The sequence below is a fragment of the Gluconobacter sp. NFX36 genome (assembly GCF_049887835.1).
Lineage (GTDB): Bacteria > Pseudomonadota > Alphaproteobacteria > Acetobacterales > Acetobacteraceae > Gluconobacter > Gluconobacter japonicus_A.
In genome coordinates this window covers 1-57,671 of record NZ_JAGEKJ010000012.1, presented here as the reverse complement: position 1 = coordinate 57,671, position 57,671 = coordinate 1, and the positions used below count along the sequence as shown (strand labels likewise).

Genomic DNA, 57,671 nt, shown 5'->3' with positions numbered 1-57,671 from the left:
CAGGGCGTTGAGGCGGCAGGAGCGTGGATGGTTACGCGAAACTTGAATATCAACGGCAGTTTGGCTTACCTGGATGCACGATATATTCAGGCCGCAGCCGGGTATCAGAATCATAAGCTGGAAGCGGTTGCTCCTTTCCAGGCAGCCTTCAATGCAGACTACCGGCTGGAGTCCGTGCGGGGTTTGAGTGTCAACGCCGGATTTAATTATGTTTCACGCAGTTGGCTGGATGCAAGCAATACGGTGCGGTTGCCATCTTATATCGTGGGCAATGTCGGTGCAGCGTATAGTATGAAAATTGCGAACCACCATGTTGTATTGCGGGCCGCTGTCGAAAATATTGGGAATGTTCGTTATTGGATGAGTCGCGGAAATAGAAACCTGTTTCCAAGCGCTCCTCGTACAGTTTCCCTTAATGCCCGGTTTGATCTTTAGACTGAGAAGTCATCGGCATAATGTGATGATTGCAGCGCAGCAGATGGCCGATCCACTGCATTTCGGATATCTGCCACAGTGTGCTGCAATCCGCTTTCAGTTCTTAAGCTGACTTGTACGTTTTTCGTTGGAAAAAGGGACGTAAAATAATCCGTCTTCTCTTTCGTCAGGCCATTAAAGACCTTCTGTCTTCAGTCTCCCTCTGGGTGCTGATTTAATGGCACCCACCAGATTTTCCGCTACAGGCAGAGCAATTGTCACAGCCTTTGGCTGGTGAGGGGGACGGAACACTGGTTGCAAGACCCATGGACATTTTGAGCCTTCTCCATCCTGTAGGAAAGAGGCGTGTGTACCAGTAAAGCGCTGCAAGGGAGACAAGCAGCACGGCAATGATCGTTTCAATCATCATGCTTCTCCTGTGATGGCCTTGGTCAGGTGGTAAACGATAAACGCAGCCAGATATGCTAGCCCGAAAAGGTAGGTGGTTGCACCTATAACGACCTTCATGGATCGGGTTTCCCTGCGCATCACAGCTAATGTGGAAATGCACTGGGGCGCATAAACATACCATGCCAGCAGAGATAAAGCAGTTGCAATGCTCCATTGGCTCGACAGGAGGGGGAGCAGTTTTTCTGGGGCTGCTTCTTCGCTGACGCCGAGCGCATATACTGTCGCCAGTGCACTGACTGCGACTTCGCGCGCGGCGAGACCAGGAATAAGCGAGACACAGATCTGCCAGTTGAACCCGATCGGGGCGAAAACTGGCAACATGAGATGGCCAATGCGTCCTGCCAGGCTGTAATCAATGGCTGCGCCTGTGGCTCCCTGCGGAGGAAGCGGGAAGCTTGAGAGACCCCAAAGCAGGACGTTCAGAGACACGATGATCGTCCCGACACGCGACAGGAACATGACCGCACGTTGCCAAAGCCCTAGTGCGAGGCTTTTGAGGTTGGGACGGCGATAGGGGGGCAGTTCCAGAAGCAGTGGATGCTCTTCGGACTTTACGCCACGCGTCATGATGCGTGCGGCGACAACGCCACTGACAATGGCGACCGCATACAGTGCGAACAGGACGAGGCCCTGAAGCCCGAAAATCCCCAGAACTGTTTTGTGCGGAATGAACGCGCCAATCAGAAGCGTGTAGACCGGAAGACGTGCTGAACACGTCATCAGCGGAGCAATCAGGATTGTGACCAGCCGGTCCCGGGGATTCTGAATGGTCCGTGCGGCCATAATGCCAGGAATGGCACAGGCGAAACTCGATAGCAGGGGAATGAAAGACCGGCCGCTCAGTCCGGCAAGAGCCATCAAACGGTCCAGCAGGAATGCGGCGCGGGGCAGATAGCCGGATTCCTCCAGAGCAAGAATCCAGAGGAAAAGAATCAGGATCTGCGGGAGGAACACGATGACCGTGCCCGCACCGGCAATGACACCATCAGCCAGAAGGCTTTTCAGAACGCCATCAGGCAATGGCCTGAGGATCAGTTCGCCAAGCAGGGTAATGCCACTTTCCAGAGCGTCCATGAGGGGCTGAGCCCACGCAAAGACGGTTTGGAACATGACGAACAGGACAATGAGCAGGATGACCGGACCCCAAACAGGGTGCAGGAACCAGCGGTCAAGACGATCGACCAGTCTTTCCTGCCCTGCGGAGCGGTCTGTGACATAGGTCTGAATCAGCCTGCGCACTTCTGCGTGAATATCCAGGCCGTTCTGCAAGAGGACGGGAGGGGCCGGGACCGGATGATCCAGAACTTCCAGAAGAGGCTGTACACCCTGCCGGTGCAGGCTGATGACCGGGACAATGGTCAGCCCTAGATCGCGCTCAAGCCCCGCAATATCGATGGTCATGCCATTGCGTTTGGCCTCGTCCATCATACTGAGGGCGACAATGATCGGCACGCCAAGCTCACGGAGTTCCAGCAGGAAGCGGAGATGCAGGCGGAGATTTGTTGCGGACACCACGCCGATCAGGAGTTGCGGGCGAGGCTCCGTACGATGTCGCCCAAGGCAGACATCGCGTGTGACATCTTCGTCTGGGCTGGTTGAGGAAAGGCTGTAAGCACCGGGAAGGTCCAGAATCCGGATGGATTTGCCTTGCGGTGTAGAAAAGAAGCCTTCTTTCCGCTCAACCGTGACGCCTGCGTAGTTCGCGACTTTCTGCCGGCTTCCGGTTAACTGGTTGAAGAGAGAAGTCTTGCCGCAGTTGGGATTTCCGACCAGTGCAATATGTAATGTGGAATCTGCGCGTAACGCTTGTGCTGGAGAGGCCATGGAACGTGTCAGACGGCACGTCGAAGCATGATTCGGGCAGCTTCCCCTTTCCGAAGAGCAAAACGGGAGGTCCCGAGGGAGACAGCAATGGGATCTGCGCCAACCGGTCCAGTTGCAACGATTTTAACGCTTTCCCCGGGAACAAAACCGAGCTCACACAGGCGCGCACTGATCGGATCGGCAGCGGTCCGCTCTTCAACACGATCAATAATGGCGTAATTCCCTTTGGGAAGCGTATCCAGAGACCACATCAACTTCATATCCTAATGCGCCCCAGCGTTCTTTTCGAAAGGCTGGCTGAACACTAGATAAGCCCATCTGGCAGCAGCGGAAAGGGAGAGATGAGAATTAATTGCATCCACATCTTTCTTTTTAAGATCCGGGTTCTTTTTCTTGTGTCTTTTCAAAAGGGAGGGAGCCAGCCGGATTTGAGATTACGGCATGTCGCTTTTCCGGCATGGCCGGAAGGAGCAAGGGAGTGCTATGCACCTTCTGGCCCGAGTGTATAGGAAATGTGCCCCATGAGTGCTTTGACAGCAAATGAAGACGAATTTCCGGCAGAAGGCTGCATCCATTGTGCCACGTCTGAGACATCCGGAGAAAAGCGCGTTGAGCAGCCTCAGAAAAAAGCACTCCTGAACCGTATTCGCCGGATTGAGGGGCAGGTTGGTGGTGTTCTGAATATGATTCAGGAAGACCGTTATTGCGTTGATATTCTGACGCAGATTTCGGCCATCAAGTCTGCACTGGATGGCGTATCCATTCAGATTTTGTCCACGCACGCCAATGGGTGCGTCCGGAAGGCCGTACAGGCGGATGGTGGCGAAGAGGCGATCGACGAACTGTTGCAGGTCGTGCGACGGATGATGCGCTGACGCCTCTTCTGTTTTGGGAGAAGGTTTAGCGGTCCTGTGTGGCGTCGGGTGCCGTCTCAGGCATGGAGTCCATGGTCATGGCCTGACATGCTTTGAGCTGTTGCTGCATCTTCGGCGAAAGTGGTTTGTTCTGCTTTTTCAGCGTCTCAAGGTGATCGCACAGTTCCATCTGTTGATCCATGCTCAGGCCTGCAAGTGGGTCAACTGACGGTGTGGAAGGCTGCTTGGGCGTCGGCGCGGGTGTCGCATGGGCGGCAGTTGCAAAGAGTAGGATTGCCAGAACAGATAGGGTTTTTGTCATGATGAAAACTCCTTAAAAATATGAAAATCAAAACCAGCTTCGGATGCCGAGGCTGAAGCGGACCGAACCGGGTTTTTCGCCCTGATCCCGCACAATTCTGCGAGCCTGCGTCAGGTGGCCGGAATAAGTTACGCCCACATAGGGAGCGAATTTGCGCCAGAGTTCGTACCGAAGCCGCAGACCGGCATCCACGTCCGACAGGCCAGCGCCCGCCTGTCGGGACGGGTCTGACTTCGTGTAAAGATTGAACTCGGCCTGAGGCTGGAGGATGAGGCGGTTGGTCAGCAGAAAGTCATAAGACCCCTCGACGCGTGCGCCAAACCGTCCCCGATCGCTGACATAGCCTGTGGCCTGAAACTCGAACTGATACAGGGCCAGCCCCTGAATACCGAAGGCGCCCCAGGTCCGTGTCGGGCCATCATCCAGATCGACGCGCACGCCGCCCTGAAGGTTCCAGTATGTCGAAATGGCGCGGCTGTAGAGAATGTCCTGCTGGCCGTCGCTCAGGCGTCCTTTTTCGAGGGTGCCTTCGGACTTGATCCAGAGCCTGTCATAATCCGTGCCGTACCAGACTTCGCCATCCCATCGGAAATCGGTTCCGGATGGCGCGTAACGCCCTTCCGCCTGCTCGAGAATACCGTGGAACCAACTGCTTTGATCCATCATGACGGGCATGATGTTGCCAAGATGCGTGACAGAGCCTGGAACGGGAGCGTCTACGGCGTGATATTGCGGGGCGTCTTCCGCATGGGCTGTCCCTGCCGCCAAAAGGAAGAGCACTGTGGCCAACGAGGCCTTCATGACACCACCACAGTGCGGAACATCCCAAGATCCATGTGATACAATAAATGGCAGTGATAGGCCCACATGCCGGGGACATCTGCCGTTACGAGATAGCTCATGCGGGAGCCGGGCTGGGAAATGATGGTGTGTTTGTAGGGACGATAGTCTCCCTGGCCATTCTCCAATTCGCTCCACAGACCATGCAGATGGATCGGGTGCTCCATCATCGTGTCATTGATGAGGGTGAAGCGGACGCGTTCGCCTTTTTTTAGCTTGATCGGGCCGGATTCTGAGAACTTTCGTCCGTTGAAGCCCCAGATATAGCGCTCCATATTCCCCGTCAGATGCAGGATGATTTCCCGTGAGGGGGGGCGCGGGTCCGCGCCGGGGCGTGTGGCACGAAGCTGTTTGTAGTTCAGGACGCGACGGCCGTTATCTTCCAACCCATCCCCGGGGCTACCCGTCCGATCCATGGGCATCATGGCGACGTTCTGGTTTTCCACGTTGATCGGAGGCGGGCCGGGATCGTCCACTTCCATTTTTGGCATGGCCATGTGCCCCATATGGCTCATGTCCATGCCGGCCATAGGCATGTGATCCATCCCCTTCATGTCCATGCCGGACATGGACATATGATCCATGCTTTCCCCCGGTTTCATGTTTCCCATGCCCATATCCACCATCGTGCGGACGGGGCGGGGATCCATGGGCGGGATCAGACCGCTCATGCCGGCACGAGGGGCCAGCGTTCCGCGGGCAAAGCCTGTTCGATCCTCGCTTTGGGCAAAGATCGTGTACGCGCGGTCTTCCTTCGGTTGCACGATGACGTCATAGGTTTCGGCTACCCCGATCCGGAATTCATCGACCGGAACCGGCTCAACATCATTTCCATCGGCCTGAACGACCAGCATTTCGAGACCCGGAATACGGACGTCAAACAGCGTCATGGTGGCGCCATTGATGAACCGCAGACGCACCCGCTCGCCGGGCCGGAACAAACCGTTCCAGTTCATGTCCGGGGCATGGCCGTTGAGCGTGTAGGTGTAGATGATGCCGGACACGTCCGCGATATCGGTTGCGGCCATGTTCATCCGGGACCAGGCGAGCCGGTCTTTCAGCGCAGCCATGGCACTTCCGGCTTCACGGGCTTCCTTGGGGAAGGACGCAGCCGTACGCTGACGGAAGACGTAATAGTCATCCTGCATTTTCAGATTGTTCACGATGTCATGGGGCATGACATCGGTCCATTCACCTAGGAAGATGACGTAATCTCGATCAGAGGCATTTGGATCAGGCCGGATCGGGTCAATGACGATTGCGCCATACAGGCCCAGCGCTTCCTGCATGTTGGAATGGCTGTGATACCAGTATGTGCCACTCTGATGCAGGCGAAAGCGATATGTGAAGGTTTCGCCGGGCGGGATTCCTGCAAAGCTGAGACCGGGTACGCCGTCCATATCCGCTGGGACACGAATGCCGTGCCAGTGGATGGATGTTGTTTCATCCAGCGTATTCCGGACGTTCAGAGTGACCGTCTCGCCCTGTTTCCAGCGCAGGATGGGGCCGGGGACACTGCCTCCTATGCTGGGCGCATGCATGGACTTTCCATCCAGAGAGACATGCGTTCGGCTGACCTTCAGGTCCCATGTATTGGACGGCATTGCGGGCAGGCAGCCGGAAGAGGGGCGACCTTCTGCTTTGGCCTGTTGAGGCAGGGCGCTCAGGCAGGCCCCGGCGCCAAGACTTGTGACGAAGCGACGACGCGTCAGGCCGCGTGCGAGGCTGGAAAAACTGTGCATATGCTGAAAACCGGGAAACGGTGCAGGAAAACCGTGGCGTCTTCAGACCTATGACAGATCAGAACGCTTACGGATCGGGACGTTTCAGGACAGCAGGAGTTTGGGAGGCGGGGGTGTCGGAATCCAGTCTGTACCAGACAGGGATGCATGCCCGATCTGGACGAAACGTCCGGAAATGGCGATCTGAGCGGGAAGCGGTGTCAGATGCGCGAGCGTCAGAGCAGGCTCTGCCGACGCCGCATGGATATGGCAGCAGCCTTGCCCGTGACTGTCATTATGATGGGACGGCGCTTCTGACATCATGGCCTGCATATCATGCTGGTCACAATGTACAGTGGCGTGCTGTGTCATGGATGCGCAGTGCGTCATGGTCATGACGTGGGTTCTAGTTGCGGCATGTGCCGGGAATGCGCCCGCCATCAGCCCGAGCTGCATCAGCAGACAGGCGATCAGGCCAAGCCATTTCCGGGTATGCGTTCCGAGCATTTCAGATCCCTGATCCAGACAGACAGGAGAACTTGTCTGTCTTCTTTATGGCCTGATCCTATACCGGGGCGGGGAATAAATGAAAGAGAGATTTCGGGTGAGGGGTGTTTTTGATGGATACCCACCCAGAGTATATAAATTTTAATCCGTCCTATTAACGATTTTAATTTCAAAACTTTCTCGGAAATCCCTAATGGAAAAAATATACCCAAAGGGGGTATGATGGAATTGAGGAATTCCAGGAATATTTAAATCCGGGAGAACAAGGTCATGACGCAGACGGCACATCTGACAGTTGATGGAATGTCCTGTGAAGGATGTGCAAAGCGTCTGCGCGAGGCGTTGGAAAGTGTCGAGGGAGTTTCTGCTGTGACTGTCGTTCTGGACGGTGGGCAGGTGACGATCGCCTATGATCCAGCCGCTACAACCGTGGCAGATTTGCGGGAAGCTGTTGAAGCGACGGGCTTTGACGCAATTCCATAGTGTGCGTCTGCCTTCTCATTTCTGAGGGCGAGCGATAAACAGGCATCCGGTTCAACAGGTGAAACCAGTACCAGATGTCATGTCGCAAAATAATATTCTTAAAGTGAAACAGAACATGTGGCAGTCTTATAATTTCTGGGCGGGTTTCCTCGGATATCATAATGTAAATACGCTGCGGCGGTCCGCTCTTTTCTCGGTCTCCAGCTCGGCTCTGATTTGCGGAACCCTGGTGATGGGAGCTGTTCCCGATGCGCGGGCATCAGAGATCGGTGAAAAAAGCCATCAGAAAGTATCTCGCTGCCATGATGCTCAAAGAATAGATTCCAAAATTGCGCAGACATGCCTGAAAGACACGTCTTCCAAGTCGTTGGGGGCGAGTGCGTCAGTGAACAACGGCGAGACGTCCGCTGTGGACGGCGGCACGGAAAATCTGCGTGTTTATGGCACATCTCATTCCTATACAGCTCCGGCTGTGGAAGCGTGGGGAAAAACACCTGTTGCCCTGAAGGATATTCCACACTCGATTTCTGTCATCACACAGCAGCGTATGGAAGATTCCAACATGCTGACCATGACGGATGCCATGCGCCAGATAAACGGAATTCGCGTGCTGCCGGGATCAACGGCCAATAGTAATTTTTATTCACGGGGCTATCAGCTCACCACGTCGGTTGACGGAACGCCCAATGCGGCCGGAACGCTGAACAACGCGAGTTTGACCTCTCCATGTATGACAGAATTGAAGTCATGCGTGGGTCAGCCGGTTTGCTGCAAGGTGCGGGCGGCGCTGGTGGCGTGGTCAATCAGGTTACAAAGAAGCCCGGAAAGGATTTCGCCGCGAGTGGAAATGCTACTGTGGGCAGCTTCAATAACTACCGTGCGGATATGGACCTGACCGTTCCGCTCAACCGCTCCAAAACACTACGGTTCCGAACGGCTGATCTCTTTCAGGATAATGATTACTTCTACAAATATGCCCATAACCGAAGCTGGCAGGCTTATGGCGTGCTGGAATGGGATATCACGCCGTCCACTACGTTTCTGGTGTCTCATGCGGCGCAGAAGCAGAATATTGATGCGCCTTATTACGGATTGCCTGTCACAACCACTCGGACGCTCTGGTATGGCGGGCGTGATGCGAACCCGACCCAGCCGTGGGGATACAGCAATTACATGACCCAGCAGACCATTGCGTCTCTGACGCAGAAACTCTGGGGGGATTGGACGGTCACTGCTCGTGGGACTTTTTACGACCAGAGTTACAATACGCTCTATAATGAGCCGTGGACTACAATCAATGCACAGACTGGTAAGCTGACTTACGAAGATGTCGGTAATTTTCCATATCGAGGAACGAATACGTCCCGCTCGGCTGATATTTACACAACAGGCAGCTTCCGGCTTCTACACCGGACGCATCATGTACTTCTGGGCTTTAACTACAATTCGTATGATACGCATGTTGCCTATGGCGCGGTTACGTCCGACGCGGTGTATTCCGATGTTAGCATCAACAACACGGCAGTGGTGAAGAAGCCAGCTGCTGGCAGCATTACCTACAATGCGGCCGATGGTGCAGAAGGGACAGACGACAATGCCTATCAGTGGGGGTTTTACGGACAGCTCCGGCTTGAAGTGATCCGCCACCTGTCCCTGATCCTTGGCGGGCGTGTGTCGCGGTTTTCCGAAAAGACGCGGGACGCCAGTCCTTCCCCGGAAGGGCCATGGAAGACGACGGCCAATATTCACGGTCAGCTGACGCCGTATCTGGGAACTGTCTATCAGATCACACCCAACCTTTCCTGGTATGCCAGCTACGCCAGTATTTTTACGCCTTCTGTCGGACGGCTGACTTACAATAGAGAAGGTCTGACGCCTCAGCAGGGCAATCAGGTCGAGACAGGTTTCAAGGGCGAGTATTTCCACGGTCGTCTGAATTTTTCGACAGCGCTTTTCCGTATGGAAAGTGTCAACCAACCCGTTCAGGACCCCGATCACACAAGCTTTTACATTACGACAGGGCCCATCCGTCGACAGGGCTGGGAAGCGCAGGTTGATGGACAGATCATGCCTGGGCTCGATGTGTCTATTGGATACACATATCTTGATACCAAGGTTTCCAATCCGAAAGTGTCTGATTTCGGAGGGGTTTTCTCACCGCGTCACATGTTCAAATCCTGGGTGCATTACAATGCGCAGCAAGGGCGCTTGAAAGGACTGAGCTTTGGTGTCGGGCTGGATGCTTACAGCAATCTTCGTGGCAGTTATGCAACGACGGTTCAGGGGGGGTATATGACGCTCGACAGCGTGATCGGATATCGCTTCAACAAACATCTGAAACTCCAGCTCAACACCTATAACCTGACCAACCGCTATTATTACGAGCGTGCAAGCGGCGTCTGGCAGTTTAATTTCCCAGCGGCTCCCCGCAGTTTCATGGCAACGCTTCGTGGCACATACTGAAGACCCTGCACCCGCGCATTCTCTTTCAGACTGGAAAGTTCTTCTGCCTTACTGGCGGTCGGAAGATCGCTGGAAGGCGCTAGGGCTTTTGGGCGGGATTATCGGTCTGTCATTTCTGGATGTGCAGGTCGCGGTCTGGTTCGGGAAATGGGATCAGACATTTTTCGATACGATGTTCGCGTATAAAGTTGCGGCCTGTATTGCGCTTATCCCGATCTACGTGGTCATGATGGGCTTGAGTGCAGGAATGCGCGTCATCCAGCGATACATGACGCAGGTGCTCTCCATGCGCTGGCGTTTGTGGAACACGCGGGTTTATTTGCGAAAATACCTGTCCGATGATGCGTATTATCATCTGGAGCACGGAGAAAACCGGGCCGACAACCCCGACCAACGTATCGCGGATGATCTGGCGCAGATGTCAGTCTGGACGCTGCGTCTGGGTCTGGACGCCATTCAGGCTGTGACGACTTTTCTGTCCTTTGCGATCGTTCTGTGGACCATCGGTGGCACGTTATCCTTTGTCTGGCAGGGCTGGCATATCGTCATTCCGGGCTACATGTTTTTCGGGACGACGCTTTCCATTCTGCTCATTTCTCTGGTTCTGGAAAAAGCGGGTGGCCCTCTCGTCAGCGCCAATTATCGCCAGCAGCATTATGATGCTGATCTGCGTGCGGCTCTGCTGGATGTGCGGCGTAATTCGGAACAGATTGCTTTTTATGGGGGTGAAGGCGCGGAGCACTTCCGACTTTCGGAATGTTTGCACCGCATTGCCACCAACTGGCGCAGCGTGATGGCCTATACATGGCGTGCCAATACCGTGGTCGAGCTTTATACGGGCGGGATCAATATCGTCCTTTGGGCTTTGCTCATTCCGAAACTGTTGGCCCATACGCTGACGTTTGGTCTATATTCCCGGATCAATTCGGCGTTCATGAATGTGCGTCGAAGCCTGCAATGGTTCATAGAGAACTATACGGACCTCGCGACGCTCCGTTCTATTTTGCAACGTCTCAGTGAGTTCGAGCGCGTTGTAACGGATCGTCCTGAAGATAGCATTGTTCGCGTGCCGACAGAGCAGGGACAGATCGAAATCCGGGATCTGGTGCTTGATCGGGCCGATGGATCGCGACTTGCCAGCATTGGGGATCTGACAATTCCAGCGGGAAGTCGCTGGGTCATTGGCGGGGCGTCCGGAGTGGGGAAAAGTACGCTTCTGCGGGCGTTGGCAGGACTTTGGACTTATGGGACGGGACGTGTCTCGTTCAACATGAGGGACGCCATGTTCCTGCCACAGCAAAGCTATGTTCCCACGGGTACGCTTCGACAGGCCCTCAGTTATCCGGCGACACCAGATCGGTATGACCGGGCTGCATGCGAGGTTGCTCTCGAAGCCGCTAATTTGAGTGAGCTGGTGTCAAAGCTGGATCAGAATGCCGTCTGGGGGGATGTGCTTTCCCCCGGCGAGCAGCAGCGTCTGGCCTTTGCCCGCGTTTTTCTGACGAGGCCCACGGTGCTTTTTCTGGATGAAGCGACATCGGCGTTAGATACAGAGAATGAGACGCTTCTTTATAGTCGCCTCCTTGCGTTTCTGCCGGAGGTGACCCTCATAAGTGTGGCGCATCATTCAGATCTGAAGCGATTTCATGATCGGGAAGCTGTTCTTTCCCAACAGGGCATAACGATTCAGCTTCTTCCATAATACCATATGGGGGTATACTCTTCTTTCGTTTTCCGGAGCCGCCAGTGTCGCGACTCTCGCCCGCTCAGGAGATGTTCAGATGGCCCAGACAATCAGTTTTCCAGTTGGTGGAATGACTTGCGCAGCCTGTGCGGCCCGGATCGAAAAAGTGCTGAACCGGCAGAGCGGCGTTCATGCAACCGTCAATTTCGCGTCCGAGCGGGCTCAGGTTGATCTGGAGGGACCGGAGGCCAGCGTTGGGACTGTTGTCGCTGCTGTTCGTAAAGCCGGGTTCTCCGTTGATGAACAGAGCGTGGATTTCGTGATTACCGGCATGACCTGTGCGGCCTGTGCCGCACGGATTGAAAAAGTGCTGAACCGCATGCCCTCCGTTCAGGGAAGCGTGAATTATGCGACCGAACGCGCCCACGTCACCTATATTCCCGGCATCGTGACACCAGAAGATCTGGCGTCCAAAATTACGAAAGCGGGTTTCGGTGCGACCCGCCTTGATGAAGGTCAGCGCGAAGATCCGAAAGCAAAACGTGCGGCCGTCTGGCGGAAAGAGCGTAACCGCTTCCTGCTGACGTTCGTGCTGGCTCTGCCGCTCTTCGTTGAAATGTTCGGGATGCTGCTGGGGCGGATGGAAACCGTGCCGGTGGCCGTGCAGTTTGTCAGTGCCACACTGGTGCAGTTCGTCTGCGGTGCGCATCTGTATCGCCGGGCCTGGAACGCTGTGCGGGGCGGGTCGGCCAATATGGACGTGCTGGTCGTTTTGGGAACAAGCATTGCGTATCTGTTCAGCGCGATCGTTGTTCTGTTCCGTCTGGATCAGCCGGTTTATTTTGAAGCAAGTGGCGCGATCATTACCCTGATTTCTCTGGGTAAGCTGATGGAAACACGCGCCAAAGTGCGTACGAGTGCAGGAATTGAAAGCCTGTTGCAGCTTCAGCCCCAGACTGCGCATGTGGAGCGTGATGGCGTTCTGGTTGACCGGGCGGTCGCGGATATGCATGTCGGAGACGTGTTTGTTGTTCGGCCCGGTGAGAGCATTCCGGTGGATGGAACCGTTCTGGAGGGCTCTTCGGACGTCAACGAAGCCATGCTGACTGGTGAAAGCGTGCCAGCTCTGAAGCAGACCGGAAGTGACGTCTTTGGCGGCACGATCAACGCAAATGGGGTCCTGAAGGTTAAAGCGACAGGCGTTGGCTCTGATACAGCGTTGGCGCGGATTGTGCGTATGGTTGAGCAGGCGCAGGGATCAAAGGCCAATGTGCAGCGCCTTGCGGATCGTGTGTCCGGTATCTTTGTTCCGGCCGTCGTGGCGTTTGCTGTTGTGACGTTCCTGATCGGCTGGGCCGTGACGGGGTCTGCGACGTGGAGTCTGGTTTCAGCAGTGTCCGTGCTGGTGATTGCCTGTCCTTGCTCTCTGGGGCTTGCGACCCCAACCGCCATCATGGTGGGTACTGGTCGTGGTGCACAGAACGGGATTTTGTTCCGGAATGCTGATGCACTGGAGCGTGCGGAAAAACTGTCGACGATCATTCTCGACAAGACAGGAACCCTGACGCAGGGCCGACCCGGCGTGACATGCCTGCATCCGGTCGCGGGCGTTTCTATGGATCGACTTCTTGCCGTGGCAACGTCCCTGGAGCAGAACTCGGAACATCCGCTTGCCCGCGCGATTGTTGATCATGGAATGGCGCATCATGCGACGGTTCTGAGCGTGGACGGGTTCAAGGCCATTCCGGGTCTTGGTGTCGAAGCCCAGCTTGAAGGTGAGCCTGCGCTTCTTGGATCGCCTCGCTATCTGACTGATGCCGGATATGACCTGACGACCCTGCCAGTGAATGACCTGGAAAGCGAAGGACAGACAGTCATTGCAGTTGCGACGGGTGGTCAGCTTCTGGGGATTATTGCTCTGGGAGACACTCTGCGCCCCGACGCTGTTTCGACGGTTGCGGCTCTCAAGGCGCGTGGCATCAAGGTTGTCATGCTGACGGGCGATAATGAACGGGCTGCCGCAGTGGTGGCGCGGCAGGTCGGTGTGGACGATTATCTGGCTGGTGTCCTGCCGCAGCATAAAGCGGAAGGTGTAGCGCGCTACCGCGCTGAGGGGCGAATTGTCGGAATGGTGGGGGATGGCGTCAATGACGCGCCCGCGCTGGCTGCTGCGGATGTCGGTTTTGCCATTGGCGCCGGATCAGCCGTCGCGCTGGACACAGCGGATGTCGTGCTGATGAAGAGCGAACTGACGAGCGTTCTGGATGCGATTTCCCTGTCTCGGGCGACTCTTTCCAAGATCCGTCAGAACCTCTTCTTCGCGTTCATCTACAATCTTCTGGGTCTGCCTCTGGCGGCTTTGGGATTGTTGAACCCGATAGTCGCAGGAGCCGCCATGGCGATGAGCTCGGTTTCGGTTGTAAGCAATTCGCTTCTCCTCAACCGATGGAAGCCGGAAGAAAAGCGCTCTTAAAACGTCTGAAGGCGGCCGTGAACGAAGGAGATAAGGGTCTTCGCGCCGTGGCTCCAGAGACCCAGAAAATCGTCGCTACCGACATGTCCGGTGAGGCCGGCATCCGTGAACTCTGCATGCCAGTGTTTGGCAAGGATCCGGGCACGTTCGCTTGAGAGCCACGGATCATTCCGGCTCGCCATTAAGGCCGTGGGAACAGGCGAAGGCATTTCAGGTAAAGGCGCAAAAGCGCGGATGCGGGCGGCTTCCGGGTGTGTCGTGTGTTCGATATCCGCTGGCGCGACAAGAAAGGCGCCCGCGACTTGGGATGTCTCATGGCACGCAAGCCAACGGGCCGTCAGAACTGCTCCCAGGCTGTGTGCAATCAGAAGGACGGGTTTTTCGGCCTGCTGAATTGCGCTTGTCAGGGATGCGTCCCAATCTTCGGGGATTGGGTTTTCCCAATCGGTCTGGTGCAGGCGTGTGAGGCCAAAGGCGCTTTCCCACCGGGTCTGCCAGTGATGTGGGCCGGAATTGAAAAGTCCGGGCACGAGAAGCGGCGTGAAATGTTCTTTGATGCGGTGAAATTCAGCGGCTAGAACCGTTTCTTCGGAAGAGCGCTGAAAAGCGAATGCGCGAGCACTTGCCGTAAGGTCCAGAGCGGTAGCGCGGCCGGAAAAAAGATTCATGCCCGTAATCTCCAGAAGCCTGACCGGGGACGATTCCCGATCAGGATTGAATGTCTGGATTAATAACGAACATAGATCAGTATTAAATAAAACAACTATATAATAATGTGATTATGCAAGGCCGTCAAAAAGCTGTGTGGAGAGATATCGCTCCGCAAAGGATGGCGCGATCACGACAATGGTTTTGCCGCGACTGGACGCCTTCTTGGCCAGAGACATGCCCGCATAAAGGGCTGCACCGGATGAAATCCCGATGGGAATGCCTTCTACGGCAGCGCAGAGCCGGGCTGTTGTCAGAGCCTCCTGCTCAGAAACTTCAATGACGCTATCAAGTGCACGCAGATCCAGTGTGTCGGGCTGGAACCCGGGGCCGATGCCCTGAATGCCATGTGGACCCGGTTCGTCGCCATGCAGAACCGCACTTTCCCGCGGCTCCACACCAATGACCTTGATGGCCTTGCTGAATTTCTTCAGCCCGTGCGCAATCCCGGACGCCGTGCCCCCTGTGCCAAGACCGGCAACAACCATGTCCACTTGCCCGGCGGTATCATTCCAGATTTCGAGCGCTGTGGTCTGCTCATGAACGGCCGGGTTGGCGTCATTCTCAAACTGGCTCGGCATCCAGGCGTCTGGAAGCGTTTCCATCAACTCTTCCGCACGGCGGATGGCGCCAGCCATACCATCATTGGCGGGAGTGAGTTCGGTGGTCGCGCCCATCAGACGCAGCATTTTCCGACGCTCGGTGGAAGCGCTCTCTGGCATGGTGACGATCAGGCGGTAGCCCAGCGCCACGGCTGCAAAAGCTAGAGAAATGCCTGTGTTGCCGGAGGTCGGTTCAATAAGAACGGTCCGACCCGGTGTAATAAGGCCGCGTGTTTCCGCGTCCCGGAGCATAGCAACGCCGATACGGTCTTTGACAGAACCGAGCGGGTTGAAAAATTCCAGTTTGAGGAGAAGACGCCCATGCAGTTTTTCCTGCTCTGTCAGGCGGGGGAGGGCGACGAGTGGCGTGCCCCCGACAGTTTCCAGAAAGGAGTTGTAAACTCTGCCACGTGGCGCGGCATAACCTTCAAACGGAGCGGGGGAAGACACGACCTTTTTGTTCATACTGTTTTTGTATCACAGGAGTTGGAAAAGGGCAGATGGGAATTTCCTGACAAAACAACGATAACAATTTGTTGTATAAAACATTTCTGGCGCAAATATTCATTATTAAAAGTTGTATATTGACGCTCAGAGACTTTCCCGCCTAAGAGGGATCGTCATCGACCTCCATAAGAAGGGCATCTCCATGATGTGTCGAATGTGTAGCTGGCAGCCGTCGTGCTGCCATGGTTCCGCCGCCCGGAAACCTCTTTCCCTTTTTCCGTAATTTCCCGACAGCACAGACATGTCGGGCACCTGAAGGTTCGACATTATGCTTGGTTCTACGGTTATCGAAATCAACGGTATTTTTCTTGGCGTTGCTATCCTCGTCAGCACGACGGGCGCACGTCGGTTCTATGCAGCCCATGAAAGCGTTCGTGCGCTGCATAACGAAACAGTGGCGGATCTTTCTGCCCTGCGGCGGCGTGTGGCCCAGCACGCCCGGACTGTTTTGAAGCCGATCTAAAATACAGGCATCACGTTTCTTTCCTCACGGCTCTTCTCTTCCCTGAACTGTCAGCTAGAACGGAATGCTGAACAGTTCATGGGGTGAGAGTGCGCGTGGGAGAAAGCGGTTTTTTGCGAATGGTCCGCGCCCTTGTGGTGAAGAGGGACGTTCTCTTTGCCATAGCGGCACTGGGGCTCGTTGTTCTGGCCAGCCTGAGCGCGCCACTTTATGCGCGCATGGTGGGTGTGGACCCGTTTTCTTCCAATGTCGCCGGGACGACCATGCGTCACGGGCAGACGCTTGACCTCATGCAGCCTAATGACAATCCGCTTCATCTTGGTCTGACTCCACTGGGGCCGGACTTGTCTGCGGGTGCCTATAGTCTTGGTGCGGATTCTCAAGGACGGGATGTGGCGTCCCGTCTTCTTTATGGAGGGCGAAGTTCGCTTCTGATCGCGTCCGCGGCGGCATTTTTGTGCCTGTGTATGTCGAGCAGTATCGGGATCTGTGCAGGATATTTTGGGGGGTGGGTAGATATTCTGCTGTGTCGCCTTTTGGATATTCTTTGGGCGATCCCGGTTTACCTGTTTGCCATTTCTCTTTCTGTCGTCACGGTCGGGCATGGACTTCATCTTGGGTTCGTGACGCTTGGGGCTGACAGCTTCCTGATTCCTATCGGCATTATTGCGTTGGTCTATGTGCCTTATGCCGCCCGCCCGCTGCGGGCTCGTGTCCTAAGCCTGTCACAGGCGGAGTTCGTGATGGCAGCGCGGGGTATGGGCGCCTCTGATTTTCGCATTCTCCGACGTGAAATCCTACCCAATCTGGCACCGTCCATGGTTGTTCTGGCGCCTCTGGTCATGGCGCTCTGTCTGCTGGCGGAATCGGCGTTGTCGTTTCTGTCTCTTGGCGTGCAGGCTCCTGCTGCCTCCTGGGGAACGCTGATTCAGGATGGCGAAGGGTTGCTCTATACGCGCCCGATTGTGGCGATTGCGCCGGGCGTTGCCATTGTCATTACCGTGCTGGCTCTGAACGTTCTGGGAAATGCCCTGCGCGATTACCTGGACCCGAAGGGAGCCGGCCGATGATCGCAGCGCTCCTGTCCCGTATCGGCCAGATGGCTCTCGTTATTTTCGGTATTTCTGTTCTGGTATTCTGCATCTTCTTCGCCACGCCGGGGGCAGATCCGACGGCGCGGATCGCCGGGCGTGGCGCCAGCCCGCAGGTCATGGAACGCGTGCGGGCGGAATACGGGTTCGATCGGCCGTTGCCCGTTCAGTATGTGCGCATGATGGAAAAGCTGTTCGTTAGCCGCGATCTGACGTCTTTCGTCAATCACGGTCAGCAGGTCGTGCCGGAAGTGGCTTCTGCGGCTCCTGTGACGTTGTCGCTTGTAGTCTGGGCAGCGTTTTTTTGGGTCGCAGGGTCGTTGGGGATTGGAATTGTCTCCGCCGTATTGCGTGATAGCTGGGTGGATCGGTTTCTGATGGTGCTGGGGCTAGTTGGTCTGTCCATGCCGGTTTTCTGGCTTGGCGAAGTCGTGAACCTGTTCACGCAGAGCCGCTGGCATGACACCTGGATGTTCCGCTGGGTGCCGCCATTGGGATATGTGCCGCTTACGGAAAATCCACTTGGCTGGGCGCGATCCCTTTTGCTGCCGTCACTGACGCTTGCTGTGTCTTTTATGGGATTATACGCGCGCATCCTTCGTTCGGAGCTGCTGTCCGCCATGAGGGAGGACTCCATTCGTACCGCCCGTGCCAAGGGCGCAGGACCCGTGCGTGTCTGGCTCTGGCACGGTCTGCGCCTGTCGTGGTTGAGTTATGTGTCGCTTTTCGGGCTGGATTTTGCACAGCTTCTTGGCGGTGGTGCACTGCTGACCGAGGTTGTGTTTGCTCTGCCGGGCGTGGGACGATTGACCTATCAGGCTCTTGCTACGCTCGATCTGCCGCTCATCATGGCAACGGTCATGTACGCCGCGATCTTTGTTGTAATTGCGAACGCGCTGGTGGACGGGATTTATGCGTTGCTGGACCCCCGTATTCGGGAGGGGCAACATGGGCGCTGATTCCTTGCTCGATATTCAGAACCTGAAGCTGGATCTGCCAGATGGCCGACGTCTTCTGGAAGGCGTGTCCTTTCAGATGCAGGCTGGTGAAGCTTTGGGTGTGGTTGGGGAATCCGGTTCCGGGAAAAGTCTGACGGCAATGAGTGTCATGGGGCTTTTGCCTGGCCTGCGAGCATCTGGTCAGATCGTATTTACCGGACAGGATCTCGTCGGTCTGCCGGATAAATCCATGCGCAAGCTGCGTGGCGCCCGGATTGCCATGATCTTTCAGGACCCCATGACGGCTTTTCTGCCTGTTCGTTCCATCGGGGCGCAGATTGATGAGCAGATCCGATTGCATCAGCCTCTGAGTCGACGGGAAGCACGCGCCCGGACAGTGCAGCTTCTGGGACGGATGGGCGTGCCCGACCCGGCTATGGCGGCAAAGCGCTATCCCCATCAGCTTTCAGGCGGTCTGCGGCAGCGTGCGATGATTGCCATGGCGTTGTCCTGCTCGCCCGATCTGCTGATTGCGGACGAGCCGACGACGGCGCTCGATGTGACTGTACAGGCCCAGATCCTGACCCTTCTGCGGGAAATCCGGGATGAGGGCGCAGGCGTGATGCTGATTACCCATGACATGGGCGTGGTCGCGCAGGCCTGCACGCATGTGGCGGTGATGTATTCCGGGCTGGTAGTGGAGCGTGGTCCGGTGCGGGATGTTCTCGACCGTCCGCTACACCCTTATACGCAGGCTCTCCTGGCCGCCATTCCACCTCTGGAAGGGCCACGACCCGAGCTGCTTCCAACTATCCCCGGACAGCCACCTACCCCGGAAAATCGACCCTCCGGCTGTGTGTTTGCCCCGCGATGCAGCTTTGTGCGACCGGATTGTGCAGGCCGGCCGGCTTTGATCGAAACAGAGGAAGGGCGGCGCGTGGCGTGTGTCCTTTACGCAGCATGAGTGTTCTTCTGGAAGCCAGAGCCCTGGAGAAACAGTACAGGCTGGGCGGCGGTCGTGTGCTGCACGCTGTTTCGGATGTGTCGCTTCAGGTGCACCGGGGAGAGGCTCTGGCGCTTGTCGGGGAATCTGGTTGTGGCAAGTCCTCTCTGGGGCGTGCGCTGATTGGCCTGACCCAGCCGACATCGGGTGAGGTGCTGTTTGACGGACACCGGATTTCCGGCCTGTCAGACCGTGCGCTGCGGCCGTGGCGTATGCGGATGCAGATGGTCTTTCAGGACTCCTCTGCGGCCTTTAATCCGCGCAGAACGGTAGGGGAGTCTCTCGCCGAACCTCTGCGGATTCATGGTCGTAAAAACATTCGCGCCCGCGTTGACGACTTGCTGGATCAGGTTGGGCTGGCCCGTTCGGTGGCTGATCGATACCCGCATGAATTTTCCGGTGGCCAACGTCAGCGGCTGAACATCGCCCGTGCGCTCGTACTGGGCCCGGATCTTCTGGTGGCGGACGAGCCTGTCTCCGCGCTTGATGTGTCGGTTCAGGCGCAGATCGTGAATCTGTTCCGGGATCTGCGTGCATCGCTAGGCGTGGCGTGCGTGTTTATTTCCCATGATCTGTCGGTCGTCCGACAAATGGCGGACCGGATTGCAGTCATGTATCTGGGCAGCATCGTGGAGGAAGGGGACGGACTGGAGGTTCTGGATCGTCCGGCGCACCCTTACACAAAGGCTCTTCTGGATGCTGTTCCGCGGCCGGACCGATCGTTGCCGCCACCGTTGAAGGGCGATGTTCCCAGCCCGGTCAATCCGCCGTCAGGATGTCGTTTCCACACACGATGCCCCATTGCGCAGCCGAAATGTGCGACGGACCGCCCCAGTCTCCAGCCTTGTGGAGAGGGGCGGCGCGTAGCATGCCATTATCCGCTGGTGGCCTGAGTACTCAGTGTGACGCTGTTTCGAAAGCCAGCGGATAGAGGGACGCGACCAGAAGCAGGGCCATCGTATAGTTGAAGCTTTTCAGCAGCAGGGGACGATGCAGCCAGCGTCTCATGCCTGCGCCAAACCCGGCCCAGAGTGCCACGGATGGAAAGTTCACGATGCCGCAGATCAGGCTCGCGATGGCAAGGTTGAAGAAGAATCCCTCTTTGGGAACGTAAGCTGCAATGATCCCTACCGCCATGACCCACGCCTTTGGATTAACCCACTGAAAGCCGGCCGCCTGTAGAAAGGTGATCGGCTGACCCTTGCTCTTGGCTTCTGGTGCGGAAGATGACGTGGCAATCTTCCAGGCCAGCCAGAGCAGGTAGGCTGCGCTGGCATATTTCAAAGCCACATAAAACCATGGTGCATGTTCAAACAGGCTTCCCAGACCCAGCCCGAGCAGAACCACCATCACGACGAAGCCGAGTGCCACGCCGAGCATGTGCGGAATGGTTTTTCGAAAGCCATGTGTCAGCCCTGATGAGGCCAGCATCATGTTGTTCGGTCCGGGCGTTACGGAGGCGACAAACGTGAAGAGAACGAGCGGCGCGAAAGCCTGCCAGTAAGTCGGCATGACGGAATTTCCTGTTGCAGACGGGAGCGTCCTGCAGACTATGACAGTTGCTACCGGAACAGTACCGGTACAATCTGACGATATTCTTTCAGACTGTACCGGAGGTTTGACCATGCCAGTTTCCATCGCTTCATCCGGAATGCTGCCTGTGTGGCAGCCTGTTCGTGGGGCGGACAGAACTCTGGTTGAACAGCTTGAAGTCGAATTGGTCGGGCGGATCGAAGCGCATATGCTCAGGCCGGGCAGTCGCCTGCCATCTGTCCGTAAAATGGCAGAAAGCGCAGGTTTGAGTCGTTATACGGTGATAGAGGCTTATGAGCGTCTTCAGGCTCGGGGTCTGATCCTGTCCCGGCCGGGTGCTGGATATTTCGTGCGACCACCCGTGGATCTCCCTGTTGTGGCAGAGGCTGTCGTACAGGAACAGACCGAACCCTCCCGGTTGGATGTGACATGGCTCCTGCGTGAAATGTTTGGAACCGGAACGTCCGTAAAGCTCACAGCGGCATCAGGCGTTTTACCGCAGCATTGGCTGGATGCGGATCTTGTGGCGGGTGCCATCCGGGCCAGTGCTCGTTCGGATGTTGAGGGGCTTTTGCATTACGGTCATCCGCAGGGAAGCCCGCACTTGCGTAAACACATCGCTGCGATGTTGGGTGCACAAGGCATAGCGGCACATCCGGATCATCATCTGATGACAACTTCGGGTGTGACGCATGCGATAGATCTTGTGCTTCGGTTGATGGTTCAGCCCGGTGATACGGTTCTGGTCGAAGACCCCGGCTGGCCTCTGATTTTCGGACGTCTGGCAGCTTATGGTGCACGGATCATCAGTGTTCCGAGACGGCGGGAAGGGCCAGATCTGGAGGTTCTGGAGCGACTGGCTGCGGAGCATCGTCCGAAGCTCTTTCTCATCAACAGTGTGGTCCATAATCCGACGGGCTACACGTTGGGAGCCGCTGCTGCGCATGACGTACTTCGTCTCGCCGAAAAGCATGATTTCATGATTCTGGAAGACGACACTTATGCGGATTTCCATGATGGCACAGCCATCCGTCTTGCCTCCATGGACCGTCTGCAACGCGTCATTCTCGTTACGGGGTATGCCAAGACACTGGCCGCCGGGCTGAGGGTGGGCGTTCTGGCCGCGAGGCCGGATCTGGTTGCTCGTCTGATTGATCTCAAGCTTCTGGCGGGCCTCTCTACGCCACAACTTGGGGAAAACGTCATGACGCGACTACTGAGAGACGGGCATTACGGACGGCATCTGCTGAGACTGCGGCAAAAGGTTAATCAGGCCCGGCAGAAATGCGTTGATGTGCTGACGGCTTGTGGCTTGAACGTGCCATACCTGCCGCCGGCTGGCATTTTTGTCTGGGCGGATTGTGGTCAAGATTCAGAAGCTGTTGCGCGGGCTGCCTCTGAAGCAGGCATGTTGCTGGCTCCTGGAACGCTTTTCTCATCTACGCAGGCGCCGTCCACTATGCTGCGTTTTACGGTCAGTGCTGTGGAGCAGGCAGAACTCTGGCCAGCTTTGGCATCGCTGCTTAGACGGTCATAATTCCTCATGTTGCGAAATTGCAACGGGTGACAATTTAGAGTCAGAAATTATATGATATGAAATTGACACACTAAGAATAAAAACTTTCCAATGCGGGGTCTGATATCCAATGAAACGGACTCCTAATGCCCCGAGCATCTCGGCTTCTTCTTTCTGGCGTTGCTCTGGCTGGTCTGATTGCTGGCCCCGCCAACGCAGCGTCCCATAAAACCCGGCATCATCACGCGACGTCTGCTCCCAAAGCTGTTGCTCCTGTGAGAGGCGCTGGGGTTCGGTCTAAGCCTTCCGTCAAATCCGGCTCGGAAGCTATGACTGTTCATGCGCATCGGAGTGGTCCGCATAGTGCCGTGGAAGTTGTCAGCCGTCAGACGCTTGATCATTTCGTGGCCGGGACAAGCCCGATGCAGGTTCTGGCCCTGACGACGCCGGGCGCGAATTTTGCGTCGGATGATGCGTTTGGTCTCGATACTGTAGCGAATACGCTCTATGTGCGTGGTTTCAATCAGACCCAGCTTGGTGTCTCTCTGGATGGTATTCCAATGGGCGGGCAAGGTTTCCATAACTGGAATGGTCTTGGCGTTGACCAGATGGAAATTCAGGAAAATATCGAAAGCCTGACCATGTCTCAGGGAGCGGGGGCCTTGGATACCCCGTCTGCACAGACTCTGGGTGGGGCAATTACGTTCACGTCCAGTGATCCGGAAAATAAAGCTGGCGGGCGTATCAGCCAGCTTTTTGGTAGTAATCACGGCTTCAGAACATTCGCCAGAGCTGATAGTGGCGTTCTGAACGCAAGCGGGACAAAATTTTACGCTGCTTATGCCCGGACAGCACAGGATCTGTGGAAGGGCTATGGAGATCAGCAGGAACAGCAGGCCAATTTCAAGCTGGTGCAGCCTGTGGGAGATCGCGGTAAGATTACGGCTATTTTCGATTATTCAAATTTCGAGCAATACAATTATCTCAGCGTGACAAAAAACATGTGGCAGAAGATGGGACGCAAAACGACCTATCTGAAACCAAATTACGAACTGGCCAAAGAATACGCGATGTACGCCCAGAATGGGGGAGTGCCGAGTAATCTGGAAGGCGTATTGTCCAACGATGAAATTGGCGATTACGCTTATGACGGAACCCAGACGCAGCGGAATTACATGTCTGCCATTACCGGGGATTTTAAGCTTTTCCCGAATGTGGATTCCAAGACGATTGCGTACGCACATGTTTCAAATGGCGATTACAGCGCAACCAATCCCTTCCTGACCTCTCCGACCTCACAGGTTCCAATGGCCATGGAAACGGGTCATCCGGATGTTCGGCGACTTGGGTTTGTGCAGAGTTTCGATATTCATGCCGGACATCATAACGATATCAAGACGGGTATCTGGTATGAGAACAACCGGTTTAATTATCCAATGATGATGTATGAAGATGGAGTGGACAAACCACATTCTTCCATTTCCAATTTCAAGAACGGGACGAAATGGTGGGAAGACTCTTTCAACACCAATACCTTCCAGTTCTACTTACAGGATACCTATCATATTTTGCCTGAAATGACGGTAACGGCAGGGTTCAGATCGCTGTTGCAGACGACCCATGGCGGCACCAGCATTGATAATTCGGGTACGTTGTCACAATGGGGCGTTTATTACAGCCATCCGGCGTCTGGCAGTCTGACGGCAGCGAATGCTTTCCTGCCGCATTTCAACTTCGATTATCATTTCCTGAACCAGCATGAGGTCTATTTCGACATTGCTGAAAACATGCGTGCCTATGATTACGGAGCCCAGAGTGGCAGTGGAAACCCATGGGGCGGTCTGGGGAGTTCTGCAAACCCGGCCCAGTCGGTATTCAATGCGAACAAGCAGACCTTACGGCCGGAACGGACATGGAATTATGTCGTCGGCTATCGCTTCAATTCGCATTTCTTTTCCGGCAGCGCGGATTTTTATCATACGGACTACTACAACCGCCTGGCGGCCATCACGAGTGGATCGACGGGGAACACTTACAGCGCTTTCATGAATGTTGGTCGTGAAACGATGAATGGCGCGGATGTGGCTGGAACGATCCGTCCTCTTCCGGGGCTGGCGATCACCAACAGTTTTAGCTGGAATGATGCGACCTATCAGGACTCACATCTGCCTTATAACGGTGCTTACATCAGCATCAAAGGCAAGCAGCAGGTCTACTATCCGAAGTTTATGTACAAGGCGAACGTGACCTATACATGGAAGCGCGCGACCTTCAACTTCAACACGACTTATACCAGTGCGCGTTACATGACATATACGAACGACGAAAAGATCCCCGCATACTGGACCTCCAACCTCAACGCGACATACGATTTCGGCAAGATTGGATTTGTTCAGAACTTCCAGACGTCGTTTGGTGTCACGAACCTGTTCAATCAGGTTTATATTGGTGGTGTTTACGGCGCTGCCTCTGTTTCGGGGGATGATAACGCCAATCTGTTCATCGCTGCCCCCCGACAGTTTTTTGGAACGGTTTCCGCGAAATTCTGAGATTGGGTTTCAGAACCTCTCCATGCACCCGGCCTTCGTGCCGGGTGTTTTTGTATGAGAGGTTTTGAGGAAATGTGCTCTCGAAAAAGCAACGCGCTATGCGTATCTTAGTACTGGACGGCAACACCCTCGATAGTGCAGGAGTCTGCTAATCTTCCCCTTTCCGTGTGCGGGGTTTCTCGCTTTTTCAGGGTCGTATTTTGCCAGTCCAGCCAGAATTTCTTCTTTTTTCAGTACAGATTTCTTGTTCAGGGGGCAGGTGTGATGAGACAGGCCGTTCAGTTTTATCTCGGCGATGACCGCATCGTACTTGGGGATGTCTCTCCGACACTGACCCTGCTGGACTGGCTGCGTGAGCGTGGCCGGACTGGAACGAAAGAGGGCTGTAATGAAGGGGATTGTGGTGCCTGCACGGTTCTGGTCGTTCGGTTGGAGCACGATCAATTGGTCTGGCGGGCGGTCAATGCGTGTATCCAGTTCGTAAGTATGCTGGACGGGGCGCAGGTTTATACGATTGAAGACCTTGGCACACCGGACGCGCCGCACCCGGTTCAGGCGGCAATGGTCGAGCAGCACGGCTCCCAGTGTGGCTTCTGTACGCCGGGCTTTGTCATGTCTATGGCCGCCTATCGCAAGACCCCGGGTGCTACGGATGACGATGCGAAGATTGATGACGCGTTGGCTGGAAACCTCTGCCGTTGTACGGGGTACGCACCCATCGTTCGGGCGATGAAACAGTCCATGACCGCGGGGCCTGATCGTTTCGATGCGCAGGTTCAGACCATTACGGAGCGTCTGGTGGCTCTGAATGATGGTGAAACCGTGCAGCTTTCCGGCACGGAAGGGACACTGACGGTTCCGGGGAATGTGGATGTCCTGGCGGAAGTGCTGGAACAGAACCCCGATGCGACCATTGTGGCAGGGGCTACGGATGTTGGCCTGTGGGTAACGAAGGGTATGCGGCAGCTTCGGCATGTTGTGGCTATCGGTCGTGTACCGGAACTTCGCCGGATGGAACGGACAGCAGAAGGTCTGACGATTGGGGCTGCCGTGACCTATCAGGAAGCCCAGTCCCGCATTGCAGAACTATTGCCGGATGCAGGGGAGATGATCCGTCGTTTGGGTTCAACGCAAGTCCGCAACAGCGCAACGGTGTGTGGGAATATTGCGAACGGCTCCCCGATCGGGGACGGGCCGCCGATGTTCATTGCGGCTGGAGCCACGCTTCATCTGCGGTTGGGTAATGAGCGCCGTTCTTTGCCGTTGGAATCCTACTTCATTGCCTATGGAAAGCAGGATCGTCGTCCTGGCGAGTTCGTGGAAGGCGTGACCATTCCGGTTCCTCCGGCGAATGCGCAGTTCCGGGCTTACAAGATTTCCAAACGCTTCGATCAGGATATTTCCGCTGTTCTGGGGGCTTTCATGATGGAGCGGAATGCTGAGGGCGTGATTACGTCCGTGCGTCTGGCTTATGGCGGTATGGCGGCAACCCCGAAGCGGGCTGAGCAGGCGGAAGCCGCGCTACTGGGACGTGTCTGGGATGAAGAGGCACTTGAAGCGGCACGTGCTGCCATTGCACAGGACTTCACACCGCTGACCGACATGCGGGCGACGGACTGGTATCGCCGCACGGTGGCTGCCAATCTGCTGACGCGTTTCTTTGAGGAAACGACGGGCGGCCCGCAGGCGCGTCTGGCCCGCACCGGAGGGCTGGCGCATGTCTGAGGCTCGCAAGATGCTGGTTCAGGGGGCTGCCTCGACCAGCATGAAGCATGAAAGCGCGATCCTGCATGTGACAGGGCGTGCAAACTACATTGACGATATGCCTGAGCCGAAAGGCATGTTGCATGTTGTTCCGGGACTGAGCACCAAGGCTCATGCGCGGATTGTTTCCATGGATCTGAGTGCTGTGCGGTCTGCGCCCGGTGTGGTGCGGGTTTTGACGGCCGAAGATGTTCCGGGCGAGAACGAGATCAGCCCGGTTCATGCGCATGATGAGCCCCTGTTGACCACGGATCATGTCTATTACTGGGGCCAGCCGATGTTTGCCGTAGTGGCAACATCCCGGCAGGCGGCCCGTCAGGCCGTCCGGCTTGCGAAGATCGAGTATGAAGAAAAGCCTGCTATCCTGAACGTCGCTCAGGCGCGGGAAGCTGGTGGCGATCTGGTCTGGCGCCCGTTGGTCATGAAGCGCGGTGATGTGGATGCCGGATTGTCTGCCGCGCCGCGCCGTCTGAACGGTCGCATTACGATGGGTGGGCAGGAGCATTTCTACCTTGAGGGTCAAGCCGCTCTGGCTCAGCCAGGTGAGGCAGGGGAAATGCGTGTCTGGTCTTCCACGCAGCATCCGTCTGAAACGCAGCATCTGGTGGCGTGTGTTCTGGGTCGGCCGCATCATCTGGTCACGACTGAAGTGCGCCGAATGGGCGGGGGCTTTGGTGGCAAGGAAACGCAGGCCAATGCTGCGGCCTGTCTGGCGGCCATTGCGGCTGATCTGACCGGCCAGGCTGCCAAGATGCGTCTGGACCGTGACGACGACATGATGATGACCGGCAAGCGGCATGACTTCGTCGTCGATTATGATGTCGGCTTTACGGATGACGGGGACATTCTGGCAGTCGATATGGTTCTGGCAGCCCGCTGTGGCTGGTCCGCCGATCTGTCCGGTCCTGTTGTGGATCGTGCGCTGTTTCATGCAGACAACGCGTATTTCTATCCGGATGTGCGGTTCCGTTCCGAGCCACTCCGAACCAACACGCAGTCCAATACGGCCTATCGAGGGTTTGGTGGTCCGCAGGGTATTGTGGCGGCAGAACGGGTGATCGAGGAAGTCGCATTTGCGACGGGGCTTGATCCTGTGACTGTGCGACTGCGCAATTTCTATGGAACCACAGACCGGAACGTCACGCCGTATCATATGACGGTGGAAGACTCGATCAGTCGGGAAATTGTCACGGAACTGGTGCGGCGCTGTGATTATGCAAAGCGCAAGGAAGAGATCCGCGCTTTCAATAAAACCAGTCGTTACATCAAGCGCGGGATTGCACTGACGCCAGTAAAATTCGGCATTTCCTTCACGGCGACACATTACAACCAAGCCGGTGCGCTGGTTCATGTCTACACGGATGGTTCCGTGCAGGTGAACCATGGCGGGACCGAAATGGGGCAGGGTCTGCACACGAAAATGGTGCAGATTGCCATGCGTGAGTTCGGGCTGACGTCCGACCGGGTCCGCATTACTGCCACCACAACTGGCAAGGTTCCCAACACGTCTGCAACGGCTGCGTCTTCCGGAGCAGATCTGAACGGCATGGCAGTTCTGGATGCCATTACCAAGATCAAGCGCCGCATGATCGTGTTTGCTGCTGAGAAGTGGAGCGTCTCTAAAGAAGACGTGCAGTTTCTGCCGGATGGTGTGCATGTCGGGTCAGATGTCATGACTTTCCAGCAACTGGCCTGGCAGGTTTATTTTGCACGTATTTCCCTCTCGTCCAATGGGTTTTACAAAACGCCCAAGATTTCCTGGGACCCTGCAACAGGGCGGGGACGTCCATTCTTTTATTTCGCCTATGGTGCAGCCTGTGCGGAAGTATCCGTTGATCTGCTGACGGGTGAAAACACCATGGACCGCGTGGATATTCTCCATGACGCCGGGCAGTCTCTGAATCCGGATATTGATGTCGGGCAGATCGAAGGTGGCTTCGTGCAGGGCGCAGGCTGGCTGACGATGGAAGAGCTGGTCTGGGACCCCGCGGGCCGTTTGCGGACACATGCCCCCAGCACCTACAAGATCCCGGCCTGTTCCGATCGGCCACGGATTTTCAATGTGGAATTGCTGGAAAACGCTCCGAACCAGGAGGAGACGATTTTCCGGTCCAAGGCCGTTGGGGAGCCTCCTTTTGTGCATGGTGTGGCCGTCCTGCAGGCGATTTCGGACGCTCTCGCCAGCCTGAATGACTACAAGACCTGCCCCCAGCTTGATGCGCCCGCCACGCCGGAGCGGGTTCTGCACACTGCCATGATTCTGCGCGGCGAGATCGACTGACCATGTTGGAAGCCATCCGCCGCTGGCGCGATGCGGGGGAGGCAGTCGCCAGAATTATGGTTCTGGTCGCTAAAGGATCTACTCCGCGTGAAGCTGGGGCCTACATGCTGGTGACGTCGCGCGAGCAGGTTGGGACGATTGGCGGCGGTCGTCTGGAATGGGATTGCATGGCAGAGGCCAGGACTCTTTTGACGGAGGGCGGGGAACGTCTTGAGCGACACATTCCCTTGGGACCGGCCATCAACCAGTGTTGCGGGGGGGCAGTCACGGTCGGCATCGAGCGTGTGGTGGACATGGATGCGCTTGAACGTGAAGCTTGGAAAGAGCGGGAGGGGCTGCCTCAGCTGATCCTGTTCGGGGCCGGGCATGTTGGCAGGGCTCTGGCAAAATCGCTCGCATTACTGCCTTTGCAACTCATCTGGGTGGATGCCCGGGAGGATGAGTTCGGACCGGTTCCGCCAGCCGTTGACGCGCAGGTGACGTCCGACTGGGAGAATATCCTTGATGCTACGCCTGCTGGATCTGGCGTTCTGGTCCTGACGCAGAGTCATACGCTGGATGCTCTGATCACGGGTGCTGCGCTGGCCCGGAACGATTTGCGATACGTGGGCATGATTGGCTCCCGGACGAAGCGCAAGCGTTTTGAAAGTGCATTCCGAGCGATCGATATTCCGCAGGAGCAGATCGATAAACTGGTCTGCCCGATCGGGGATTTTGGCGTTCGGGACAAAAGACCTGAAATGATTGCTGCTTTTGTTACGGCAGAAATTGCGGCCCGGTTTCTGGGAGAGTGAGCTTCCCCTGTCGAGTGGGAATCGGGCGTGTAACAGAAGCTTGCAAAATAGTATTGATTCTTGAATTTCGGAGCTAATGATATTCGTTAATATTCGCAGTTTTCTGCGGGTAAAAATCATCACGATGTTGTGATCTCACTCCACGTTCAAGTGATGCGTTGTCTACGCTTATGCTGGGCGCATGAGCACTGACTTTCGAATGCAGCCTGCGCCGGGCAACAGGTTTCTCTCGACAGCACGACGTGCAGGACAAAAGTTCTGTGCCTCCTCTTCCCGTCTTCTCAGAACCGGGGCGGCGGCAGGGGTTGTGCATCTGGCACTCTCTTCAGGAGCAGCTCTCGCAGCGAACACGGTGGTGGCGCAGCTTAATAAGCCAGCGTCACTGACGAAAGCCGATCAGGCCTTCGTGGAAGATCTGGAGCACCGGACATTTCGGTGGTTCTGGGATACAGCCAACCCGAAAAACGGGCTGGTGCCGGATCGTTCGCCGCTTCCCAATGGTGCAGCCAGTATCGCCAGTGTCGGGTTCGGGCTGACGGCTTACGGAATCGGTGCGGAGCGCGGTTATGTTACCCGCGATCAGGCGGTGGACCGCACGCTGACGACGCTACGGTTTCTCATCAGTCTGCCGCAGAATGACAAGGTGTCCGGCGCATCCGGATACAAAGGGTTTTTCTATCATTTCCTTGATCCAAATACGGGTTTGCGCGTCGCGGACTGGTCCGAACTTTCAAGCGTAGACACAACACTTCTGATGGGCGGCGTTCTGTTTGCACAGTCCTACTATGATCAGGACAATGCGAAGGAAAAGGAAATCCGCGACATTGCGGATCGTCTGTATCGCCGGATTGACTGGACATGGATGAAAGCCCATGGCCCTTGGCTCAGCATGGGTTGGTCTCCGCCTAACAACTTCATCACGACGGACTGGAAGGGCTATAACGAAGGTCTGATCATCTACCTTCTGGCCATCGCTTCCCCGACGCATCCATTGCCTGCCGACACATGGAAGACGTGGACTGCGACTTATGATGGGCAGTGGGGGGATTTTCAGGGGCATCAGCTTCTGAATTTCGCGCCGATGTTTGGTCATCAGTACAGTGAATCCTGGATTGACTTCCGTGGCATTCAGGATGACTTCAATCGCAAGCATAATGATGATTATTTCCAGAACGGACGTGAAGCCGTGTATGCGCAGCGCGCCTATGCACAGGCCAATCCAGGCGACTGGAAAGATTATGGCGCGAATATCTGGGGCCTGACGGCGTGCGATGGACCGGGTGACGCGCATCAGGATTATGACGGTAAGCCGCGTCATTATCTGGCGTACAGTGCGCGTGGGGCCGGACGCGATTACATTCTGGATGATGGAACGATTGCGCCGACTGCGGCCGGCGGATCCATTGCTTTTGCACCGGAAATTGCACTTCCTGCTCTTGAAGAAATGCAAAAGCGCTATGGAAACCGGATCTATAACCAGTATGGCTTCCTGGATTCCTTCAATCCGTCCTTCAAGGACAAGAACGATTATTGGGTAGATGGGCAGCAGCTTGGCATTGATCAGGGGCCAATCCTGCTGATGCTCGAAAACTGGCGCAGCGGTTTCGTATGGGACGTGATGAAAAAGAACCCTTACCTGCGTGATGGTTTGCAACGCGCAGGCTTCCAGGGGGGCTGGTTGAGTGAGAAGACGGCGTCCAGCGGGAGCGATCGTCCCCTTTAAAGAGGACGATCCAGTCCTGCGACTAAACTTTCAGCAGGAAGCGTGCCGGGACGGCGATCGGAAGCGGTGTCGTAGAAAACCGTTTCCGGGTCTGTGAAAGAGGCATTCTCTTTTCCAAGATTGATGGCGATAGTCAGAAGACTGCCATTTGCCAGCGTCCAGCGCGCCACGACAGTCTTATCTCCCAGAATATCGGCTCCTGCACTATAAGCGCCTTTCAGATAGGGCATAATTTTCGAGTGTCGGAGCGACAGGAGCTCTCTTGTCATGGCCAGCCAGGCCTGTCCCGCCGGGGAGTCTCGTTGGCTTCTGTCCGGTTTGGAAAGTCTGAAGGTTTTCGGGTCTATGGGATTGGGAAGTGTCTTGAGGATCTCCGGATCCGTCAGGTTGCAGTATTCCGCAAACTGTTCCTCACGACCGAGAATGACTTTTTTGCCAATTTCTCCATGGAAATCCGAGAAAAAGTAGAAGGGTGTTGTGGACCCCCATTCCTCGCCCAGAAACAGCATGGGTGTCATGGGGCATAACAGCAACAGAGCGTAAGCGGCCTGAAAGGCATCAGGGTTTGAGAGAGTAATCAGGCGCTCCCCAAGCGGACGATTGCCGATCTGATCGTGGTTCTGGAGAAACGTGACGAACTTGGTGGGAGGAAGGTCACTGCTGGGTGTGCCGCGTGCCTTTTTCCGGGGTGGAAAATATTCTCCCTGCCAGGCAAAGCCTTCCGTCAGAACGCGTTTGAGAAGAGCGGTTGTCTCTGTATGGAAAGGCCGGAAAAAACCTTTGTCCTCGCCGCTCAACATGACGGTCAGGGTATGGTGCCAGTCTTCGCACCACTGCCCGGAATAGCCATCCCTCAACAGGCCTGAATCATTGTTCTCGTTTTCAAGAATGAGATGGACGTGGCGTCCTTTTTCGACGGTCTTATGAATTCTGCTCTGGAGCTTATAGAACCATTTTCGATCCGTAATGGCCCATGCAGCATCAATGCGCAGACCATCAAAACGATACTCCATCAGCCAGTACAGCGCATTGTCGATGAAGAAATCCGCCACGATGGGATTGTGGAAATCAATGCCGTCGCCCCATGGTGTATCATACCGGGGGTCGAAGAAGCCTTTGGCATATTCCAGAAGGTAATTTCCGTCCGGCCCGAAGTGATTATAAACGATATCCAGAAAGACCATCAGTCCCAGTGAATGGGCATGATCGATCAGGTCTTTGAGATCATCCGGGCGTCCGTAGGCCGGAGTGGGTGCGTAGACAAGTACGCCATCATAGCCCCAGTTCCAATGCCCGCTGAAACTGTTGACGGGCATGAACTGAACAGTCGTGATGCCAAGGTCGGCCAGTTCCTGAAGGCGCGCTTTCATGCCTTCGTAATTGCCTTCAAGGCCCAGATGTGTCTCGTAAATGATCGTTTCTTCCCACGGACGTCCCTTCCAGTCCGGATGCTTCCAGTCGTAAGTGTCCGGGTCCAGAACTTCGCTGCGGCCATGCACACCATCGGGTTGAAAGCGGCTTGCAGGATCTGGAACCGTTATTTCGTCCCGAACCCTGTAGAAATAGCGTGCTCCGGCCCCACAGGGCGCTTCGGCTGTGAAGGTTCCGTCTGAATGACGACGCATGGTGATGGGAGCAAGGTCTTCCACCTCGACGACGACCCTGTCACAGGAGGGTGCCCAGAGTGTGAAACGCGTCTTGTCCGGAGCAATAAGTTCCGCACCAAAGCGGTTCCTGAATCTGAATGAAGACATGGAATGACCCCTTGTTTTTCAGGAGGCGGGAGAAAGATAGAGAACAGACAGAGGAGGGAGCGTCAGGCTGACAGAATGGTCCAGTCCATGAGAAGGAATATCCTGCGCATAAACCTGACCCTGATTGCCCAGATGGCTACCGCCAAAAATATCAACGTCCGTATTCAGCAGTTCCTGCCATGGGCCACCCCATGGAACGCCAATGCGATAGTCCCAACGCGGAACGGGTGTCATGTTTCCTACAATGAGCACTGGAGGGGCATTGGGGGTGTATCGGACCCAGGCAAACACACTGTTCTGTGTATCGTCCGCGATCAGCCACTGGAAACCTTCGGGGCGATCATCAAGCGTATGAAGCGCTGGAAGATGCCGATAGAGCCAGTTGAGGGAACGGATCAAGGCATGAACACCGCGTCCGAGCGGGTCTGAAAGACGATGCCAGGCGAGTTCCCCGTCGTGATTCCATTCCTGTGGTTGGGCTATTTCTCCGCCCATAAATAGGAGTTTGCGACCGGGATAAGCCCACATCAGGGCATAAAGGGCGCGAAGATTGGCATGTTTCTGCCAGTCGTCTCCCGGCATTTTGCCCAGCAGAGAGCCTTTTCCGTGAACGACTTCATCATGCGACAGTGGCAGGATAAAGCGCTCAGAATAGGCATAGATCATCCCGAAGGTGAGGTCCGACGGGTGGTAACCGCGCCAGAGCGGGTCGCGCTGCATGTAGCGCAGCGTGTCATGCATCCAGCCCATGTTCCATTTATAATCGAAACCGAGACCACCAGTTCGGGCTGGCGCAGTCACTCCAGGCCATGATGTTGACTCCTCCGCAATCAGGAGTGTGCCTGGATGCAGGTCATGGAGTGTTTCCGACAGATGATGCAGGAAATTGACGGCCTCAAGATTTTCGCGGCCGCCATGAATGTTGGGGCGCCATTCCCCGTCTTTGCGGCTGTAGTCCCGGTAGAGCATGGATGCGACGGCATCTACACGCAGACCGTCAATGTGGAACTGTTCCAGCCAGTGCAAAGCGCTGCCTGCCAGAAAGCCACAGACCTCGTTGCGTCCGTAATTGTAAATGAGCGTATGCCAGTCCTGATGGTAACCTTCCTGCGGGTCAGCATGCTCGTAGAGATGCGTTCCATCGAACTGGGCGAGACCGTGCTGATCGGCTGGGAAATGCGCGGGAACCCAGTCCAGAATAATCCCCAGGCCTGCCTGGTGGCAGCGGTCAACGAACCTGGCAAACTGTGCACGGGATCCATGACGGGCTGTTGGGGCATACAGGCTGAGAGGTTGGTATCCCCAGGAACCGGAAAATGGATATTCCGCAATAGGCAGAAGTTCCAGATGGGTAAAGCCGAGGTCCTGAAGATACGGAATGAGGGTATCCCCCAGTTCGTCCCAACTGATGATCTCACGACCATGCTGAGGGTGACGCCAGGAGGGCGCATGAATTTCATAGATTGAAAGGGGGGCAGTATTGGATTGTCGAGAAGGGCGAGCAGCCATCCATTCCTCATCGTGCCACTCAAATGCATCTGGAGGAGCAATAACGGAGGCATTGGCCGGCGGGAGTTCTGCCGCCTTGGCATATGGATCCGCCTTTGCAGGAAGTACTTTTCCGCTATGGGATACTATTTCGTATTTGTATCGTTCTCCGGCCTGGACGCCAGGAATGAACAGTTCCCAGATGCCTGATCCATGGCGAAGGCGCATGCAGTGTCTGCGGCCATCCCAGATATTGAAATCACCGACAACCGAGACGCGCCGGGCATTGGGTGCCCAGACGGCAAAACGCACGCCTTCTATACCGTTCACGGTCATGGGAATGGCGCCCATCATACGATCGATCTGCTGATGCTTTCCTTCCGAGAACAGGTAAAGATCAATATCCCCTAACAGCAGACCGAAACTGTAAGGATCATGTGTTTCCTGCCAGGCATCGGCCCAGCGGATACGCAGGAAATAGTGTGCCGAGCGTGGTAATGTCGCTGAATAAAGCCCCCGATCATCAATTCGGCGCATGATTTTTTCAACAGTTTGGCCAGAAGCTTGCTGGATCATCAAATGCACTTCTACGGCATCAGGGTAGAAGACTCTGACGATATCCTGTCGATGGTCCCGATGACGCCCCAGCACTGCGAAAGGATCGCCACACTGACCCATCATCAGGGTGTTAATCATGTCTTGCAGTGCTGGATCGACCGTACGAGCGTGCATAGGGGAAAACTTTCAGGGGCCGGTGCCCGTACGGGGTGAAAAGGAAATAAGAGAAGATATGGTCGTTCCGCCGGATGTCCGGGGCATGCGAGCGACCTGCCGAGACAGACGGGGGCGTGCTGAAGCAGGATCTGCGCGCCGGGGGGCGATATCGGTACCCGTATCAGTGGTTTTTGTTTCGTATCCGGACATTTCGTGTAGTACCTGAGCGTACTGAGCAGCCTTCCCATTCCACGAGACATCATGGAGGGCTCCATTGCGCTGCATCCGTGCCCAGACAGCTTTCTGGCGGAACAGGGTTTGAGCCCGACGGATGGCCAGATACAGCATGTCTTCCGTGGTGGGAGAGAACAGGATGCCGTTTGCGACGCCTTCTGAAACCGCAGCGGAGTTGGCGTCAATGATCGTATCGCTTAATCCCCCAACACGTGCGGCAATGGGAATTGATCCGTAGCGGAGTGCATGAAACTGGGTCAGGCCGCAGGGTTCAAACCGCGATGGAATCAGGGAAGCATCTACGGCAGAATGCAGTCTGTGTCCGAGGACCTCGCTGTACCGAAGATGGCAGACGAAATTGTCAGGGTAGCGGCTCCGAAGCGCTGCAAATTCCTGCATGATGGCTTCGTCACCCGTGCCCACCACCGCAAGCTGGATATTCTCCTGAAACAGACGCGGAGCCAGCCGGGCCAGAAGATCAGCACCTTTCTGTGTGGTCAGGCGGCTGACCATCCCGAGCAGGAGAGCGTCTGCTTTCTGGGGGAGGCCAAATTCTGCCTGGAAGACACGTTTGTTGGCGCGGCGCGCGATAATGTCGCCTACAGCATACGGGAAGAATACAGACGGGTCCGTCATGGGGTTCCATTCCCGAAGGTCCACGCCATTCAGGATGCCTGTCAGAACATTTGAACGGGCCCGCAAAACGCCATCCAGCCCCATGCCTTCTTCTGGTGTCTGGATTTCTTCGACATAGGTTGGAGAGACGCTGATCAGCCGGTCGGAGAGCTGAAGCGCTCCCTTCATGAAGCTGATCTGCCCGTAATACTCAAGCTTGTCAGGCGTGAAGGCATCGTCAGGCAACTCGAAGGTTTGGAGCATGTCATAAGGATAGAGCCCCTGAAACGCGAGGTTATGAATGACATGCGCGACCGGGGGTGTCGTGCCTTCCATGTAATGGAGGTAGGGAGCCACAAGACCGGCGTGCCAGTCATGTGTCAGAACCACATCAGGTTTCCAGTCTGGGAGCAGTCCCGCGGCGATCAACGCCCCAACGCGGCTCAGAACGGCATAGCGGATGCCATTGTCGCTCCAGGGGTGTCCGGAAGGTTCAAGGTAGGGATTGCCCGGCCGATCATAGAGTGCAGGGACATCCAGAGTATAAACGGTATTGCCCTCTGTTCTTCCGCACAGGACTGTCACTGTGTGTCCAAGAACATTATCAATCCGGATTATTTCTTCTCTATTGGAGAGAGCGCGAAGAACAGCTGGATAACCTGGTAACAGGGTCCGTGTGCTGACGCCCTGCTTCTCAAGAGCATCTGGCAAAGAGCCAACAACGTCTCCCAGTCCGCCCGTTTTGATGAAAGGATACATCTCGGCAGCGATCGATAGGAGCTGTAACTCCCGTTTTGTGGAGGTGGGCGTATTCTGGAGCATGGCACACACCCTTCTTGCTGTCGGCCCAGTTATTCGGGGACGTTTGTTGATTTTTGGCTTTCTGATGGCACAACGCCTGACAGAGGGTGTTGGAAACGGGATCACGGATAAGTTATCGCCTCTTTCACGGGCTCTTGCCGCGTTACGGATCTGAAGGCTGCGCGGCTCTGCCATGGGGCAGGAAAACCGGCGCGCGTCTTTTCTGGAACAATGACTATGAGCAGTTCGCGCCAGAAGGGATTACAGGAAGGTTCTCCCAATCGTCTGGGAGCCATGTTTGAAAATGACGGGGTCAATTTCGCAGTTTTTTCAGCCCACGCGAAATCGGTCGAAGTGTGTCTCTTTGATGACGATGGCAAGCGGGAAACAGACCGGATCAAGCTTCCGGAATATACGGATCACGTCTTTCATGGTTGGGTTCCTGATCTGAAGCCAGGGCAGCTTTATGGCTATCGTGTTCATGGACCGTATGAGCCGGATGAAGGGCACAGATTTAATCCGAATAAACTGCTGTTTGACCCGTATGCCCGTGCGTTTCATGGAGATCTCACGTGGGACCCGGCACTTTTCGGTTATGTGCTTGACCATGCTGACAAGGATCTGAGCTTCAATCCAGAAGACAGTGCGCCTTTCGTCCCTAAAAGCATTATTATTGATCCAACGCCGCAGCATTTTGAGAGGCCGCAAACGTCATGGACGGATACGGTCATCTACGAAATGCATGTGAAGGGTTATACGAAGCTTCATCCGCAGGTTCCTGAAAAAATTCGCGGAACTTATGCTGGTTTGTCTGATCCGACATTGCTGAAAAATATTCGAGATCTGGGCGTGACGGCAGTTGAATTCCTGCCAGTTCAGAGTTTTGTGAATAGCAAATTCCTCGCGGACAAGGGACTGAGCAATTACTGGGGCTACAATACGATCGGGTTCTTTTCTCCCGAAAGTCATTATGCTTCCGAACCAGACAATGCGGCTCAGGAATTCAGAGCGCTTGTTCGGGCCTGTCACGAGGCAGGTCTCGAGGTTATTCTGGATGTTGTTTATAATCACACGGCAGAAGGCAATGAACTGGGGCCAACGCTCTCTTTCCGTGGTCTGGACAATGCGTCCTATTACCGTCTTATGCCGGATAGTAAAAGACATTACATTAACGAAACGGGTACGGGAAATACGTTCAGTCTGACGCATCTGAACTGCATCCGGTTTGTTGCAGATAGTCTGCGGTATTGGGTGGAGGAAATGGGTGTTGATGGATTTCGGTTTGACCTTGCAACGATACTTGCGCGTGAAGATGATGGTTTCCATAAGGACTCGAGTTTCCTGCGTGTTTGCCAGCAGGACCCGATCCTCTCTCATGTCAAACTGATTGCAGAACCTTGGGATGTAGGGCCAGGGGGATATCAGGTTGGGAATTTTCCCCCGGGTTGGGCTGAGTGGAATGATGTTTTCCGTGACACGACACGTGATTTCTGGCGAGGCGAGGCAAAATCCGGTGCGTTAGCCCCTCGGCTGCTAGCCAGTCCAGACCGTTTCAATCATAGCGGCCGTCGGACATGGGCCTGCGTGAATTTCGTCACGGCGCATGATGGTTTCACGCTGATGGACTGCGTGTCCTATAATGAGCGCCATAACGAAGCGAATGGCGAAGACGGCAAAGACGGCTCACCGGATAACCGCTCTTACAATTATGGGGTTGAGGGGCCGACAGACGATCCGGACATCAATGCCGTTCGCTGGCGTCAGTGCCGGAATATGCTGTCTACCCTGCTTTTGTCTCAGGGAACGCCAATGATTGTTGCGGGAGACGAGTTTGGTCGGACGCAGCAGGGTAATAACAATGCGTATTGCCAGGATAATGAAATTTCCTGGCTGCACTGGGACATTAGCGATGAAGGCAAGAGACTTCAGTCTTTTGTGCAACGTCTGACAGAACTGCGTCATCGGTATCCGATCCTGCATCGCAGCCGGTTTCTGACGGAAGCCTACAACAAGGAACTGGATGTTCAGGAACTGAGTTGGGTTACGGCAACGGGGGGGCTGATGATGCCGGAAGACTGGCAGCACGATCAGTGTTTCGGGCTCATGATTGATGGCCGAAGCCAACGCAGTGGTATCATGCGCCGTGGCTCGGATGCGACGGTTCTGATCGTGCTCAATGGATGGAAAGACTCTGTTCCTTTCATTCTGCCGGAAACAGGGGAGGGGCGCTGGAAGCTTCTGCTCGATACCAATCAACCGGATGCAGGTGCTGCTGTGGAACAGGAAGTTTTTGAGCAGAAGTTTGAATATGTCGTTACGGGACGTTCCGTGCTTCTGCTGGAACTGATTTGCCGGGACGGAGGAGACTGCAAAGAGGGGAAGGCCCATTGAGCCAGTATTGCATCTGAGGCGTTCCTCGCGAACAATGGTTCACCCCGTTTAAGGAAAGGAACATTTCATGCGTCTTATTCTGGCACTTCTTCTGCCCTGGCTTCAGTTCTTTACCATTGGTCGCCCGTTTGCGGGGATCATCTGCCTGTTGCTTCAGGTAACGGTTATTGGCTGGATTCCGGCAGCCATCTGGTCTGTTTATGCACTCAGCCAGTATCGCACTGACCAGAAAATTGCCGCTGCCCGACGCGGTTGAAGTCAAAAAAAACCGGGTCCTGAAAGGCCCGGTTTTTTTATGCGCTGTTTGAGAACGTCAGATCGTATCGATTGTCCCACCATCCACGCGCAAGGCGGCTCCCGTTGTTGCTGATGCAAGAGGCGAGGCTGCATAAACGACCATATTGGCCACTTCATCCACAGTAGCCATGCGCTGAAGGATGTTGCTGGGGCGATGTTTTTTGACAAAGTCGGCACCCAGTTCAGCAACAGGCTGGCTGCTCTCCGGATTTTGAGCTTTCAGCATGGCTTCAACGCCTTCTGACAGTGTCGGGCCGGGCAGGATCGAATTCACCGTTACATTTGTGCCTGCCATGTCCTTGGCCAGTCCACGCGCCAATCCCACCATGGCTGTTTTGCTGACGCCATAGTCAATCATTTCAACGGGGATATTGAACGCGGATTCAGAGGCAATGAACAGCACGCGTCCCCAGCTCCGTTCTTTCATCCCTGGCATGTAAGCCCGGGCGAGGCGTACTCCGGAAAAGAGATTGACTTCAAACAGCTTCTGCCAGCTTTCGTCGGTCGTTTTGAAAAAGTCGCTCGGGCCGAAAATGCCCGCATTGTTGATCAAAATATCCACCTGGCTTTCTGCGGCGACCAGGGCATCACAGCCTTCCGCCGTACCAACATCCGCAACCACACTGCGAAAGTTCCCGCCAGGAACATGCGTGCGCAGGGTCTCGAGAGCGCCGTCGAGCGTATCCTGTTTGCGGCCATTGAGAATAACCGTGGCATCGGCTTCTGCCAGTCGACGGGCAATGGCCAGACCAATTCCGCCGGTAGAGCCGGTCACAAGGGCTGTTCTGCCGCTCAGATCAAGACCCAGCATGATGAAATCTCCTGTTAATGAAATGTTCGTGACGGCAGAAACGTCTTACCCCCGGCAAAGTCGCATGGGATTTGTGCCAAAGGACGCATACGGTCACAGGACGTCCCGACCTAGATCTGTTAGACTGAAGGGCAGTACTGTCCTGTCCATGGACAGGACTTGACTGAGGAAATGCATGATGAGCAGCGAAGAGGGACAACTGGCCAACGAAGAAAGACTTCTGTCTTCGGAAATGCGTCAGACCCGCGCGGCTTTTCAGACGTCCTCTATCAATCATTGCCTCGCGCTCGCCGCCACTCTTGGCGGTGGTGCGGCTCTTCTTCTGGCGCAGGCGCGTGGGCAGGAATGGCTTCTGGCTTCTGCGGGGGATGAGACCCGTCTGGAAGTTCTGAAATCTTCTCTAAAATCCTCCTCGACCTGTCGTTTGTCTGTTCATACGGGCTCTCCGGAAGTGTGGTTGTGTGTCAGTCAGGCCGGTTCAGGTCTGGAGAATGTTCGTGCCTTGTGTGAGCAATACGCGCAGGACATTTTCAGACCTGAACCGGACCGGACCCCGGTCGTCATGGCGGATCAGCTCAGAAGGCTGGAGCGTCGCGTCAAACGCATGGCCGAAGCCGCAGAAATGGGCTTTTTCCGGGCCAATCTTGTGAAGCGTACCGTTTCCGGGGATGAGCGTTTTGCAATGATCTGGGGCGTGCCTTCCGCGCAGATGGCGCATGGTTTGTCCCTGGAGACTTTCTACAGCCGCCTTCATCCCGAGGACCGGAAAGCCTACGAAACCGTCGCGGAGGAAGAACTCCTTCAGGAAGGAAGCTGCGAACTCCGTTTTCGGATCATTGTTTCACATGAGCATGGCCCGACCATGGTTCGGCATCTGCTCATGCGTGCCTGGATGGATGATGAGAAGACAGCGGGAGAGGAGCTGTCCTGCGTCGGGGTTATTGTCGATCTGTCGAATGCCACCATGACTGCTGAAGCTTTGCGATCCAGCGAGGCATTTACCCGGCTGCTTCTGTCCAGCTCTCCAGACTGCATTCATATTCTTGATCGCGAGGGCTGCATTCGTTTTGTCAACGAAGGCGGGATACGCGCCATGGAACTGGACAGTCCGATTATCCTGCACGGTATTCCATGGGTCGATCTTTGGCGGGCACAGGCACGGGCGCGGGCGGTGCAGGCCGTCAATGCTGCGATTGCGGGTGAGACCGGTCGTTTCCAGGGGTATGCAACCACGATGCGGGGCAATCGCCGCTTCTGGGATGTGGCTATCACGCCGGTCTTTGATGAAGACGGAGCTGTCCAGAAACTGCTGGCGATCGGGCGCGACCTGACGGAAGTGAACCAGTCCGCGGTGCGGCTCAAGCTTGCGCTTGATGCTGGAGCCATCGCTGGAACCTGGGTCTGGGACGATAACTCCAGTCTGGTGATTGGGGATGCTCGACTGGCAGAAACTCTCGGGCTGGATACTCAGGCCCTTCAGCAGGGTGTACCGGTTACCGCGTTCTATAATGCGATCGATCAGGATGATCGCGCCTCTGTTGCCGAGGCCATAACACAAGCCGTGCGGATGGGAGGGAAATGTGATTTTGAATTCCGCGTTCAGACGCCGAGCGGTCTTCGCTGGTTTGAGGGTAACGGGCGTTGTGATCTGAATGATGAGCGGCGAGCGATCCGGTTTACGGGTATCGTTTTCGATATTGATCAGAGCAAACGGCAGTCGCTTCGGCAGATCGCGCTTGTCGAGCTTGGTGATCGTCTGCGTGCGCTGGAAACTGCAGATGAAATGGAAGGCGTTGCCGCACAAATTCTGTGTCGGGAGCTTGCTGTGTCCTGTGCGGCTTATGGCGCTGTTGATGAAGCGGGCACCGGTCTGCTGATCGGTCCTGCCGGAACAGCGGGTCTGGGCAAAGGCATCAATCTCCAGCAGCGTGTGTCTGTTCGGGGTTTCCATAGTTTTCGGGATTATGGAGATTATGGGCCGTTATTGGCCCAGGGCCGGACAATTGCCATTGCCGACGTGCAGCAGGATCCGATGACGGCAGGGCGGTCGGAGCGGTTCGGGCCTTTGGGTATTCGTGCCATCCTGAATGTCCCGCTTTTCAAATTCGGACGTCTTGTTGGTGTGATGTGCGTTTATGCGTCTGCTCCCCATGTCTGGACTGAAGAAGAAATTGTTTTCACCCGCGCTGTTGCGGACCGCACCCATGCTGCCATGCGTCAGGCTAAGACGCAGCAGCAGCTTCGGGAAATGAATGTGATGCTGGAGGAACGTATCCGCCAGCGAACGCGGGAACGTGATCGCCTCTGGACGATCGCCAAAGATCTGTTTGTTATCATCAGCCGGAGTGGGCACTACCTTGCTGTCAGTCCATCCTGGTTGCGGGCCTTGGGTTATGCGCAGGAAGGGCTGATTGGTCTGCGGATTGATGCGTTGTGTCATCCCGACGATCAGGCTGCGGTTTGTGAGGCTTTTGACCGGTCGCATCAAAGTTCGTCCTGGTCTGATCTTGGGCTGGATGTCCGGATGCTGCATCGCAACGGGACGTGGCGGATCTACAACTGGAACTTCAATAATGAAGGCGACAGTATCTATGGTGTAGGGCGCGACATTACCGAGCGTAATGATCTGGAGGAACAGCTGCGTCAGTCCCAGAAAATGGAAGCTGTTGGTCAACTGACAGGCGGTCTGGCACATGATTTCAACAATCTTCTGGCCGGGATCGGTGGGAGTCTCGAGCTTCTGGAAATGCGCCTGTCGCAGGGTCGGACAGTTGGTCTGGAGCGTTATCTCACAGCGTCGCAGGACGCCGTTCGTCGTGCTTCATCCCTGACGCATCGCTTGTTGGCATTTTCGCGTCGTCAGCCACTTGATCCAGTGCAAACAGATGTCAATGAACTGGTCAGTGGTCTGGAAACCCTGTTGCAGGGCAGTGTCGGACCAGCGATTGCGCTCAGCTTTACGTTGGCGCCGCAAATCTGGACAACGCGGATTGACGCCAATCAGCTTGAGAATGCCATTCTGAACATCTGCATTAATGCGCGAGATGCCATGCAGGAGAAAGGTAACCTGCTTCGGATTTCAACCAGTAATGCCACTTTGGGAAATGTCGCTGCACATGAAGTCGGCGTTCCTCCTGGGGATTATGTTCTGCTTCAGGTGGAAGATGATGGCTGTGGCATGGCTGAAGAAACAGCGAAACGGGCGTTCGATCCTTTTTTTACCACCAAGCCGTTAGGGAAGGGGACGGGGCTCGGGCTGAGCATGATCTACGGCTTTGCCCGCCAGTCTGGCGGTGGCGTATCTCTAAAGTCCCAGCTTGGGCAGGGAACGTCCGTCTGTCTTTTTCTGCCGCGATATGACGGCCCTGCTGGACGGGCCTCGGCTGCTGAGGCCAATTCCGTGATGACGCTGGGTGGCCCACCCTGGATGTCCGGGAAGCTGGTCATGATTGTGGATGATGAAGAAGCTGTTCGACTGATTGTCAGTGACGTCATCGGAGATCTGGGGGCGAGGATTCTGACCGCAGAGGATGCAATTTCTGCGATGGAACTGGCGGATCGTCTTCCTGCGCTTCAGCCGGATGTGTTGATTACGGATATTGGTATGCCTGGCGGATTGAATGGTCGACAGCTTGCAGTCCGGATGAGAGAAAAATTTCCGGGTCTGAAAGTTCTGTTCATTACTGGATACGCCGAGCAGAACATCCTTGATGAAGGGCTGCTGGAGCCTGGATGTGCGTTGTTGGTCAAACCTTTCAGTACGGATGCGCTTCTTCGCAAGCTCCATCATCTGCTCGAACAGGTCTGAACCGGGATCGACAAAAAGGCGTTTGATAAAAAGCATTGATACTCGGCAGGGAGTTTTTTCATGACTGATGCGGTTTCTTACATGGACAACCAGACACGCATTACCCTCAACGACGGGTGCGTGATTCCGCAGCTTGGTCTTGGTGTCTGGAAGACACCTCCCGAAGAAACTGCTCATATTGTTCGTGAGGCGATAAAGCTTGGATATCGTTCTGTTGATACGGCCCGGCTTTATCGGAATGAAGCCGGTGTTGGCGAAGGTCTGGCTGGTTCTCCGGACGTTTTTGTCACGACGAAAGTCTGGAATGACGAGCAGGGATATGACAGGACGATCCGTGCCTACGAGGAAAGTTGCCGCCTGCTGGGTCGTCCGGTTCTCGACCTCTATCTGATCCACTGGCCCATGCCTGAGCAGGGACAGTATGTTGAGACCTGGAAGGCGCTTGTGGCCTTGCAGAAAGACGGACGCGTCAAATCCATTGGCGTATCAAATTTCGAGCCTGAGCATCTGGAGCGGATTATGGATGCTACGGGAGTGGTACCGGCCGTCAATCAGATTGAACTTCATCCGTTCTTTCAACAGAAGGCGGTTCGCGCCTTTAATGAACAGCATAACATTCGCACAGAGGCGTGGCGTCCGCTGGGGCAGGGGCAGTTTCTGGAGAATGCGACCATTGGTGCAGTTGCCCGTCACGTTGGACGAACACCGGCGCAGGTTATCATTCGCTGGCACCTGCAAAGCGGATTTATCGTGATTCCGAAATCAGCAAATCTGAAGCGTCTGGCCGAAAATCTGGATGTTTTCGATTTCTCGCTTGATGATGCCGATATGGCAGCCATTACGGCGCTTGATCGGGAAGGCGGACGTATGGGCGCACATCCCATGACCGCTCGCTTCTGAGGCCGGGTGTTTCCGTTAGGGTTCTGGTGAGGACTGCAGTTCTCCTGTAAGGGGGCGGAGGTCAAAGATTTCGACGATGGCAGGAGAGTTGTCATGACGACACTGAATGAGCAGGACTTTCGCCGGGCCATGTCCCATTTCGCAACAGGTGTCGCTGTTGTGACGGCCAAAGGAAGCGAAGGAGAACAGGGGGCGACCATCAGCGCTCTGACGTCAGTTTCCCTTGACCCGCTGTTGCTCCTGATCTGCCTCCATCGTGGCAGCTCGACCTACAAAGCGATTGCCGAGGCTGGCCGTTTCGGGCTGAGTATCCTGAACAACAGCCACAAAGACGTGGCCATGCTCTTTGCCAGCCGCACCGCCGACAAGTTCGGTTCGGACGTCGTGGTGCGGTCGGAAGACGGAACGGCCTTCATTGATGGCGCATTGGTGCAGATGCATTGTGAGCTTGTCGAGACGTTTCAGGGGGGCACTCATGCGCTCTTTATGGCGCGTCCCACCAGCATCGAGGTTCGGGATGAGGCTCCGTTGCTGTATTTCCAAGGCCAGCTGGGGATCGAGACGTAATCGCGCGTCTCGTTCGATAACTTCTGGGACGTATGATGGAAATTGTGGAAACGTTAGGGATTTTCTTCCCTTTTGTTGTTGAGAATAATTATCATTAGTGTTATCTCCCCGCTCGCCTTTTCGGAGATTGTGCGGTGCGGGTACGGTCGTGTCTTATTCCCTGTGCAACGATGTTGCTTGGTGTGCCTTCAGGTCTGGCCTGTGCGCAGGAGGTTGAACAGGATCGTGCAAAGCATCCTCATGTTCAGGAAAACCATCAAAATTCTACCGTTCCACTTGAACAGACGGGTCCGTCTTCCATTGCAATCCGCGAAGAGCGCCTGAAGGTGCGGGCAGCCCATACGGGGTTGCTCGCAGGAAGTGGGGCAGCAGCGACGAAAACCTCTACGCCTTTGGAAGATGTTCCCCAGAACCTGACGGTTATTACGCAGGCTCGTATGGCTATGCTCAATTCGCGGAGTATTTCCGACGCCGTACGTTACGCAGCCGGGGTTTCTGACTATGGGTCCAAAGACGATCCACGAGGGTATTTCGGGACTATTCGTGGCTTTTCACCAGATATTTACCTGGATGGAACGCGTACGCCAGATGCTGCGTCTTCCCAGTCCTTCAGTATAGAGCCTTGGGGGCTTGAAGAGTTGGACGTGCTGCGCGGTGCGTCCTCGGCATTATATGGCTCAGGTCAGCTTGGCGGCATTATAAATGCCGTGAGCAAGCGACCGCGTGAAGATCAGCAGAGTCAGGTGGCGTTCCAGACGGGCTCTTATAGTCGTGTACAGGGCGCGGCAGACGTGGGTGGGGCGATAAATTCCGGAAAGACGCTTTTATGGCGGTTTAACGGGCTTTTGCGCAAGTCGGATACATACGCAAAAAACATCAAGAACAATGAAGTGTATGTAGCGCCATCGCTGCGATGGCATCCGGATAACAAGACGGATTTCACAATTCTGGCAAGCTATGAACAGCTTGATGTAGGTTCAACAGCACAGTTTTTGCCCGCGAACGGTACGGTTTCTGCGAGCCGATATGGATATATTGCCCGTAATTTTCTGAGCAGTGACGCAGATTACGATGTGTATTCAAAACGCCAGGTTGCGATTGGTTATAGCGTCACCCGCAAGTTAACCCCCAACTGGACTGTTAGTCAGAATATGCGTTACGCGCATCTGGATCTGGATTATCGGTTCGTGACGGCTGTCGCTCTGTCTTCCGATCAGCGTACGCTGTCCAGGCAGGCACTCCGACAATCTGCAAACTATAATAATGTAACACTTGATACGCGCTCAAATCTGAAATTTGGCACTGGTCCCATAAAGCATGAGGTACTGGCGGGTGTGGATTCCCGAAGTGATTTTCTGGCAAACCGGCGTGGGCAGAAAACAGCTCCGTCTATAGATCTGTACACTCCTGTTTACCGTGCGATTAGCTGGCCAACTTATGGGACCAGGACCAATACCAATGAGACGGAAACCCAGACAGGAATTTATGTTCAGGAGCAGGCGGATTGGCATCACTTTTACCTGACGCTTTCCGGTCGTGAAGACTTTACGCAGAGTTTGACTGTAAACAATCTGACTGGTGGTGAAACACCACAGCAAAACAATGCTTTCACCGGGCGGGTCGGCCTGCTCTATAAATCCAGTATCGGGCTGGCACCCTATGTGTCGTATGCGACGTCTTTTCAGCCTCAGGTTGGAACAACGCGTGAGAATACGGCATTCGTTCCCACACGCGGACGGCAGATTGAGGCTGGCTTGAAGTACAGGCCACCACACGGCGTGGGGGAGGACTTCATGCTGACGGCGGATTTCTTTAATCTTGTGGAAACCAATGTTTTGACGACAGACCCCGCGGATTCAACGTATGACATTCAGACGGGTGAGCAGAGAACGCGGGGCTTTGAAGCGGAAGGAATAGGGCGACTGCCATACAGGATCGACTTTATGGCGTCATTCACTTACCAGGACCCGAGGATTACCAAAACGACCGTCGAGGCACAGAAAAACCAGCGTCCGGTTGCGATCCCGTCTCATATGGCGTCCCTGTTTCTAAAGCGTGACTTTCGTCTGAACAGAAACTGGGTAACGGGCGTGGGAGGCGGCGTTCGTTATACTGGTAACACGGCTGGAGCCCTTCCCGAGACTTTTACGGTCCCAAGCCAGCTTGTCTGGGATTTACAGGCTCATCTGGATTACCAGCGTTTTGGCGTCCAGTTTAACGGTACGAATATTGCAAACCGGCATTACGTCGCCGTTTGTACCCGCTCGGTTGCCTGTGCATGGGCGCCCGGACGGGCGGTTTTCGTCACTTTGTCTTATCGCTGGTAACGGGCTGGTCATGTTTGAGTTTGCTTCTGTTGTCCTGACGATTCTGGCGTCCGGGCTATTTTATTTTTCTGCGCCCTCTCAATGTCTGCTGCGCCGACCTCTTACGGTCATTCAGGGCCTCCTGCCGGGAGGAGGGTGTCTCTTTCTGGCAGTCATGGTGATGGCTCAGGAACAGCATGTTCTGTCCGCCTGCCTGACTGTGAGTGCGCTTCTGATGCTGAGTGGCGCGCTGCTGCCATTTCTGATCGCTGTTTACAGAAGTCAGGGGCGCCTCCTGTGAAGACTGGCGTGCAACAGAAGCCTCTGGACGGCACGGGCTGGTTCGGAAAAGTTATGGCAGGGCTCGTGTTGGGGGCTGCATTGACCAGTGGGTTGCTAGGGGTCCTGGGTCTGCTCTTTCACGCTGATGCCCAGTTTAAAACCGTCACATCGCAGCTTCTGCGCTGGTTTCCGGGGCCAGTCTGGGGGCTTCTGGTGGCGTTTTCATTCCTGTTCCGCTCCCCTCGGCAGGCATGGCTTGTTCTGGCTCTGCTGAACGGAAGCGTGTGGGCGCTGTTCTTTCTTTTGCAGGGCCTCATGGCATGAAGATACGCGGCGATATCATCCGGCTTTACCGGAACGTCCATAGCTGGGCGGGCATCACAGCGGGGCTGTTTCTGTTCATTGCGTTCTATGCCGGTGGCATGACGATGTTTGAACTGCCGCTGGAAAACTGGGCATCCCAAACATCAAAACTTCCTGCCCCCGTTCCTGTCCAGAGCCTGTCAGAGCTGGTGCAGAAGGCGCAGGCTTCTGACCCGTCCATGGCAACTGCTTACACGCTGGTGCTGCATCCCGACGCTGCCAGCCCCTCCAGTCTCATGTGGACGACGTCTTCTGAAAAAGAGCACGGTCCGGCACGGACCATTTATGCGGGACTTGATCCGGATGGTAGCCTTGTCACCCAGACGCGCACGCCTTCCCAGGCTATGTATTTTCTCAATATCCTCCATCAGCGTATCGGCCTGCCCCTGAACCGGGAGTATGGACGGCTCGTCATGGGCATTGTGGCGCTTCTGTATGCAGTGGCCCTGGTGTCCGGCACGATTGTTCTGCTACCCTCTCTGGTCCGTAATCTTTTCGCCCTGCGAATGACTGAGACTCTGCGTCGGGTCTGGCTCGATTTTCACACGCTTCTTGGGGTTTGCTCGCTCCCGTTTCATATCGTGATGGCAGCTTCTGCTGCGGGGTTTGCGTTTCAGCAGCCGATTATGGCGCTGGAAAAAACCCTGTTCCTCCCCGCTGCGGTTCATCAGTCGGGGAAAGGTCGTGTCTACTCCGATCATGGCTCACAACTCCCGCTGGAGCCGATGGCTATTGTGGAGGCTTTTAACAGGCAGGCCCCGGATCTTGAGGCTGATGCACTGGTTTATTCCAGCCGGGGAGGAAAACCTTCCCTGAGAGTTATGGTGCAGAGCAAGGCACAGATCGTGCGTCGACCGGAGGGAGGATACGCAGATATGAATCCTTACACCGGTCGTCTGATCGCAACAGATTTTCTTCCCAACCATCAGACATCGGCATTCCAGGCCCTGACGTTGATTTACGCGCTGCATTTCGGAACTTACGGAGGGTGGCTGGTTCGCTGGACTTACGCCGTTCTGGGTTTTGGAGGTGCGTTTCTGTTTTATTCCGGAAATCAGCTCTGGCTTTCAGCGCGTCGACGGCGAGAGCGTTCTGAAGGGCTGACCGCAGACAGTTTCGGAACACGGTGTCTGTCAGTGCTGACAGCAGGCTGCATGATCGGGTGTGTCAGCGGAATTTCTGCCGTGCTGGCCGCTATGCCTTTCCTTCCCGAAGGTGGCCATTACCAGACTGTGGAAGCGCTGTTTTATGCGGTGCTTCTGGTCTGTCTGCTGGTCGCGATGTGGTTGGGCGGTACGCGCAGTATCGGGCCGCTACTGTGTCTTGCAGGTCTTCTGACGCTTCTGATCCCGATCACAGACATGGCGCGTTCCCTGACGTCTGGATCAGTGCTGCATCCGGGGCTGGAGAGTGTGACGCTGCTCTATGGGATTGCCCTGATGGTTCTTGCGCTTAAAAAGCGGCCGCGTCAGATCATGGGTGCCGCCCTTACGGCGTAAAAGCGCGTTCACGCCATGACTGTACGGCGATTCTGACAGCCTGATCGATTGGAAAAAGGCGAGCAGACGCGGCCCCGACATGGCCATGGCGCAGCATTGGGTGTCCGTCCAGTTTCGCGCCCAGAGCCGGGAAGCGGTCTACATCTGTGTGTGGCATCCGGAAACGGACCCATTTGCGTTCCCCCTCCACCAGAATGGCCGTTGCGTCATCGAAAGTCGGTCCTTGTGGATCGACCAGACGTTCTGCCAGATGAAGTGCCGTGCAGGTTTCCCAGCCTGTTCCGATCATCAGAACGGATGCGCCAACCTGTTTCAGGGCAGCGAGAGGGGATATGACGCCAAATGGATCTTCAAGGGGCTGGCTGGAGAGGATTTCTGCTGCAAGGGGGCCATGAGCGCTGAAAGACACCTGCGGATGCAGGCTCCGGCGTGTGCCCGGCCAGGTGCGGAACATTTCGGCCACAGTCCCGACGCCGCGTGTGGGCGTGAGGCGGGGATCGAACGCCGGCATGCTTGCCCGGATAGTGTCCCACCAGGTCTGAGGGACTGATGGCTCGCACCATCCGGCAGGGTCACTGAGTTCCGAGGACTGGGCTGGCATGACAATCGTGCCTTCCGGCCCTACAGCCTGAAACAGGGCTTCGATCACGGTTCTGGCCCCGCCACACACCCAGCCGATCCGGCTCATGGTGGTATGGACCAGAACAGTCATGCCGGGCTCAAGGCCCAGCCGCCTGAAATCGACCGTAAGGCGTGCCTGAGTGACAGGACCGCCCGACCGGGCAATGGCAGCCGCTTCTGTCATGCCTCAGCCGCGACCCCGGTAGCCCGGAACATCCTGGGACGGAATCCACACGCCTGCGGGCGGCTCGCCCGTTTGCCAGAACACGTCGATCGGGATGCCGCCGCGGGGATACCAGTAGGCACCAATCCGCAGCCATTCCGGATCAAGCAGCTCGACCAGACGCTCTGCGATGGCGACTGAGCAGTCTTCGTGGAACGCCCCATGATTGCGGAAGCTGGTGAGGTACAGCTTGAGGGATTTGCTTTCCACGATCCATTTGCTCGGGATGTAGTCAATCACGAGATGCGCGAAATCCGGCTGGCCTGTGACCGGGCAGAGAGACGTGAATTCCGGTGCCGTGAAACGGACAACATATTTGCGGCCCTGATGCGGGGAGGGGACGCGCTCCAGAACGGCTTCTTCAGGGCAGCTCGCAGCAGGCGTATTGCGGCCAAGCTGGCTCAGGGCATCGGTTCCCGGGGCAGAAGGCCCGGTTGGTGTTGTGTTGGACATGATGGAGTCTACTCGCGAAAAGACAGTGTTTTTTGATGATTTGGACCAGCTTCCGTCCATGCTCAAGTCGTGATTTATGCGAAAAGACTGCGACAGAGTTTGCATATTCGCGGGATTCGGTGCAGAAGACGGCGCAAATTCTTATCTTCGATGCACCGTCTGGAAGACCACATGGAAATCCGTAACATCGCCATCATCGCGCACGTCGATCATGGCAAAACCACGCTGGTTGATGCGCTCCTCAAGCAGTCCGGCTCTTTCCGCGAGAACCAGCACGTTGCTGATCGCGCGATGGACAGCAATGACCTCGAACGCGAGCGTGGCATCACCATTCTCGCCAAGTGCACGTCCGTTGTCTGGAAAGAGACGCGCATCAACATCATCGACACCCCGGGCCATGCTGACTTCGGTGGCGAAGTCGAGCGTATCCTGAGCATGGTGGATGGCGCGATCATCCTCGTTGACGCCGCTGAAGGCGCTCTGCCGCAGACGAAGTTCGTTCTGGGCAAGGCTCTAGCCCGCGGTATCCGTCCGATCGTGGTCGTGAACAAGATCGACCGTAGCGATGCGCGTCCGGACGAAGTGCACGAAGAAATCTTCGATCTGTTCGCCTCCCTCGGCGCTGACGAGCATCAGCTCGACTTCCCGATGCTGTATGCTTCCGGCCGTCAGGGCTGGGCAGATCTGGAACTGGACGGACCGAAGAAGGACCTGTCCCCACTGTTCGATCTGGTTCTGCGCCACGTTCCGACGCCAAACGTCGACAAGGATGCGCCTTTCGGCATGGTTGCCACCATTCTCGAGAGCGACAACTTCCTTGGCCGTATCCTGACGGGTCGTATCGACCAGGGTCGTGCGAAGGTGAACATGCCGGTGCGCGTGCTGCGTCCGGACGGAACGATTGTTGAAAGCGGTCGTCTGACGAAGCTGCTGTCCTTCCGTGGTCTGGACCGCGTGCCGGTTGATGAAGCCGAAGCCGGTGACATCGTGGCCGTGGCCGGTCTGTCCGAAGCGACGATTCCTGACACGATTGCTGATCCGTCCATCAGCGAGCCGCTGCCGTCCCGCCCGGTTGATCCGCCGACCCTGTCCATGACCTTCCGTATCAACGATGGTCCGCTGGGTGGCCGTGAAGGCAAGAAGGTTACGTCCCGTCAGATCCGTGACCGTCTCTTCAAGGAAACCGAAGGCAACGTGGCCATTAAGGTTACGGAAAGCCCGGAAAGCGAAGCCTTTGAAGTTGCCGGCCGTGGCGAACTTCAGCTTGGCGTTCTGATTGAAACGATGCGTCGTGAAGGCTTCGAGCTGACGATCGGTCGTCCGCGTGTGCTCTTCCGTGAAAACGAAGAGACCGGCGAGCGCGAAGAGCCGTTCGAAGAAGTTCTGGTCGACGTGGACGAGCCTTATTCCGGCGTTGTTGTCGAGAAGATGTCCCTGCGTAAGGGTGTGATGCAGGACATGCGTCCGTCCGGTGGTGGCAAGGTCCGTCTGACGTTCCTGATCCCGTCCCGTGGCCTGATCGGCTATCATGGCGAGTTCCTGACCGACACGCGCGGCACGGGCCTCATGAACCGTCTGTTCGATGGTTATCACCCATATGTCGGCACGATCGAAGGTCGCCGTAACGGCTCCCTGATCTCCGCTGAAGATGGCCAGACGACGCAGTACGCCCTGTTCTCCCTGCAGGACCGTGGCACGATGTTCGTGGATGCTGGCGAGAAGATTTACACAGGCATGATCCTGGGTGAGCATTCCCGCGAGAACGATCTGGACATCAATGCCGTCCGTGAAAAGAAGCTGACCAACATGCGTGCCTCCGGCAAGGATGAAGCCCTGCTTCTGACGCCGCCGCGCCGTATGAGCCTTGAGCAGGCCATCGCCTACATCGAAGACGATGAACTGGTTGAAGTGACGCCGTCCGCCATTCGTATCCGTAAGCGCTATCTGGATCCGAACGAGCGTAAGCGCGCTTCCAAAAGCCGCGAAGCCTGATCTTTCCTTCTGGGAAAGAGCATGAAGAACGCGCATCGGGTTTCCGGTGCGCGTTTTTTTTGTCCGAGAGTCGTAGGAAAGAAATCAGGAAGTCCTGGTCGGGACTTTGGCGGAATTGAGGCGTCTTTGCGAAGACAAGTCGCTATCACCCTGAAATTTCAAAAAGTTAATGCACGACGAAGGCGTTGTCTGGTGTTACTTTCGAAGTATGGCCACTTCAGTTTTTCTGACATGTGGTCCGTTTTTCAGTTTTCTGGAGCTTTGTTCTCAGATGCGCCTTTTCAATCGTTCCCTTATCGCTGCCGTTTCTGCCCTGGCCCTGACGGCTGCTCCGGCTTTCGCTGACCCTGCCGCTCCGGCAGAAACCACCACGGCCCCGACGGCTGCAGCTCCTGCTGCAGCGCCAGCCGCTCCGGAAGCTGCTGCTCCTGCCGCCACGGATGCTGCAACGGCTACGGACACGACGAGCAAGAAGAAGCACCACCACAAGAAGAAGCATCACAAACACCACAAGAAGGCTGCTACTGAGACGTCTGCTCCGACGGATGCTGAAGCACCATCCAACTGATTTCGGGATGCTGAACGGTCGTCGTAAGGCTACCGTTGAAGGAAATGGGGTCCGCTTTCGAGCGGGCCCTTTTTTTGTTGAGTGCATTTTGAGGTTGTGAAACGACGGAAAAGTCTTCTCCAAAGACCATCAGAGGTATTCAGAGCGACAGTTTCTTTTCCGGTAGTTTCTCAGATTTGTAATGCTCCTTTGATTTTAAAGGTACAGCCATTGTTCTGGTAGGTCATCCCTGATGAGATAAAGAATTTTGAGAAACTGCGGGTATGACAGTCATAAAATTAGACAGTCTCCTACAACATGAAATTTCTCTGAAAATTTGGAATTTAAATCCGTATTGCGAAGGTAATATTTTATATTATAATATAAATTATTAATAAAAATCGTATTTATTTTATAGGTTTGGGTTAATTTTCAAATTATACAATATAAAATCCCGATAAGATTTTGTATTTTGTGAATGGTATTCTGTAGGATTGTTTGAATTTCATCAATTCAAATTATTTCTAAAACTTGTTATAATTCAGAAAAATTATGTCATAAATAAACGTCCCCATGAGATTTCTGGAGTGTATCATGCGGAGACATAAGTATTATTTTCCTTTTATTTTCGGTGGGTTGATCGTTTTTAACCTTCAAAATGAAGCTTTTTCGCAATCTGCTCTTGCTGATGCGCATCTGTCTCATCGACCGGACAGAACTAAAGAGAAAAAAACGAAGACTACTCATTCGACACTCATCGGGCACTTGGCTAGCGAGTCAGGTCAGCGATTAGCCAATCACCCAGTTGCGAAAACGGATGAAAATTTCATCGTGACGGGGACGCATGCCAGCAACCGGCGTGCAAGAGACAGTACATCGCCGATTGACGTTATTTCCGCAGCTACCCTTCGTCGTACGGGGCAAATCAATCTGACAGATGCACTTGCGCGTACCAATCCCGCTGTTTCGATTCAGACGATGGGCTGGGATGCTGGCGGCCTTGTGTCATCAATACGCCTGCGTGGATTAAATCCAAACGATACACTTGTTCTCGTGGATGGAAAAAGACGTCATTACACAGGCGATGTTTACGAAGATGGTGGTGCGCAGTCAGGCTCGACACCAGTTGATCTGAACATGATTCCGTCAAACATGATCGATCATATCGAAATCCTTCGGGATGGTGCTGCCGCACAATATGGTTCTGATGCGGTAGCGGGCGTCGTCAATATTATCACTAAGAAAACTGGAAAAGGCCTGAACATCACCGGTCAGACCGGCGCAAATGCCTATAACGGAGATGGTTGGCAGTATCAGCTCGGAATCGATGGCGGCTTTCATTTCGGCGATGATGGTTATGTTCACATCAGTGGACAGGAATACCACACTGATCACATGGTCACGGGCGGTGTGGATGATCGTACGGGAAAATACGATAATCCAAGTGAAAGCACGCCTGAGGAAACACGGGAAAACCTAGGCATTACGTTCGGAAAGACCTTGAGGGAAGGTATTGCCGGCTATGGACTGATCACCTATGCGCATCGTCATGCTGAAGCCTTGGAACAATATCGTCTTCCGACTGTAGCTCCGGCACTCTACCCTTGGGGCTTTACTCCTACCGAAACGATCGAAGAAAATGATTATGCTGCAACTCTGGGTCTGAAAGGTGACAATTTTTTAGGGTTTGCCTGGGATGTCAGCACTGTTTATGGCGCGGATGAAGACAATATCGGTAACAAAAATACCGCCAATACCGGTTTGCTTTCTGCATCCGGTTTCACCCCGACCAGTATTCACATCAGTAGCTACCGAATGGCTCAGTGGACCAACAATGTTGATCTAAAGCGCAATTTCAAAATTGCCAATGCCATTCCTGTCACCTTCGCTTTCGGTGGAGAACACCGGTTGGAGAGCTATCACATTGAGCAGGGTGAACCCGCATCGTACCTTTATGGCGGCTCACAGGCGATTGTTGGACTGATGCCTGAAAATGCCGGATCATGGTCGCGTGATGTCTATGCGGCTTATGCAGATGCGGACTTTCACCCTCTCCCGCACTGGGATCTCGATTTTGCGGGCCGTTTTGAGCATTATACTGATGTCGGTAATACTGAAAACGGTAAGATCGCCACCCGTTATGACATCAGCAGACGTCTTGCCCTGAGAGCTACAATCAGCAACGGCTTCCGCGCGCCCACTTTGGCAGAAGAGCATTTCAGTTCGCTCAACGTCTCTGCAACAGGAGCGAGTGGGCAACTTGCCTCCAATTCTAATGCTGCCCATCTTCTGGGAGCCTCCAACCTGAAGCCTGAACGCTCGACAAATGTCAGTGGTGGCCTGGTGACAGAGCCATTTCCTGGCTTACACGTCACTGTAGATGTGTATCAGATCAATATCCGTGACCGCATCATCAATGGTGGCAATTACAATGGTCTCGCGGCAATCAACGCCATTGAGGCGACGGGTGCGACACTTCCCGAAATTTCAAACCTGAATGGCGTAACCGCAAACTATTATTCGAATGGTGCAAGTACGCGAACTCAGGGGCTGGATTTGAATGCGGATTATCTTCTGCATCTGCACCGCTATGGTAATCTGAATCTGTCGCTTGGACTGGACCTAAACCGGACCCGGCTTCACCATCTATCCTATGATCTGAACCATAATCCTATCCTGAACGCTCAGGGAATCAGTTACCTGACCACGGCTTCTCCCCGTAGCAAGATAATTCTGGATGCGTTTTGGACGATCGGATCCTGGGACATCAATATCCGACAGACACGATATGGCGAGACGAAAGATAATCTGAGCTATGCAGACTCTGCACCAGAGGCTCTGCGATATTCAAATAAAGTCTTTTATGAATTCAAGAACACGCCAGCTTGGCTGACAGATTTGGAAGTTGGATACCGCCTTTCATCCCGGTGGCATGTGGCTGTTGGTGCGAACAACCTTTTTAACGTGCGTCCACGCAAGGTTCCTCTCGAGAACGCGTATCTCGGAACAGACAATTATGATCTGAATTCGTCAGGAATTCCCATGACAGGAGGATACTATTATGGGCGCATAAATTTTAATCTATGATTTGCATTTTTAATTAAAAATATATCAATTTACTTATTATTTACATTAATTGGCATCAGTAATCGAAGATGTGTTTTCTGGTGCCTGTCATGTTGACATAACCTGAAATGAACTGGATTTCCTATGGGAGACACACTGACACCTGAAATACGCGCCGAGGCTCTGGCGCGGGGTTACAGTCGTCGGCAATTCGGAAGGATTGCTGGTGTTCTGAGCATGAGCAGCGCCTTTGCCCGGTTTGTTTCCGCGGCCCATGCGTCAGGTGGAGGGTTCGAAAAACCTTCTGGATTTGAGGGTTCCTCTGTGATTCCATCTCTCCTGCGTTGATTGGGGATGATGGCAGATGAAGCAGCCTGGTTTCTTTGATGTTGAAGAGCGGCTGGCCCGGTT

General features: G+C 55.2%; 47 protein-coding genes and 1 pseudogene (1 of these 48 running past the window's edge). 32 read left to right on the top strand and 16 right to left on the bottom strand.

The window, feature by feature from the left end:
* On the top strand, positions 1–435 hold the 3' end of the coding sequence (locus tag J4P41_RS12315; protein WP_426067354.1) for a TonB-dependent siderophore receptor. The gene continues 1,746 nt to the left of window position 1, outside the view; 435 of the gene's 2,181 nt are visible here — the last part of the coding sequence; its start codon lies beyond the left edge, outside the window; its stop codon occupies positions 433–435.
* Between the two features lie 214 nt (positions 436–649).
* Here J4P41_RS12315 and J4P41_RS12310 read toward each other — a convergent pair whose 3' ends face one another.
* Genes J4P41_RS12310 through J4P41_RS12300 form a run of 3 tightly spaced genes read right to left on the bottom strand, consistent with a single transcriptional unit; the run spans position 650 to position 2,969 of the window.
* Positions 650–844 (bottom strand): hypothetical protein, encoded by a 195-nt coding sequence (locus tag J4P41_RS12310; RefSeq protein WP_228118670.1) that lies wholly within the window; start codon positions 842–844, stop codon positions 650–652.
* On the bottom strand, positions 841–2,709 hold the full coding sequence (gene feoB, locus J4P41_RS12305; protein WP_426067353.1) for a ferrous iron transporter B: 1,869 nt from the start codon (positions 2,707–2,709) through the stop codon (positions 841–843). Before feoB ends, J4P41_RS12310 begins: the two co-directional genes overlap by 4 nt.
* An 8-nt stretch (positions 2,710–2,717) precedes the next feature.
* Positions 2,718–2,969: a FeoA family protein gene (locus tag J4P41_RS12300; protein ID WP_034880933.1), complete on the bottom strand. Its 252-nt coding sequence runs from the start codon at positions 2,967–2,969 to the stop codon at positions 2,718–2,720.
* A gap of 261 nt (positions 2,970–3,230) precedes the next feature.
* Between J4P41_RS12300 and J4P41_RS12295 the strand changes: the two genes are divergently transcribed.
* Positions 3,231–3,584, top strand: a complete 354-nt coding sequence (locus J4P41_RS12295; RefSeq protein WP_010503891.1) for a metal-sensitive transcriptional regulator — start codon at positions 3,231–3,233, stop codon at positions 3,582–3,584.
* Between the two features lie 25 nt (positions 3,585–3,609).
* On the opposite strand, the gene J4P41_RS12290 is transcribed toward J4P41_RS12295, so the two are convergent.
* The 4 genes from J4P41_RS12290 to J4P41_RS12275 form a co-directional block, all read right to left on the bottom strand.
* The gene (locus J4P41_RS12290) at positions 3,610–3,885 is read right to left on the bottom strand and encodes a hypothetical protein (protein ID WP_426067352.1); all 276 of its coding nucleotides are present in this window, start codon (positions 3,883–3,885) and stop codon (positions 3,610–3,612) included.
* Positions 3,886–3,912: 27 nt separating this feature from the next.
* Complete coding sequence (locus tag J4P41_RS12285; protein WP_426067351.1) at positions 3,913–4,686, bottom strand: copper resistance protein B; 774 nt, start codon at positions 4,684–4,686, stop codon at positions 3,913–3,915.
* A complete protein-coding gene (locus J4P41_RS12280; RefSeq protein ID WP_426067350.1) occupies positions 4,683–6,467 on the bottom strand; it encodes a copper resistance system multicopper oxidase in 1,785 nt (594 codons plus the stop codon). Before J4P41_RS12280 ends, J4P41_RS12285 begins: the two co-directional genes overlap by 4 nt.
* Before the next feature lie 84 nt (positions 6,468–6,551).
* On the bottom strand, positions 6,552–6,953 hold the full coding sequence (locus J4P41_RS12275) for a hypothetical protein (RefSeq protein WP_426067349.1): 402 nt from the start codon (positions 6,951–6,953) through the stop codon (positions 6,552–6,554).
* 270 nt (positions 6,954–7,223) lie between these two features.
* Here J4P41_RS12275 and J4P41_RS12270 point away from each other — a divergent pair, with 270 nt between their 5' ends.
* The 5 genes and pseudogenes from J4P41_RS12270 (at position 7,224) to J4P41_RS12250 (ending at position 14,056) form a co-directional block, all read left to right on the top strand.
* Positions 7,224–7,436, top strand: coding sequence for a heavy-metal-associated domain-containing protein (locus tag J4P41_RS12270; RefSeq protein WP_211567808.1), 213 nt, complete (start codon positions 7,224–7,226; stop codon positions 7,434–7,436).
* 79 nt (positions 7,437–7,515) lie between these two features.
* Positions 7,516–8,091: pseudogene (locus J4P41_RS12265) on the top strand (TonB-dependent receptor plug domain-containing protein); the annotation flags it as partial.
* Between the two features lie 92 nt (positions 8,092–8,183).
* Positions 8,184–9,899, top strand: a complete 1,716-nt coding sequence (locus J4P41_RS12260) for a TonB-dependent siderophore receptor (RefSeq protein WP_426067348.1) — start codon at positions 8,184–8,186, stop codon at positions 9,897–9,899.
* Positions 9,886–11,601, top strand: coding sequence for an ABC transporter ATP-binding protein/permease (locus J4P41_RS12255; RefSeq protein ID WP_426067347.1), 1,716 nt, complete (start codon positions 9,886–9,888; stop codon positions 11,599–11,601). Before J4P41_RS12260 ends, J4P41_RS12255 begins: the two co-directional genes overlap by 14 nt.
* A gap of 79 nt (positions 11,602–11,680) precedes the next feature.
* Positions 11,681–14,056 (top strand): heavy metal translocating P-type ATPase, encoded by a 2,376-nt coding sequence (locus J4P41_RS12250; RefSeq protein WP_426067346.1) that lies wholly within the window; start codon positions 11,681–11,683, stop codon positions 14,054–14,056.
* Here the strand turns inward: J4P41_RS12250 and J4P41_RS12245 are convergent.
* The gene (locus tag J4P41_RS12245; RefSeq protein ID WP_426067345.1) at positions 14,053–14,724 is read right to left on the bottom strand and encodes an RBBP9/YdeN family alpha/beta hydrolase; all 672 of its coding nucleotides are present in this window, start codon (positions 14,722–14,724) and stop codon (positions 14,053–14,055) included. The genes J4P41_RS12250 and J4P41_RS12245 overlap by 4 nt on opposite strands.
* A gap of 111 nt (positions 14,725–14,835) precedes the next feature.
* Positions 14,836–15,831, bottom strand: a complete 996-nt coding sequence (gene cysK, locus J4P41_RS12240; protein ID WP_426067344.1) for a cysteine synthase A — start codon at positions 15,829–15,831, stop codon at positions 14,836–14,838.
* Between the two features lie 310 nt (positions 15,832–16,141).
* Here cysK and J4P41_RS12235 point away from each other — a divergent pair, with 310 nt between their 5' ends.
* From J4P41_RS12235 to J4P41_RS12215, 5 genes are all read left to right on the top strand, one after another.
* Complete coding sequence (locus tag J4P41_RS12235) at positions 16,142–16,336, top strand: hypothetical protein (protein WP_007283459.1); 195 nt, start codon at positions 16,142–16,144, stop codon at positions 16,334–16,336.
* A 119-nt stretch (positions 16,337–16,455) separates the two neighbouring features.
* The gene (locus J4P41_RS12230; protein ID WP_426067343.1) at positions 16,456–17,406 is read left to right on the top strand and encodes an ABC transporter permease; all 951 of its coding nucleotides are present in this window, start codon (positions 16,456–16,458) and stop codon (positions 17,404–17,406) included.
* Entirely contained in the window at positions 17,403–18,386 is a 984-nt protein-coding gene (locus tag J4P41_RS12225; RefSeq protein WP_426067342.1) for an ABC transporter permease, read from the top strand. The genes J4P41_RS12230 and J4P41_RS12225 overlap by 4 nt, the downstream gene beginning before the upstream one ends.
* A complete protein-coding gene (locus J4P41_RS12220; RefSeq protein WP_426067341.1) occupies positions 18,376–19,329 on the top strand; it encodes an ABC transporter ATP-binding protein in 954 nt (317 codons plus the stop codon). Before J4P41_RS12225 ends, J4P41_RS12220 begins: the two co-directional genes overlap by 11 nt.
* On the top strand, positions 19,326–20,261 hold the full coding sequence (locus J4P41_RS12215; protein WP_426067340.1) for an ABC transporter ATP-binding protein: 936 nt from the start codon (positions 19,326–19,328) through the stop codon (positions 20,259–20,261). Before J4P41_RS12220 ends, J4P41_RS12215 begins: the two co-directional genes overlap by 4 nt.
* A 4-nt stretch (positions 20,262–20,265) precedes the next feature.
* Here the strand turns inward: J4P41_RS12215 and J4P41_RS12210 are convergent, their stop codons facing one another.
* Entirely contained in the window at positions 20,266–20,880 is a 615-nt protein-coding gene (locus J4P41_RS12210) for a LysE family translocator (RefSeq protein ID WP_023944636.1), read from the bottom strand.
* 112 nt (positions 20,881–20,992) lie between these two features.
* On the opposite strand from J4P41_RS12210, the gene J4P41_RS12205 reads away from it, so the two are divergent.
* The 6 genes from J4P41_RS12205 (at position 20,993) to J4P41_RS12180 (ending at position 31,528) form a co-directional block, all read left to right on the top strand.
* The gene (locus J4P41_RS12205; protein ID WP_426067339.1) at positions 20,993–22,438 is read left to right on the top strand and encodes a PLP-dependent aminotransferase family protein; all 1,446 of its coding nucleotides are present in this window, start codon (positions 20,993–20,995) and stop codon (positions 22,436–22,438) included.
* 125 nt (positions 22,439–22,563) lie between these two features.
* The gene (locus tag J4P41_RS12200; protein WP_426067338.1) at positions 22,564–24,966 is read left to right on the top strand and encodes a TonB-dependent receptor family protein; all 2,403 of its coding nucleotides are present in this window, start codon (positions 22,564–22,566) and stop codon (positions 24,964–24,966) included.
* Between the two features lie 264 nt (positions 24,967–25,230).
* On the top strand, positions 25,231–26,691 hold the full coding sequence (xdhA, locus tag J4P41_RS12195; protein WP_426067337.1) for a xanthine dehydrogenase small subunit: 1,461 nt from the start codon (positions 25,231–25,233) through the stop codon (positions 26,689–26,691).
* Positions 26,684–29,011 carry a xanthine dehydrogenase molybdopterin binding subunit gene (xdhB, locus tag J4P41_RS12190; protein WP_426067336.1) on the top strand — a complete coding sequence of 776 codons (2,328 nt, stop codon included), beginning with the start codon at positions 26,684–26,686 and terminating at the stop codon, positions 29,009–29,011. The genes xdhA and xdhB overlap by 8 nt, the downstream gene beginning before the upstream one ends.
* A 2-nt stretch (positions 29,012–29,013) precedes the next feature.
* Positions 29,014–29,805 (top strand): xanthine dehydrogenase accessory protein XdhC, encoded by a 792-nt coding sequence (gene xdhC, locus J4P41_RS12185; RefSeq protein WP_426067335.1) that lies wholly within the window; start codon positions 29,014–29,016, stop codon positions 29,803–29,805.
* A gap of 181 nt (positions 29,806–29,986) precedes the next feature.
* Positions 29,987–31,528, top strand: coding sequence for a glucoamylase family protein (locus J4P41_RS12180; protein WP_408870216.1), 1,542 nt, complete (start codon positions 29,987–29,989; stop codon positions 31,526–31,528).
* Here the strand turns inward: J4P41_RS12180 and treZ are convergent.
* Genes treZ through glgA form a run of 3 tightly spaced genes read right to left on the bottom strand, consistent with a single transcriptional unit; the run spans position 31,525 to position 37,155 of the window.
* A complete protein-coding gene (gene treZ / locus J4P41_RS12175) occupies positions 31,525–33,282 on the bottom strand; it encodes a malto-oligosyltrehalose trehalohydrolase (RefSeq protein WP_426067334.1) in 1,758 nt (585 codons plus the stop codon). The genes J4P41_RS12180 and treZ overlap by 4 nt on opposite strands.
* 18 nt (positions 33,283–33,300) lie before the next feature.
* Positions 33,301–35,502 (bottom strand): 1,4-alpha-glucan branching protein GlgB, encoded by a 2,202-nt coding sequence (gene glgB / locus J4P41_RS12170; protein ID WP_426067333.1) that lies wholly within the window; start codon positions 35,500–35,502, stop codon positions 33,301–33,303.
* Positions 35,503–35,514: 12 nt separating this feature from the next.
* Positions 35,515–37,155 carry a glycogen synthase GlgA gene (gene glgA / locus J4P41_RS12165; protein ID WP_426067332.1) on the bottom strand — a complete coding sequence of 547 codons (1,641 nt, stop codon included), beginning with the start codon at positions 37,153–37,155 and terminating at the stop codon, positions 35,515–35,517.
* Here glgA and J4P41_RS12160 point away from each other — a divergent pair.
* The 3 genes from J4P41_RS12160 (at position 37,154) to J4P41_RS12150 (ending at position 39,781) form a co-directional block, all read left to right on the top strand.
* Positions 37,154–37,309 carry a hypothetical protein gene (locus J4P41_RS12160; RefSeq protein WP_426067331.1) on the top strand — a complete coding sequence of 52 codons (156 nt, stop codon included), beginning with the start codon at positions 37,154–37,156 and terminating at the stop codon, positions 37,307–37,309. The two genes, glgA and J4P41_RS12160, sit on opposite strands and share 2 nt — an antisense overlap.
* A 62-nt stretch (positions 37,310–37,371) precedes the next feature.
* Positions 37,372–39,525: a glycogen debranching protein GlgX gene (gene glgX, locus J4P41_RS12155; RefSeq protein WP_426067330.1), complete on the top strand. Its 2,154-nt coding sequence runs from the start codon at positions 37,372–37,374 to the stop codon at positions 39,523–39,525.
* Between the two features lie 67 nt (positions 39,526–39,592).
* A complete protein-coding gene (locus J4P41_RS12150) occupies positions 39,593–39,781 on the top strand; it encodes a YqaE/Pmp3 family membrane protein (protein ID WP_023944648.1) in 189 nt (62 codons plus the stop codon).
* 57 nt (positions 39,782–39,838) lie between these two features.
* On the opposite strand, the gene J4P41_RS12145 is transcribed toward J4P41_RS12150, so the two are convergent.
* Entirely contained in the window at positions 39,839–40,633 is a 795-nt protein-coding gene (locus tag J4P41_RS12145) for an SDR family NAD(P)-dependent oxidoreductase (RefSeq protein ID WP_426067329.1), read from the bottom strand.
* A gap of 175 nt (positions 40,634–40,808) precedes the next feature.
* On the opposite strand from J4P41_RS12145, the gene J4P41_RS12140 reads away from it, so the two are divergent.
* The 7 genes from J4P41_RS12140 (at position 40,809) to J4P41_RS12110 (ending at position 50,358) form a co-directional block, all read left to right on the top strand.
* Positions 40,809–44,441, top strand: a complete 3,633-nt coding sequence (locus J4P41_RS12140; RefSeq protein ID WP_426067328.1) for a PAS domain-containing protein — start codon at positions 40,809–40,811, stop codon at positions 44,439–44,441.
* 60 nt (positions 44,442–44,501) lie between these two features.
* The gene (locus tag J4P41_RS12135; RefSeq protein WP_211567788.1) at positions 44,502–45,341 is read left to right on the top strand and encodes an aldo/keto reductase; all 840 of its coding nucleotides are present in this window, start codon (positions 44,502–44,504) and stop codon (positions 45,339–45,341) included.
* A 93-nt stretch (positions 45,342–45,434) separates the two neighbouring features.
* Entirely contained in the window at positions 45,435–45,908 is a 474-nt protein-coding gene (locus J4P41_RS12130) for a flavin reductase family protein (protein WP_211567787.1), read from the top strand.
* Between the two features lie 134 nt (positions 45,909–46,042).
* Positions 46,043–48,235, top strand: coding sequence for a TonB-dependent siderophore receptor (locus tag J4P41_RS12125; RefSeq protein WP_426067327.1), 2,193 nt, complete (start codon positions 46,043–46,045; stop codon positions 48,233–48,235).
* 10 nt (positions 48,236–48,245) lie between these two features.
* Positions 48,246–48,515 (top strand): hypothetical protein, encoded by a 270-nt coding sequence (locus tag J4P41_RS12120; RefSeq protein WP_426067326.1) that lies wholly within the window; start codon positions 48,246–48,248, stop codon positions 48,513–48,515.
* Between the two features lie 8 nt (positions 48,516–48,523).
* A complete protein-coding gene (locus J4P41_RS12115) occupies positions 48,524–48,820 on the top strand; it encodes a hypothetical protein (protein WP_426067325.1) in 297 nt (98 codons plus the stop codon).
* Positions 48,817–50,358: a PepSY-associated TM helix domain-containing protein gene (locus J4P41_RS12110; RefSeq protein ID WP_426067324.1), complete on the top strand. Its 1,542-nt coding sequence runs from the start codon at positions 48,817–48,819 to the stop codon at positions 50,356–50,358. The genes J4P41_RS12115 and J4P41_RS12110 overlap by 4 nt, the downstream gene beginning before the upstream one ends.
* Here J4P41_RS12110 and J4P41_RS12105 read toward each other — a convergent pair.
* Positions 50,348–51,163, bottom strand: coding sequence for an aminoglycoside N(3)-acetyltransferase (locus J4P41_RS12105; RefSeq protein ID WP_426067323.1), 816 nt, complete (start codon positions 51,161–51,163; stop codon positions 50,348–50,350). The two genes, J4P41_RS12110 and J4P41_RS12105, sit on opposite strands and share 11 nt — an antisense overlap.
* Positions 51,164–51,166: 3 nt before the next feature.
* Positions 51,167–51,655: a preQ(1) synthase gene (gene queF / locus J4P41_RS12100; RefSeq protein ID WP_023944659.1), complete on the bottom strand. Its 489-nt coding sequence runs from the start codon at positions 51,653–51,655 to the stop codon at positions 51,167–51,169.
* Positions 51,656–51,826: 171 nt separating this feature from the next.
* Here queF and typA point away from each other — a divergent pair, with 171 nt between their 5' ends.
* The 4 genes from typA to J4P41_RS12080 all read left to right on the top strand — a co-directional run bounded on the left by typA (position 51,827) and on the right by J4P41_RS12080 (position 57,608).
* Positions 51,827–53,647, top strand: a complete 1,821-nt coding sequence (typA, locus tag J4P41_RS12095; RefSeq protein WP_282860192.1) for a translational GTPase TypA — start codon at positions 51,827–51,829, stop codon at positions 53,645–53,647.
* A 271-nt stretch (positions 53,648–53,918) separates the two neighbouring features.
* Positions 53,919–54,215 carry a hypothetical protein gene (locus J4P41_RS12090; RefSeq protein WP_426067322.1) on the top strand — a complete coding sequence of 99 codons (297 nt, stop codon included), beginning with the start codon at positions 53,919–53,921 and terminating at the stop codon, positions 54,213–54,215.
* Positions 54,216–54,830: 615 nt separating this feature from the next.
* Positions 54,831–57,281, top strand: coding sequence for a TonB-dependent receptor plug domain-containing protein (locus J4P41_RS12085; protein ID WP_426067372.1), 2,451 nt, complete (start codon positions 54,831–54,833; stop codon positions 57,279–57,281).
* 123 nt (positions 57,282–57,404) lie between these two features.
* Entirely contained in the window at positions 57,405–57,608 is a 204-nt protein-coding gene (locus tag J4P41_RS12080) for a hypothetical protein (RefSeq protein WP_426067321.1), read from the top strand.
* Positions 57,609–57,671 lie beyond the last annotated feature (63 nt).

Excerpts from the sequence above, each read along its gene's own strand:
- J4P41_RS12270 (WP_211567808.1), top strand. The coding sequence starts at position 7,224 with ATGACGCAGACGGCACATCTGACAGTTGATGGAATGTCCTGTGAAGGA.
- J4P41_RS12090 (WP_426067322.1), top strand. The coding sequence starts at position 53,919 with ATGCGCCTTTTCAATCGTTCCCTTATCGCTGCCGTTTCTGCCCTGGCC.
- J4P41_RS12150 (WP_023944648.1), top strand. The coding sequence starts at position 39,593 with ATGCGTCTTATTCTGGCACTTCTTCTGCCCTGGCTTCAGTTCTTTACC.
- glgA (WP_426067332.1), bottom strand. The coding sequence starts at position 37,155 with ATGCTCCAGAATACGCCCACCTCCACAAAACGGGAGTTACAGCTCCTA.
- J4P41_RS12140 (WP_426067328.1), top strand. The coding sequence starts at position 40,809 with ATGATGAGCAGCGAAGAGGGACAACTGGCCAACGAAGAAAGACTTCTG.
- J4P41_RS12310 (WP_228118670.1), bottom strand. The coding sequence starts at position 844 with ATGATGATTGAAACGATCATTGCCGTGCTGCTTGTCTCCCTTGCAGCG.
- J4P41_RS12220 (WP_426067341.1), top strand. The coding sequence starts at position 18,376 with ATGGGCGCTGATTCCTTGCTCGATATTCAGAACCTGAAGCTGGATCTG.
- J4P41_RS12080 (WP_426067321.1), top strand. The coding sequence starts at position 57,405 with ATGGGAGACACACTGACACCTGAAATACGCGCCGAGGCTCTGGCGCGG.
- J4P41_RS12275 (WP_426067349.1), bottom strand. The coding sequence starts at position 6,953 with ATGCTCGGAACGCATACCCGGAAATGGCTTGGCCTGATCGCCTGTCTG.
- J4P41_RS12205 (WP_426067339.1), top strand. The coding sequence starts at position 20,993 with ATGCCAGTTTCCATCGCTTCATCCGGAATGCTGCCTGTGTGGCAGCCT.
- J4P41_RS12245 (WP_426067345.1), bottom strand. The coding sequence starts at position 14,724 with ATGAATCTTTTTTCCGGCCGCGCTACCGCTCTGGACCTTACGGCAAGT.
- J4P41_RS12135 (WP_211567788.1), top strand. The coding sequence starts at position 44,502 with ATGACTGATGCGGTTTCTTACATGGACAACCAGACACGCATTACCCTC.
- J4P41_RS12210 (WP_023944636.1), bottom strand. The coding sequence starts at position 20,880 with ATGCCGACTTACTGGCAGGCTTTCGCGCCGCTCGTTCTCTTCACGTTT.
- J4P41_RS12300 (WP_034880933.1), bottom strand. The coding sequence starts at position 2,969 with ATGAAGTTGATGTGGTCTCTGGATACGCTTCCCAAAGGGAATTACGCC.
- xdhB (WP_426067336.1), top strand. The coding sequence starts at position 26,684 with ATGTCTGAGGCTCGCAAGATGCTGGTTCAGGGGGCTGCCTCGACCAGC.
- cysK (WP_426067344.1), bottom strand. The coding sequence starts at position 15,831 with ATGAACAAAAAGGTCGTGTCTTCCCCCGCTCCGTTTGAAGGTTATGCC.
- J4P41_RS12235 (WP_007283459.1), top strand. The coding sequence starts at position 16,142 with ATGCTTGGTTCTACGGTTATCGAAATCAACGGTATTTTTCTTGGCGTT.
- J4P41_RS12250 (WP_426067346.1), top strand. The coding sequence starts at position 11,681 with ATGGCCCAGACAATCAGTTTTCCAGTTGGTGGAATGACTTGCGCAGCC.
- J4P41_RS12200 (WP_426067338.1), top strand. The coding sequence starts at position 22,564 with ATGCCCCGAGCATCTCGGCTTCTTCTTTCTGGCGTTGCTCTGGCTGGT.
- J4P41_RS12225 (WP_426067342.1), top strand. The coding sequence starts at position 17,403 with ATGATCGCAGCGCTCCTGTCCCGTATCGGCCAGATGGCTCTCGTTATT.
- J4P41_RS12260 (WP_426067348.1), top strand. The coding sequence starts at position 8,184 with ATGCGTGGGTCAGCCGGTTTGCTGCAAGGTGCGGGCGGCGCTGGTGGC.
- J4P41_RS12130 (WP_211567787.1), top strand. The coding sequence starts at position 45,435 with ATGACGACACTGAATGAGCAGGACTTTCGCCGGGCCATGTCCCATTTC.
- glgX (WP_426067330.1), top strand. The coding sequence starts at position 37,372 with ATGAGCAGTTCGCGCCAGAAGGGATTACAGGAAGGTTCTCCCAATCGT.
- J4P41_RS12230 (WP_426067343.1), top strand. The coding sequence starts at position 16,456 with ATGGTCCGCGCCCTTGTGGTGAAGAGGGACGTTCTCTTTGCCATAGCG.
- J4P41_RS12215 (WP_426067340.1), top strand. The coding sequence starts at position 19,326 with ATGAGTGTTCTTCTGGAAGCCAGAGCCCTGGAGAAACAGTACAGGCTG.
- feoB (WP_426067353.1), bottom strand. The coding sequence starts at position 2,709 with ATGGCCTCTCCAGCACAAGCGTTACGCGCAGATTCCACATTACATATT.
- J4P41_RS12160 (WP_426067331.1), top strand. The coding sequence starts at position 37,154 with ATGGCACACACCCTTCTTGCTGTCGGCCCAGTTATTCGGGGACGTTTG.
- queF (WP_023944659.1), bottom strand. The coding sequence starts at position 51,655 with ATGTCCAACACAACACCAACCGGGCCTTCTGCCCCGGGAACCGATGCC.
- xdhA (WP_426067337.1), top strand. The coding sequence starts at position 25,231 with ATGAGACAGGCCGTTCAGTTTTATCTCGGCGATGACCGCATCGTACTT.
- J4P41_RS12285 (WP_426067351.1), bottom strand. The coding sequence starts at position 4,686 with ATGAAGGCCTCGTTGGCCACAGTGCTCTTCCTTTTGGCGGCAGGGACA.
- treZ (WP_426067334.1), bottom strand. The coding sequence starts at position 33,282 with ATGTCTTCATTCAGATTCAGGAACCGCTTTGGTGCGGAACTTATTGCT.
- J4P41_RS12295 (WP_010503891.1), top strand. The coding sequence starts at position 3,231 with ATGAGTGCTTTGACAGCAAATGAAGACGAATTTCCGGCAGAAGGCTGC.
- J4P41_RS12290 (WP_426067352.1), bottom strand. The coding sequence starts at position 3,885 with ATGACAAAAACCCTATCTGTTCTGGCAATCCTACTCTTTGCAACTGCC.
- typA (WP_282860192.1), top strand. The coding sequence starts at position 51,827 with ATGGAAATCCGTAACATCGCCATCATCGCGCACGTCGATCATGGCAAA.
- J4P41_RS12110 (WP_426067324.1), top strand. The coding sequence starts at position 48,817 with ATGAAGATACGCGGCGATATCATCCGGCTTTACCGGAACGTCCATAGC.
- J4P41_RS12180 (WP_408870216.1), top strand. The coding sequence starts at position 29,987 with ATGAGCACTGACTTTCGAATGCAGCCTGCGCCGGGCAACAGGTTTCTC.
- J4P41_RS12145 (WP_426067329.1), bottom strand. The coding sequence starts at position 40,633 with ATGCTGGGTCTTGATCTGAGCGGCAGAACAGCCCTTGTGACCGGCTCT.
- xdhC (WP_426067335.1), top strand. The coding sequence starts at position 29,014 with ATGTTGGAAGCCATCCGCCGCTGGCGCGATGCGGGGGAGGCAGTCGCC.
- J4P41_RS12120 (WP_426067326.1), top strand. The coding sequence starts at position 48,246 with ATGTTTGAGTTTGCTTCTGTTGTCCTGACGATTCTGGCGTCCGGGCTA.
- J4P41_RS12280 (WP_426067350.1), bottom strand. The coding sequence starts at position 6,467 with ATGCACAGTTTTTCCAGCCTCGCACGCGGCCTGACGCGTCGTCGCTTC.
- J4P41_RS12105 (WP_426067323.1), bottom strand. The coding sequence starts at position 51,163 with ATGACAGAAGCGGCTGCCATTGCCCGGTCGGGCGGTCCTGTCACTCAG.
- glgB (WP_426067333.1), bottom strand. The coding sequence starts at position 35,502 with ATGCACGCTCGTACGGTCGATCCAGCACTGCAAGACATGATTAACACC.